Here is a 57,671-nt window from a genome sequence, read left to right as displayed (position 1 = left end):
TCATCGCGCTCTAGTTGTTTAACTAAGCGGTTAGCACCGTGCTTTGTGCGGCTAAACACTAATACTTGTTGCCAATCGTTAGTACGAATTAAGTGGCTTAGCAATGCTGTTTTACGTGTTTTATCTACCGCATAAACACACTGAGTAACACTTTTTGCAGTAGTATTTTTTGCAGCAACTGAAATTTCAACAGGGTCATTAATTAACCCTTTTGCTAATGCACGAATTTCGTCAGAAAATGTAGCCGAAAACATCAAGTTTTGACGTTTAGCAGGCATTTTAGCAATTAAGCGTTTAATGTCGTGAATAAAGCCCATGTCTAACATGCGGTCAGCTTCATCGAGTACAAGCACTTCAACGCTATCAAATTTAACTGCATTTTGATTATGTAAGTCGATTAAACGACCCGGCGTTGCTACTAAAATATCAACACCTTTACGAAGACGCTGCATTTGTGGGTTAATTTTAACGCCACCGTAAACTACAAATGAGCTCACATCCGAATGCTTAGCGTACTCTTCAACGTTTTCGCTTACTTGCAAAGCAAGCTCACGTGTAGGCGTTAAAATAAGTGCACGTACGTGGTTACTTTTAGCTTTAGGGCCTGACGACAAACGCTCAATAAGTGGTAATGTAAAACCCGCTGTTTTACCTGTACCTGTTTGCGCTGCTGCCATAACATCACGGCGTTCAATAATTGCAGGAATTGCTTGAGCCTGAATCGGCGTTGGCGTTTCATAGCCCTTTTCTAAAACCGCATTAACCAAAGACTGTGATAAACCTAAACCTTCAAAACTCATATAAACTCTCTTTTAAATTAGGCTACGTTAGCCAGTTGCGCGCATTATACCTGTAGTAGCTAAGAATGCATGCCATTATTTACGTTGCGAGCAATTGAGCATAGCTTAATAAAATTAAACCTGTGCTCAAGTTGCTTAAAAATGCAAAAAACGGCCATAAGCCGTTTTATATTTATACTTAATTACTCTAAGTATAAGAGTTACTTAACACCTAACTCACGCAGGCGTTCTTGCAAGTAGCTATCTGCCGTGTAGCGCTCTGAAAGCACAACATCTGGATGCGGGTGTAAAAATAACGGTAGTGAAATACGCGATTTAGTAGATGCTTTACCCGTTGGGTTAATTACACGGTGAATTGTCGATGGGAAATACCCGCCCGACGCTTCTTGTAACATGTCGCCGATATTAATAATTAAGCTGCCAAAATCACATGGCACGTCTAACCAACCGCCATCTGTTTTTTGAACTTGTAAACCAGGCTCATTAGAAGCTGGTAATACAGTCAATAAGTTAATATCGCCATGGGCTGCTGCGCGAATAGCACCTGGCTCTTCATCACCCGTCATAGGCGGATAATGTAGGATACGTAACAATGTTTGCTCAGAATCGGCAATCATGTCTTTTAAATCAATCGAAAACTTAGCACGTACATCAGCCGGAGATTCAGCCTGAACCCAACTTAATAACGTGCCAGCAAATTCACTTGCTAAACGGTAGTATTCACGTACATCAGCTTCAAGCTCTGCAGGAACGCGACCTTTAGGGTACACATGGAAGTACTCTTTAATGTCTTTTATTGTAAAGCCTTTCGCTACTTCAGATACTGAAGGCGGAAAGTAACCGTCTTGAGTGTCTTTAGAGAATAAAAAGTCGTGCTTTTGCTCTGAGTTAAAAAAGTCTTGCCAATTTTTGTAAATAGACTCAACTAAAGACTGTGGGATTGGGTGGTTTTTTAAAACGCCAAATCCAGTATTTCTTAACGATTCAACAAATTGTGCAGCCGCATCGGGAGCTTTATAATCAACAGTAGGTAATTGCATTGTACGTTCCAGTGAATAGGTTGTGAGAAGTGAACTGCTTCAATAGTAGCAAATAGCTAAGATAAAGTAGCAAAGCCTTCATTATAGCGCTATGTGAGGATAGACAAATGACCTTAAAAAAATAAGGACATATGTCCGCAAAGCATAGCCGCCGCCACTTAGCTTGATCAAGATCAACTTATAAAAAAACGTTGAATTTGCAAGGTTTAGTGCTTATATATGGTCTACTAATATAATGTATTTTATTTGTGTAAATAAGGCTTCCCATGCGACAAAAAGTATCTTTTAAAAGCGGCGATTTAGAACTTGCCGGCCAACTTGAACTTCCCTCTGGTGACGTTAAGTTTTACGCGCTATTTGCACACTGCTTTACCTGCGGTAAAGACATTGCAGCAGCCACCCGTATTAGCCGAGCTTTAACACAACAAGGCATTGCCGTACTACGTTTCGACTTTACCGGTTTAGGTAATAGCGATGGCGACTTTGCTAACAGTAACTTTTCATCAAACATTCAAGATTTAGTATCTGCGGCAAATCATTTACGTGAGCATTTTGCGGCGCCGCAACTACTCATTGGCCACAGTTTAGGCGGGGCTGCCGTTCTTGCTGCTGCGGAGCATATTCCTGAAGTATCGGCTATTACAACCATTGGTGCACCGTCAGATGCGCAGCACGTAGCGCATAACTTTGAAGCACACCTTGATGAAATTAACGCAGCAGGTGAAGCTAAAGTAAACTTAGCCGGCCGTGAATTTACCATTAAAAGGCAATTTATTGACGATATAGCCAAGTACGATAAAAGCCACATAAGTAAACTTAAGCGCGCATTATTAGTAATGCACTCCCCTATTGATGCAACTGTAAATATTAGCGAAGCCGAAAAAATTTACGCATCAGCTAAGCATCCTAAAAGTTTTATTAGCCTAGATAACGCCGATCACTTACTTACTAATAAAAACGATGCCGACTACGCTGCAGAAATTATTGCAACGTGGGCTAATCGCTACGTTAAATATGACAAAACAAAATACGCCGCAAGCCTAACGGGTGGCAATGTACTTGTTGAAGAAAAAGATCATGTATTTACTCAGCACGTAAGCACCAAAGATCATACTTGGCTTGCAGATGAGCCAATAAAGGTAGGCGGTAAAAACTTAGGCCCCGATCCGTATCATCACTTATTGGCGGGGCTTGGTGCCTGTACAGCAATGACACTGCGCATGTACGCTACACGTAAAAACTTAGCGCTAGAGCATGTCAAAGTAGAACTTGATCACACTCGAGATTACAACAAAGATTGCGACGATTGTGAGCAAACAGGTAATCTTGAAGCCATTACCCGTAAAATCACCTTACGTGGCGACTTAACTGAGCCACAGCGCCAGCGTTTACTCGAAATAGCCGACAAATGCCCAGTACATAAAACACTGCATAACAACCCGGTTATTGTAAGTGAACTGGTAGAGTAACTACCATAAAATTAATATAGCGCAGCTAACACTGCGCTGTGATTTAACTTTTATAAACCTAATTTTTACTATCTAAAAATCCCTCTACTTCTTTACTCATTCTGTCCACCAGCCATTTTGGCCCGCCATCGTACATATCGTTATGGCGTGATTTTTCTATTATTATTTGCGTAACAGGAAACTTATCCAGCTCTGAATCGTTTAACAACACATTCGCATCAGCTGGGTAATCACTACCGCGAAGTGTAAGTACGCGAATGTTTTTATTGCGCGGGATCAACATGCGGCGATGATCGAGCGTAATAATAGTGCTAACTTCGTTTGGATAAATAGAGCCATATAATGCGGAAATATCACCGCCATTAGAATGCCCAAATAAGGTGAGTTTTGTAAAGTCGTACGCTGGGTATTTACTCGATAGCTCATTAACTAAAAACTTAAGCGTTGCTACGCCACGATGCCAGTTTTCCATGCGAGTGGTTAAATAAGGCTGCTCACGATTAAGGTCAGGGTCGGTTTTTAATTTATGTGCAACGGCTACTGTTAAGTATCCACGCTGATTAAACACATTACTAGCAAACGTGTATTCGTTATGGCTAATCCCGTAGCCCGCATTAATAAACGCTACAGAGCATTTTACTTGAGCTGTACACTTAGCATTGTTAGCTGGCAATGTAATATTGATAGGAATAGTGCGATTGCGGCTTTCATCAGTTATAACGCCATTGTTTGCATAGCTTGTTGCGCCTATTACTGATGTGCTTATAACTGATGTACTTATTACTGGTGTACTTAGAGCTAGTGCGCTTAATATAAAAAGCTTTTTAAGTGTTTTTTGCATATTTAAATTTATATAAATTATTGTTTTTAATTAAAAATAACTTTTACTTTATAGCTTTGCATTCTCTATTGTCAAACTATGCGATAATAGCCGCCATTGTTTTAATATATTTAGTAAAAGATCCAATAAATGAAATCATACAATAGCATTCAAGAACGTATAGAAATTTTAGAAGACAAACTAACTGCAATACATGACGAAATCGAAACACTAAAAGCACCTGCTAAAAACAACAATGAACGTATTATTTTTAAGTTTATTGAAACAGGCAGCACAGGTAAAACGAAGGATTTTGTTCGTGAGTTAGGTATTAAATCACCGCGTGACGGTTTGTTTTCGTCAGGTGACGTTACAAAACTAATTAAAGATGGCGCTGAAGATATTTCACCTGCGTTATTAGAAATCGCAAGACAGCTTGCCAGTGCACGTAATAAAAATGGCCCAAGCCGTTAATTACACAGTCACGCAGTATCTAGAAGCCCAGCTAAGCTGTCGCTTCTAGGTATGTAACCATATTAAACTAAATTAATCACAAAGCTCTATATTAAGGCTGGTAAGCAGATTAAGTGCTTCGAAGCGATCAAACTTAGCATTCGCTAACATATTATTATTCAAATCTATATTAAACGCTGTAGCACCTACAAAATCACATTTTGTTAAGTTAGTTTGAAAAAACTCACTATCGCGAAAATCTGTTCCTGTAAATTCACTACCGCTTAAATCAGCGTGTCTAAAATCAACATTTTTGGCAAAGCAGTGTGTTAGTTTGAGGGCTTTGAGGGTTAATTCAAAAAAAGAACTATTACTGAGCTCGCAATAATTAAAACTCACCGGTGCGTTAATACTAAGCGCTGGCCAATCTACATCAGCCCATTGCAAACTATTTAATTTACAGTGGCTAAAACTTACATTTTCAAGCGAACTGTAGTTCCATTTAAGTGACGATAAATTACAGTTTTTAAAACTACATTCTATAAATCGGCAATTTTTAAACTGCCCGCCTGAAAAGTCGCAATCGATAAATATACATTCTTCAAACTCAGAGTTTTCAGTTAGCTGCTCTGCGTACTGCAAAGCATTAAATTGCTCATCAAAATACTGGTTATTGTTACTTAACAACACAATTCACCTATTAAATTTAACCCGTGTAGCCATTACTTTTAGGTAAATCTTTTTTAAGCGCAAGCACTGCAATAAAAATCAAAGCAAATAGTGGAAATAGAGCTAAACAGCCACCCACAAAAGCTAAAACACCTGGCATAGTACTTTTACGCTTACCTATTTTGTAGCTAATTACAGCAAAAATAGGAATACACAGCACAATAATAAAAACTAAAAACTCACCAAATAAGGTTGCATTGATCGACATAATAATTCCTTTTCATCTGTTCGTTTAAAATACACTCTGCAGCAAATTTAACCATAAAAAAACCCTTAAGCATATAACTTAAGGGTTTTTAAAATTAGCTTAAAAGCTAAGCAAAAATTACTCTTCGCTTGATACTTCTTTTTCTACAACACTAATTGCAAGCTCAGCTAACGAATCAAGGTTAGGTTTGCTTGGCGCGTTGGTTAATAAACACGACGCTTGTGTTGTTTTAGGGAAAGCAATAACGTCACGAATGTTATCGGTACCACATAAAAGCATTGCTAAACGGTCAAGACCAAATGCTAAACCTGCATGTGGTGGTGTGCCGTATTTAAGTGCATCAAGTAAAAAACCAAACTTGTCTTGTTGCTCTTGCTCGTTAATACCTAAAATTCTAAATGCAGTTTCTTGCATATCTGCATTATGAATACGTACCGAACCGCCACCCACTTCGTAGCCGTTTAATACCATATCGTAGGCATCTGAAATAGCAGCTGCTGGGTTTGCTTCAAGCTCACTGGCGTTAATGTCTTTTGGTGCAGTGAATGGATGATGTACAGCATGTAATGTGCCTTCGTCATCTTCTTCAAACATTGGGAAGTCTACAACCCAAAGTGGTGCCCAGCTATTAAGGTTAGTGATTTCTAAATCAACACCAATCTTAACGCGCAGTGCGCCCATTGCTTCATTTACTGTGTTGCGCTTATCGGCACCAAATAAAATGATATCGCCAGACTGTGCATTAGTACGCTCAAGTAATTTAGTAATTACGTCTTCGCTTAAAAACTTAGCTACTGGTGATTGAACACCCTCAGCGCCTGCAGTGTGGTCGTTTACTTTCATCCACGCCATGCCTTTAGCGCCATAAATACCAATAAACTTAGTGTAATCGTCAAGCTGTTTACGAGAAAGCTTAGCGCCACCCGGTACAGTTAACACAGCAACGCGACCTTTTTCGTCGTTAGCCGGACCTGAGAAAACATTAAACTCTACGTCTTTAACTAAATCTGCAACATCAACTAATTTCATTGGGTTACGTAAATCTGGCTTATCAGAACCGTAAAGGCTCATTGCCTCGCTGTAAGGCATGATTGGAAAATCGCCTAAATCAACGTTTAACAATGTTTGCCACATCTCGCGGATCATTTTTTCAGTCATACCACGTACTTGATCAGAGCTCATGAACGAGGTTTCTATATCTATTTGGGTAAATTCTGGTTGACGATCGGCACGTAAATCTTCATCACGGAAACATTTAACAATTTGGTAGTAACGGTCAAAACCCGACATCATCAACAATTGCTTAAATAACTGTGGAGACTGTGGTAAAGCGTAAAAACTACCTTTATGAACGCGGCTTGGCACTAAGTAATCGCGTGCGCCTTCTGGCGTTGCTTTAGTAAGTACAGGTGTTTCGATGTCTAAAAAGCCGTTTTCATCTAAAAAGCGACGAACAAAGCTGCTTGCTTTAGCACGTAATTTAATACGGTCACTCATTTCTAGACGACGTAGGTCTAGGTAACGGTATTTTAAACGACGCTCTTCTGAGTTTACTTGGTTAAAATCAAGCGGTAATGGCTCAGAGCGGTTAATAATATTAAGCTCTTTACCTAAAATTTCGATCTCCCCTGTTGCCATGTCTTTATTTACTTGGCTGTCTGGGCGTGCGCGAACAATACCTTTTAACTGAACACAAAATTCTTGGCGAAGTGTGTTAGCTGAACTCATTAACTCTTCAATGTCAGAGTCGAATACAACTTGTACTAAACCTTCTCTATCGCGTAAATCGACAAAGATAAGTCCACCAAGATCACGTCGTTTGTTGATCCAGCCACATAGTTCAACTTCTTGATCTACGTGAGTTTTATTTAGCTGTCCGCAATATATAGAGCGCATAGTTTTCCTGTCAGATAAAAGGCTTAAACGGCTAAACTTATTTGTTTTAAGGCGTGTGATTTAAAAAACAGGTCACCACAATACAAATAAAGCCGCTAGCAATCTAAAAATAATCAAATTAAGCCCTGCATTATACTCAACTAACATTAAGATGCTAGGGCGTGTGCCGCTTTTGCCCCTGAATTTACAGCAGCTTGTTTTGTTATTTGCTACACTATCGCCACTTTATAATAAGGCGCTAGTTTGTATGTTATATATTGGATGCCCGCAGTGGTCGAGTAATGCATGGAAAGGCAATTTATTTTCAAGCCAATGTAAAAACGCCGATATGCTTAGCCAATACGCACAACATTTTAATTCTGTTGAAGGCAATACTAGCTTTTACGCTGATCCTTCGCCAAGCACCGTATTGCGCTGGGCAAACAGCGTACCCGACGATTTTAAATTTACTTTTAAGTTTAATCGTCGCTTTAGCCACGAGCTGCACCTAACTAATGTTCAAACCGAGCTTACTGATTGGCTTAACTTGTTTACCCCTATTTTAGAAAAAACCGGGCAAATCATGCTGCAATTACCTAAAGCATTTGGTCCTGGTGACTTACCCAAACTCGCCCAATTTATTAGCCTATTACCAAAAGAGGTTAATTACGGTGTAGAGGTACGTCATACTGCGTTTTTTCAAAAGGGCGAAGCCGAAATAGCGCTTAATCAGTTATTAATGGCAAACAACATAAATCGCATATCGATGGATACTCGCGCCCTATTTGCGGTAAAACCAACAACCGAAGCGCTAATAGACGCACAGCAAAAAAAGCCGCATTTACCCGTGCATGCCATTGCTACAAGCACGCAACCCATGGCGCGCTTTGTTATCGCCGATTTACAAAACGACTATAAACCCTTTTATAAACCGTGGCTGAGTAAAGTAAAACAATGGCTTGATGAAGGAAAAACGCCTTATGTGTTTTTTCATACGGCAGATAACCGAGAAGCGCCATTATTAGCAAGGCAGTTTTGCAAAGACCTTGGTTATGATCACAAAGCATTAAACCCATTTACTGGCGAAAAAGAAGCCCACCAGCAAGCACTTTTTTAAAAGTAAAACGACAGAGAAGCAATAATGAGTGAATACGCACGTTACTTTACCGGCTACCCAGCTAACATTGTTGAGCAAGTATTAAGCCTTATAGATAACAACAAGGTATGTGACTACTTACTTAAAAAGTATCCGCAAGCACATACCATTACTAGCGATAAACTACTTTATAACTACGCAACCGAGCTTAAAAAACAGTATTTAAAAAGTGCACCACCGTTTGGGCGCGCAGCATTTAAAAAGCAAGGCGACATGGTCACCAACGCACTTGGTACACATACGTATCGAATGCAAGGTAAAACCCGTAAGCACGATTTAGCGATAAACAGCGACTTACTGCGCGCTCCCGAGCCATTATTAAAAGCGTTAGTGGTACATGAGCTCGCCCACTTTAAAGAAAAAGACCATAACAAAGGCTTTTATCAACTTTGCTGCCATATGGAGCCGAGTTATCACCAGCTAGAGTTAGATTTAAGAATTTTTTGTGTGGTCGTCGCAATGGGAGAAAATCCTTATTTAAAATAAGGGTTTTACCGTTGTTTAACTGAGTGAAAATAACGCCCATGCTTAAGTTAATATTTCCTTCCATAACCAAGCGTTCATACCCAGTCTTTTATCCCCGTAAGCAACTCACAACTTAACGCCTGTCCTTAATAAAAACAAAAAAGTTTAAAACTACATAATTGCCCTACATTTGAGAACTACACTCTTAATAGCTAATTCTTTCTATGTACTCTTAATTTTTGGAGTTTTAAATGATGAAAAATACCTATGCCTTTTTACTCAGTGCACTGTGCTGTGTAACCTTAAGTGCCTGCAACGAGCAAAACAGCCAATCACTTGAACAATCAAGCCTCAATGATTTTACTCTAACAAGCTCAAAGGTAAGCGATGGCGGTAACTTGCCTATTACTTATACGTGCGATGGGCAAAGCATTAGCCCTCCACTTAACTGGAGCGGTGCACCTAACACAACCAAATATTATGCGTTAATTATGGATCATAAAGCGCCAGAGGGAATGCATTGGTATTGGACCATGTACAATATTGCCGCCGATAAAACACGAATTAAAGCGGGCGAAACTCTCGGTGAAGTAGGCTCTAATAGCGTAAACGATTTAAACCAATATGCGCCGCCTTGCTCTAAAGGTCCAGGTGAAAAAAGCTATACTTATACTGTGTATGCGTTATCTGCACCGGTTACCTTTAATAGCGATACAAAAGTAGATCGCTCAGCATTACTCGCCGCTGTAAAAGATATTACGCTCGATACTGCAAGTATGACGGTTAAATACTCGCGAAGTGCTAATAGCGCCGAGCAAAAATCGGATTCAAAACCAACACCAAACGAGCAACCAAAGCCTGACAAATCATATTTAACCGCTAACGTAAAATCACCTCGCTGCGATGCTATTACACAATCAGTAAGTAATGCAGGGTTTGATCAAAGCGTATCTGTTACGTGCGATGAACAATATGCTTATATTGCCTCATCTACTTATCCTGATCATGACGTAATGACTGGTATTACAGGTACTAACGAGCAAATACCTGTTCCAGCTAAAGACTACGCCGCACCTATAAAGCTAAATCCTAAAAAAGCAAAAACAATAACAACAATTGATGCAGCCGTAGGTGTTGCCGTTAATGGCGTACCAATATACGACTATTCTTCGCAAGGTGAACTGGACGTAAATAGCTACGATGAAAAACACGACACTTTAGCACTCGGACAGTTAGATATATGTGGCGGACACGCAGGACGAGGTGATGACTACCATTATCATGTATCGCCAACGTGTATGATTGACACAATGAAAAACCAATCAAGCGATGCCATTATTGGTTGGGCTTACGATGGTTACCCGCTGTATAGCAGTAAAAACCCAGACGGTAGTGCAATTGCCAAAGGTGACCTTGATGTATGTAACGGACAAACCGATGACACATTTGGCTATCGCTACCAAACATCAGCTACGCCGCCGTATATTATTCAGTGCTTAGTAGGTGAAGTAGATACCGCAAAATTACCAAGAGTGGCACCACTGAGTGGCGATACTCAAGGTATAAGAGCCGATCTGCGCCCGCCACAAGGAGACGTTGAAAACTTAACGCACACAATCTCTGAAAACGGCAGCCGTACAATGAGCTACTCATATAAAGGCGAAAACTACTTTACTACCTACAGCCCTGCATCACAGGGAAAAGACTGCTATAGCTTTAAACAAAAAACCATCAGTAATGGTGGCAAAGTTCAAACAGGTACATTTTGTAGAGGTCCGCAACCAAATCACCTTACTCCTACAGTCACTAAGAAAAATACAAATCCTACCATTACAGGCAAGCACAACTTAAAGCTAGAAGCATGGGCTGATAACTGGTTTACAGCCTACATAGGCGAGCAGTTACTTGTTGAAGATTCTGTGCCTATAACCACAGAACGCTCATTTAATGCACAAAGCATTACGTTTTCTGCAAACTACCCTATTGAGCTTAATTTAATAATTAAAGACTTTAAGCAAAACGACACAGGGCTTGAATACATCGGTGCTAAAAATCAGCAAATGGGTGATGGCGGTTTTATTATGCAACTTACCAACACCGATACAAATAAAGTAATTGCGGTAAGCAATAAAAGCTTTAAATGCGAAATACTTCACAAAGCGCCGCTTAACAAATTATGCGAAAGCGAAACAAACCCTGTAGCGGGCGAAGGCGCTTGTGCGTTTATGTCAAAAGAAGCACCAACTAACTGGCTGCAAAGTAACTTTGACGATACGAATTGGGCTAATGCAGTAGAGCACAACTTTGCCGATGTAGGACCAAAAGACGGTTACGACGATATTAACTGGGATAAAAACGCAAAGTTCATATGGGGCGAAGACTTAGAAACCGACAACACCCTTATTTGTAAAGTAACTATTGAGCAACCTCAATAAACAAAAAGGTCTCCGCTTCAATAAAAGGTAGTAATTATGTATTTTTTTAAAAAATTAAAATGGCTAATGCTAGCGTGTATTTTAACAAGTATGTGCGCTCAAGTGAGCGCACATGTATTAAAAAACACAACAGCCCAAGTAATTTTAAGAGACGGGCAAGTTGAGGTTAAAGTATTAACTAATGCTGAGCATTTAATTTCAGCGCTGCAAAGCGAGCAAGCATGGCTTATGGGCGATATTGATAAGCTTATGCCTACAAACTTAAGTGCAGAGCAACAAGAAGAGTTTGTAAAAAATGCACTTAAACAAAAAACGAGCTTACGTGTAAATCAGCAAGTTATCGTGTTTGAACGCGTCGCTTTTACCACCAGCAACAACGAAGCGCACGACCTAGAAATTGTTTTTCAAGCGAAGCACACATTTACAACAGTAGATGATCTTGCTATATCGTTCCCTAAAAGTTTAGGTGCAGTACACGCAAGCTTTGTAAAACCACAATATAAGTTACTGGGTGCTGGCGATACCGCAAAAATAAAGTTCTAGCCCAAGAATCAACATACCTAAAAAGCTTACTTAAAAAGGATTTTAGTAAGCAACTCCCTAAATACGCTAATTGTAGGCACATAATCAATATGCAATACTGCTTGGTACGTTAACACATGATTTTTACTATTTGCCAATCAGTGAAATTAATACATAAATTCTTTTTAGCTTTTTTTATCACTAATATCGCCCTTGTTGGACTTATGTTTGTGTTTATATACATGACCTTTTCGTCAGGGTTTAACGACTTTGTTGAACAAGAAGAAACAAAGCATGTAGCAATGGTGAAGCAGCAACTTATTGAGCTTTATAGCGAATTAGGCAGTTGGCAACCCATTACGCAAAACACACAATTATGGCGATCTATTGTTGAGCCACAAAAAAAGCCAGGCGAGCCTGAAACGAATAAACACACAAGCACCCCACCCAAACCAAATAACAGCAATGCAACGCCTTCTTTATTGTGGGTACACTTACCTACAGGTTCCCTTAAAACAGGGCAACGTATAAGTTTATATGATCAAAATAAAAAAGTTGTTGTTGGTAGATCTAATTTAAACGACAACCCACATATAGAGCCTATTTTATTAAACAATAACGTTATAGGTTGGATAGGTTTAGTACCTTCAAAACTTGTGCAAAGTAGCCCAGCAAAAGCATTTTTAGCAGCGCAATTTCATAACTATTTTATGATCACATTACTCGTTATTGCGCTCGCATTTATTATGGCTATTGTGTTATCTCGCCATTTAATAAAACCAATAAAGCAAATAGTGGCTGGAACCGATGAGTTAACAAACGGAAATTTTGCCAGCAGAATATCCTCCTCTAGTAAAGATGAGCTAGGTACCCTATCCAACAATTTTAACGCCTTAGCCCACACGCTTGAGCAAAACCAACAAATGCGATTTCAATGGGTGTCAGACACATCCCACGAATTAAGAACCCCACTTACCGTACTACGCTCGCATTTACTAGCCGTACAAGATGGCGTATTTACAGCCGATACAAAGCGCATTAATTTACTCATAAACCAAGTAGATAATTTAAGTCATATTGTTGACGACCTAGCCCAACTAGCACAAACAGATAGCGTTAATTTAACCTATAGCAATGCACACATTGATTTAATAAACATTTTTGAGCAATCAATTGAAAACTACACCGCTCGCTTTAAAGAGCGTGAATTAAATGTAGACAGCAAAAGTTTAACCAAAGCCGGCAAATGTATAATAAATGGCGATAAAGAACGCCTTGTGCAATTATTTTCAAACCTGTTAGAAAATACCTGCAGATACACGCATAAAGGTGGGCAAGTAATAATACTTGCCAACAAAACACCCAATAACATTGAGCTTATTTTACAAGACTCAGCCCCAAGTGTTTTACCAAACGACTTACAAAAATTGTTTGAGCGTTTTTATCGCGTTGAAAAATCTCGAAGCCGAGAGCACGGCGGCTCGGGCTTAGGACTTGCACTTTGCAAACAAATAGTAGAGGCACATGGCGGTCAAATATCGTTGCACAACTCACCACTCGGTGGGCTAGAAGTAAAAATAACACTGACACTTTTAGGTTAAAATAATGGCATCACAAAAAATACTTATCGTTGAAGACGAAGAAAACATTGCAGAGGTACTTATTGCCTACGCTAAGCAACAAGATTACGAAACTGAGCACTTAAATAGCGGCAAAGGTGTAGTTAGTTTTGTAAAACAAAACGCAGTAGATTTAATACTTCTTGATTTAATGTTGCCAGATGTTGATGGCATAGAGCTATGTAAGCAAATTAGAGCCTTTTCAAGTGTGCCTATTATTATGCTTACCGCAAAAAGTGAAGAAATAGACCGCTTACTGGGTTTAGAGCTCGGCGCCGATGACTACATATGCAAACCTTTCAGCCCTAAAGAAGTTATAGCGCGCATAAAGGCCGTACTAAGAAGGACCAGCCAGCCTAAAACCAACATCATCAATCATAATAATTTTCAATTACACAAAGACGATTACGAAGCCCGCCTAAACGGCAAAAGTATTGGCTTTACCGCCGTCGAGTTTAAAATATTTTTACTATTTATAAGCCACGTAGGTCGTGTTTTTACCCGCGAAGATATTATTAATAACGTATACAGCGACACAACCGACATATCCGATCGCAACATTGATACACACATTAAAAATATACGAAAAAAGATTAACGACATTCAAGCAGGACTAAACCCAATAGCAGCGGTTTATAGTGTGGGCTATAAGTTTAAAGAGTAGATAGTATTGCCTAAAGGATAGTTATAGCCGCACGCATTAGTAACGAGAAAATAGCTCAATTAAGGAGTAAAACGCTAAAAGCACTTGGTAAATCAATTTAAAAAAAAATTTCAGAATTAAAAGAAAAATAAACACGTTTAGATACTGCTTCAAGTTCTTCGGGTGCAATGAATTTTTTCAACAATGCTCGTCGTCGCCTTTCAAGAAGCTGAGACCTTCTTTTATTAATACTTGGTAAATATTCAAATACTATTAGTCTACAATTCCTCTCCTTAAGTTGCTCTGCTATTAAATCCCACCATAACTGATCAGTCTCTCCAATAGATGAACCAAATATGCATATTAGATCTGCTTCTGAAATCAACTTTTCACAGTCGGACTCAATGCCATGTCTCATAACTAAATTACAGTCTCGTTTTATCAAATGATTTGTAGCATCAATATTATTTGAAAGTTCTTTATTAATTATTTGCTCTGCATTATCAACGCCGATGACCATATCTGAATCTATTGTTCCATGAACATGGAATATAGAATCTAGCCTATGTAGACCAACATCTTCTTTTTTCTCAATCTTAAGATTTGAGTTACGATTAGAAATATTATTTAGACCTAAAATATGTTCTGCCGTATGTGTGTAATTAAAATTAACTATAGAATAAAAATTATGTCTTCGATCTTTACCCCCGAAGAATTTTCTCAAGGATATTGCATCTCTGACTAAAAGAAACTTTTCAGGATGAAATAGATCTTCAATGAATTTTTCATTATTTATGCTTGATATTTTTTCTTTAGTAAATTTTTTTTGAGCTAAAGTTAAATATTCGGCGAGCTCTTCTACGATATTCTCATGAATATCATCCAATTCATCTAATGAGTTTATTTCTTTTGTATATTCACCAAGAGCTAACTCTAAATCAGACCATTTATCTATATTATTAGAGATATTGTCTTTGAAATTTTTGACTGGATAAGAGTCACTTTCTTGAATTTTGTAGAACCCATAAAAATCTTTATAGCTACTTTTCAAACCAAGATTAAGATCAAAGCCATTCCCTATTAAGTACACCGTTTTCACACTTTATTTCCATATTCAATTTTAAAAGACAAAAACTTGGTCGTCATATATGAGCGTATTCAGTTTTTTAATTGTATCGATTGTAAATAGATCAAAAAATTAATTCAAATTAATGCTTAAATAACCTTAACCCACAAAAAAACACGATATAAAATCGCGTTTTTTATTTTAAATGATTTTACCTAACTGCTAATTATTTTAAAAACCGTTGGGTTTCGCTTCGCTCTACCCAACCTACATATAATTAAAGTCCTAAGCCTGCCATAAAATCGTCATCGGCATCGTCTTGCTCTACTGCTGTAGATGCTTTTTCTTTATCCGCTTTTTTGCGTGCTTCGTTTTCAATTATGTCGTCTGGGTCTAGTGCTTCTGCAATATCAAAGTCGTGTAATTTAATAAACTCTGTTTTATCCATCGCTAATTCCAAGTAAAAGATATTTTGTTTACTTGTAGTGAATGTTACGCGGCGGGCTTGCGGGCGATCCATCGTGGTATCTACCGATATTTGCACTTGCTTGTTTATTGCCATCATTTTTGGCTGGTTTTGCGTAATAGACGTATGTAATTGCTCGCGCACTTTAGACGTAAAGTCGCCAACAATTTGATTCATCAACTCACCTAGTACGTTTGATACGTCGTCTGATAAATGGCTATGCGCTATTTCATCTTCTGGCATCCCCATGTTGCGCATGTAATCGCCATAAATTTCCATCGCCGCTTGCGAAGTAAAGTTGGTAATTACAAGCCCTGTAAAACCGCCGTCAAATAAAACAAAGCAGCCAATATCTGGTCGCATACATGTACGTGTTATTTTTTGCACCATGGCTGAGTAGCTAATACCATTACCACTGGCTGAAGTGAGTACGCCTGTCACTGAATGACAAAGGGTTGCTAATATATCGTCTGTGCTGATGACCTTACTTTTGCTCATTTAATCTTCTCTTTTATACTTATTATTCATAATTCTAGTCAAGCTACTGAATTTATCACTGACTATCCAGTATAAAATGTTAAAATAGCGCCATTATTTACAAAGAGACTGCCTTCGTGACCATAAAAGACAGTATTTATGCCTCTGAGCAACAAGTAAAAGATTTTAGCTTTGACCAAAATGTAGTCGAAGTTTTTCCAGATATGATTCAGCGCTCGGTACCGGGCTACGCAACGATTGTCAGTACAATGGGTAAACTTGCCGGTGAGTACGCACAAAGTAACTCAAATCTTTATGATTTAGGCTGCTCACTTGGCGCAGTAACACTTAGCATGCGACGAAATATTCGCACCGATAACTGCCATATAATAGCGGTAGATAATTCTCAAGCTATGGTTGAACGTTGTAAGGTACATTTACAAGGTTTTAAATCAGATGTGCCTGTTACTGTTACTTTAGGCGATATTAACGAGCTTGAGATTCAAAACGCCTCAGTAGTAGCAATGAACTTTACGTTGCAGTTTATTCCACATGCGCAGCGCCAAGCTGTGCTGGAAAAAATATACGCTAATTTAAAACCTGGCGGCGTATTACTGTTAAGCGAAAAAATTAAAGCTGAAAACGAGCAATGCGACAATTTATTGATTGATTTGCACCACGACTTTAAACGACACAATGGTTACTCTGAGCTTGAAATAAGCCAAAAACGTACCGCCATCGAAAACGTTATGCGCCCAGATACACTAAGCGCTCACTTTACTCGCTTACAAGATATTGGTTTTAGCCAAACTCAAGTGTGGTATCAATGTTTTAATTTTTGCTCAATGGTAGCAATTAAATAAAGAGAGTCATCCATGTCTCAATGGTTTAACCAATTTTACGCATCTATCGCACAAAGCCCACTTAGTCACTGGCTAGAAACCCTTCCTGCACAATTAAAACATTGGCAAAACGAGGCTAGCCACGGTGATTTACCTAAATGGCAAAAAGTACTTAAAAACTTGCCAGAGGTGGCGACTTCGCACGTTGATATTTCTACTAAGGTAGAAATTGGTGCACCAGGGGAGATGAGTGATGGCGAGCAAAAGCAAGCCATGCATTTATTAAAACGCATGATGCCATGGCGCAAAGGCCCATTTAGTGTGCACGGAATTGAAATAGACACAGAGTGGCGCAGTGATTGGAAGTGGGACCGCCTGCTTCCTCATATTGAGCCATTAAAAGGTCGCACTGTTTTAGATATTGGTTGTGGCTCAGGTTATCATTTATGGCGTATGCGTGGTGAAGGCGCAGAGTTTGTAGTGGGTATTGATCCGTCTGATTTATTTTTATGTCAGTTTCAGGCAATTAAACACTACAACCCAGACGAAAATGTGCATTTACTGCCACTAGGTGTTGAAGCATTACCGGAACTTAAAGCGTTTGATACAGTTTTTTCGATGGGCGTACTTTATCATCGTCGCTCACCTATCGACTTTTTAGCACAGTTAAAAGCCCAGCTTCGCCCAGGCGGCGAACTCGTACTTGAAACGCTAGTAATTGAAGGTGATGAAAACACAGTATTAGTCCCTACCGACCGCTACGCTAAAATGCGCAACGTTTGGTTTATTCCAAGTACTGCAGCATTAAAACTCTGGATGGAACGCGTTGGCTTTAAAGATGTGCAAATAAAAGATTGCGCTATTACCACGCTTGAAGAGCAACGCAAAACCGATTGGATGGAAAACGAATCGTTAATCGACTTTTTAGATCCAAACGATACAAGTAAAACAATTGAAGGCTACCCCGCTCCACTTCGAGCCATATTAACCGCAAAAGCATAGCTGTTAATTTAACGCCTTTAATACTAAAAAAACGCCTACGGGCGTTTTTTTGTTTATTTAAACAACAGACAGCGGACAAGTGTCCTTGTTAATTATTTCAAAATTACATTTGAGCTAGCCGCGACCTTGCAATTGTTGTAAAATACGCGCGTTTCTAAGCAACCCAAAACAACTATTTTGAGGAAAACCTGTGAGCGAACAAAAACAGTCTCTAAGCTATAAAGACGCGGGCGTAGATATCGACGCTGGTAATGCACTTGTTGAGCGTATTAAAGGCGTAGTTAAAAAAACTCGTCGTCCTGAAGTAATGGGCGGAATTGGTGGTTTTGGCGCACTTTGCGAAATTCCTGAAGGCTACAAGCAACCAGTATTAGTTGCAGGTACAGATGGCGTTGGTACTAAACTACGTTTAGCAATCGACTTAAAAAAACACGATACGGTTGGTATTGATTTAGTTGCAATGTGTGTAAACGACTTAATTGTTCAAGGTGCTGAACCCCTGTTTTTTCTAGATTACTATGCAACTGGTAAACTAGATGTAGACACAGCAGCTGACGTAGTTACAGGTATTGGCAAAGGTTGTGAAATTTCAGGTTGTGCCCTAATTGGTGGCGAAACAGCTGAGATGCCAGGTATGTATGATGGTGAAGACTACGACATGGCAGGCTTTTGTACAGGCGTTGTAGAAAAATCTAAAATTATTGATGGCACAAAAGTAGCTGCAGGCGATCAGCTTATTGCACTTGCATCAAGTGGTCCTCATTCAAATGGCTTCTCTTTAATTCGTAAAGTACTTGAAGTGTCAAAAGCTGATACCAGCGCTGACTTTGAAGGTAAAACTTTAGGCGAAACTTTACTTGAGCCTACTCGTATTTACGTAAAACCTTTACTTGAGTTATTCAAAAACGTTGACGTACATGCGCTTTCGCATATTACTGGCGGCGGTTTTTGGGAAAACATTCCACGCGTATTACCCGCTTCAGCAAAAGCTGTAGTTAAAGGTGATAGCTGGCAGTGGCCACCTATTTTTAACTGGTTACAAGAAAACGGTAATATTACTACACACGAAATGTACCGTACATTTAACTGTGGTGTAGGTATGGTTTTAGTAGTTCCTGCAGACAAACTTGAGCAAAGCTTAACAATGCTAAAAGACTTGGGCGAAAATGCATGGCACCTTGGTGAAATTCAAGATGCAGCAGCTGGCGAAGAGCAAGTTGAAATTGTAGGTGGTGCTAAGTAATGGCACCGACTCGTCTGGTAGTTTTAATCTCAGGTAGTGGCTCTAATTTACAAGCCATCATAGATGCCTGCGAACGTGGCGAGATAAACGGACATATAGCGGCTGTTATTAGTAACAAAGCAGACGCTTATGGCCTAGAGCGTGCAAAAAAAGCAGGTATTGCTACAAAAGTGCTCAGTCATAAAGATTTTGACTCGCGCGAAGCGTACGATGCGCAATTAATGAACGTTATCGACTCTTTTATGCCAAATCTAGTTGTATTAGCTGGGTTTATGCGTATTCTTACTCCTGGCTTAGTGCAAAAATATGTTGGAAAAATGTTGAACATTCATCCATCTTTGTTGCCTAAGTATCAGGGGCTGAATACCCACCAAAGAGCAATTGATGCAAAAGACGATGTTCATGGCGTAAGTGTTCACTTTGTTACTGAAGAATTAGACGGCGGTCCCGTTATTCTTCAGGCGCAAATACCTGTACTCAAGGATGATACAGCAGAAACATTAGCAAAACGCGTGCATGAGCAAGAGCATATAATTTATCCTTTGGTGGTCAAGTGGTTCAGTGAACACAGACTTACTATGGAAGCAGATTATGCAGTTCTTGACAAAAAACAACTTCCTGCACACGGCGCGCACTACTCACAATAAAAAAATAAGTGCCCTGTTGTTATGTGCGGGCGCTTTACTTCCAACTAGCCTAATTGCAGGCGAATTGACCCAATATCAAGCTAACTACGATATTTTACGCAAAGGTAAAAATCATGGTGAAGCTGTTCGTGAGCTCAAAAAAATGGGCGACGATACTTATGAACTAACATACCACAGCAATATTGAGTGGATGATTTTCTCTGATTCTCGTGAAGAAACATCAAAGTTTACCTTTAAAGATGGCAAGGTTACCCCGCATCATTACAATATGATCCGCACCGGTACAGGCCCAGATAAAGATTATAAAATTGATTTTGATACAACAAACAAAGTAGTGACTAGCAGCGCTAGCGAATACCCACTTAAATGCGAATGGACTGATGAATTTCAGGATGCTATTTCATACCAAGTGCAAGTGCGCGAAGGATTGAAAAAAGGCGAAACGAGCTTTTCATTCCCGCTTATAGACAAAAAAGGTAACCGCCGCGACTACAACTTTGAAGTTGTTGAAAAAGAGATGATCTCCCTACCTATCGGTAATGTAGAAGCCATTAAAGTAAAACGTTTATACGATAACGATAAACGCCAAGCAATTGCATGGTTTGCGCCAGAAATGGATTACATGCTGGTACGTATGTGGAAAGGCGAAAAAGGTATGGAGCAGTTTGAAGTTCAAATGAATTCATTTACTGTTACTGCACCTACAGCTGTTGCGCCTGCAACAGCACAACAACCTCAAGAAGCTAACTAAATTTAATTAAACTAAAGTTAATATTTAAAATAGGTGGGCTAAATTAGCTCACCCATTTTAAACAATGCAAATTCCCCCGGCTCCATTTTTTGCCAACGCTCATCATTCGTCAAAGGCCTTGTAGCTATAACTGTTACTACATCGTTTGGTGTAGTCTCTTGTTGAAAATCAACCACCATGTCGGCATCAATCAACGTTGCTTTACCAAATGGCGCACGGCGCGTTATGTAATGTAAGTTATTAGTGCAATACGCTAAAACAAACACCCCATCGGTCAATAACATATTAAACACCCCTTTTTCTCGCAGAGTATGCGAAAGCTTAGCGGCGTATCTAAAAACCGACGCCATATTACTTGGACGCTTTGGGTATTTTTCACGAATTTTATCAAGTAACCAACAAAAAGCGAGTTCGCTATCGGTGTTACCTACTGGGCGATAGTACTGCGGTTTTAAATCATGATAATTAGATAGCTGCCCGTTATGAGCGTATGTGATTTCACGCCCCCATAACTCTCGCGTAAAAGGATGAGTATTTTCAAGGCATACTCTCCCGCGGTTACCTTGGCGAATATGGCTAATAACCGAGACACTTTTAATGGGGTATGCTTTAACTAGCTTTGCAATTTCAGATTGATAACTCGGCTGCGGATCTTTAAAGGTTCTACAGCCTTTACCTTCGTAAAATGTAATACCCCAACCATCTTTATGTGGTCCCGTGTTTCCGCCACGCTCTAAAAGGCCTGAAAAACTAAAACAAATATCGGTAGGCACATTGGCTGACATGCCAAGTAATTCACACATTAATAAAATAACCCTTAAAAACCATACATTAAAATAAATAGCGTTATATTTGTGTATTAAGCGTACACTAATTTGCAGCCCGCTATAACGGCTATAACGGCTATAACGGCTATAACGGCTATAACGGCTATAACGGCTATAACGGCTATAACGGCTATACTTACTTAAAAAGTGTCATTTTGCTATTAGATTTATTTATTTTTACGTTAACACTACTTACGGTTAATGCTTTGACTATACGATAGTTATTGTGCGTTCCTCTGTCGGGTAATTAAATATCGTATTTAAGTTACTTTCTACTACAATTTAACATCGTTATGTACTTGAAAATTACTGTTACTAGCGCTACTCTAAGTGAGGTGGTCTGACCTCTATTAAGGAATAAAAATGACACTCATATTTACACTGGTTCTAATCGCGTTGCTTTGCACTGCGGTTTACCACAGAGCAAGTTGGAACACAGCACTTGGTGTTTCGGCTATAACTTTATTAATTGGCACCTTTGCAGGTGCTTTTGGTTTAATTAGCTGGTTGATCTTTTTGATCATCGCGGTTCCTCTTTCTGTTACTGGCCTTCGTCAGCAATATATCATCAAGCCTATTTTTGCTACGTTTAAAAAAGTAACGCCAAGCATGTCTGATACTGAAAAATCAGCTATTGATGCCGGTACGACGTGGTGGGAAGCTGACTTATTTTGCGGTAACCCAGATTGGAAAAAACTTCACCAATACCCAGTTCCTAAACTTACTATTGAAGAGCAAGCCTTTGTTGATGGCCCTGTTGAAGTAGTATGTAGCATGTTGGACGATTGGGAAGCAACGCACGAACTAACCGACCTTCCTCAAGATGTATGGCAATATCTAAAAGATAATAAATTCTTTGCCATGATCATCAAAAAAGAATACGGCGGTTTAGAGTTTTCTGCATTTGCACAATCATGTGTACTTCAAAAACTAACAAGTAAATCAACATTACTTTCGTCAATTGTTGGTGTACCGAACTCTTTAGGCCCAGGTGAATTATTACAACACTATGGTACAAAAGAGCAAAAAGATCATTACTTACCGCGCCTAGCGAGCGGTCAAGAAATTCCATGTTTTGCGTTAACTTCGCCAGAAGCGGGTTCTGATGCAAGCTCAATTCCAGACTACGGTGTGGTATGTAAAGGGCAATGGAATGGTGAAGAGGTTGTGGGTGTTAGTTTAACGTGGAATAAGCGTTACATTACACTTGCCCCAGTGGCTACCGTGCTTGGACTTGCGTTTAAATTACAAGATCCAGACGGCCTAATTGGCGATAATAAAGAGCCAGGCATCACCTGTGCACTTATTCCAACGGATACTCCTGGAGTTGAAATTGGTCGTCGACATTTCCCGCTTAACGTACCATTTCAAAATGGTCCTACTCGCGGTAAAGACATTTTCGTACCACTTGATTATATTATTGGTGGTCCAGATATGGCTGGTCAAGGCTGGCGCATGTTGGTTGAATGTTTATCGGTTGGTCGTGCAATTACATTGCCGTCAAACTCTGCCGGTGGCATTAAAATGATTGCTATTGCGACAGGTGCTTATAGCCGCATTCGTCGTCAGTTCCGTTTACCTATAGGTAAAATGGAAGGTGTTGAAGAGTCACTAGCTAAATTAGCTGGTTACGCTTACAGCTCTGATGCTGCGGTTAGCATGTCTACGGGTGCGGTTGATTTAGGCGAAAAGCCATCGGTTGTTTCTGCCATTATTAAATACCACCTGACAGAGCAAATGCGTGATGCAACTATTCATGCAATGGATGTACTTGGCGGTAAGGGCATCATGCTTGGGCCAAATAACTATTTAGGTCGTGGCTATCAAGGTGCACCTATTGCCATTACCGTTGAAGGTGCAAACATCTTGACCCGTAATATGATTATTTATGGTCAAGGTGCTATTCGCTGTCATCCATTTGTACTTACCGAGCTAGGTGCGTGCGAAATTGAAGACCGAGAAGAAGCGCTTAACGTATTTGATAAAGCGCTAATGGGTCACATTGGTTTTACTATGTCGAACCTTGTACGTACTAAGTGGCTTGCTCTTACCGGCGCTCGTTTTACAAGTGTGCCTTACAACGACGAAACCGCTGAGTTTTACCGTATAGCGTCACGCTTTAGTGCATCACTTGCTCTTATGTCAGACATTAGCATGGCAGTATTTGGTGGTTCACTAAAACGTAAAGAACGTATTTCAGCACGTTTAGGTGACTTACTTAGTTACTTATACTTAGTGTCTGCAACGCTTAAGCGTTACAACGATGAAGGCCGTAAAAAAGAAGATTTTGCTCTAGTAAAATGGAGTTGCCAAGATCACCTTTACCATTGCCAACGTGCACTTGCTGATTTAATTAATAACATGCCTTCGGCTCCACTACGTGCCGTGTTAAAAGTATTGTTATTCCCGTTTGGTCGCCCGGTTCGTAAACCAACTGACCAACTTGAGCATAAACTTGCGCAACTACTACAAGTACCTAGTGAAACGCGTAACCGTTTAGCAAGCTATGTATACTTAACAAATGAGCCGCTTAACCTTGTAGGTCGTCAAGAGCAAACGCTTAAAGACGTACTTGCTGTTGAGCCATTATTTGACCGTGTATGCAAAGAAAAAGGTCTTAAACTGCCATTCTTCCAGCTTGATAAAGTAGCGCAAATGGGGCTTGAAGCAGGCATATTAAGCCAAGCAGAGGCTGATAAACTAGCTGCTGTTGAGCAATCTCGTTTAGATGTTATTAACGTTGATGACTTCGACCCTGCTGACTTACTTGCAGGCAAAGCCGCGCGTAATAGCGTTAAAAAAGAAGCTGATGCAGCTTAACTAATTTAGTAAAGCAAGCAGCCCAGCTGTAAAAAAAATCCAAACCAGCGCATAATGCGCTGGTTTTTTTTGTGCAAAATAAACCTGCAACAAACACCACGGTAAACCTAAACTCAACAAAATAATGTTTAATCTCTCAAACGTAATGCTGTAAGTTACGAAGATCGCTAAAAACAACAGCATACTAGGTATAAACTGGCTAATATAAAACGTCCGTGCTTTTTGGCATGTATTAAAAAATAAGCGATATTGTGCATAAACTTTAGCGCAATCAAATTGTAATGAGCTGCAAAATAATACAATAAAAGCCATCGCCACAGCATCAAGTATATTAACGAGATCAGCACGCTCAGCAGCTAACGTAGTCGAGGCCATAAACACACATAAAAGTAACGACATACGCCATACCAGTGTCCAGCTGTGATTTATAAAGTAGCAAAACCAAAAACCAAACAGTGACCGAACACTAACACGCCCATTTATATTAACTCTAGGTATAAGCAAGCTAATGCTAAAGATGATTGAAAAAACAATATGATAAATAAGCGGCGGTATGTTGATGGGAGTGAATAAAAAAAGGCCGCTTAACATAAAACCATAAACTAGTGCGCTAGGTTTGTATAAACACACAATGCCTAATCCTAACTGAATAAACATAAATACTATAAAATGCGGCACCTTTAACCACTGTTCAAAGGTAAGATCAAGCGCTATCAACAAACTAGCGATAAGCCAGCCATTGCTGATAAATAACAATTTAATATCGGCAAGGTGAAGCCAGCTAGAGTGAGCGATCGTAAGTTGAAACAGCCGTTGGTTACTATTTTTAATCGCCAGTTTCATTGCGCTTATCATCACGCTTTGCAATAACAAGTAAAATAGTGCCATTTGCGCGCCATATAAAGGCGTATCTGCACTATCTATAATTTTCCCTAAGCCTAAAAAAAGCAATAATACAAAACCAAGAGCGGATGATCCCAACACCACTAAAAATAACAAACCAAAGTTTTTTAGCTGTTGAAGCAATTGCTTAAGCTCAAACGTGTACGCTAAATACCGGTAACCTATAAACGCGAGATACTGATTAAGTTTGCTTTTTATGCTTATGATACTCATAGCGAGACACACTTAAAACCATGCTCAATAAACACAGCGGGCTCATGGCAAGTAATGATAATTTGCCCATTGGGTTTGTCAGCCAAATAAGCATCGAGTTGGTTTAAAAGAGTGTGAATACTGGTTTGATCGAGCGCAGCACTTGGCTCATCTAATAATAAATAAGGTGATTTACGCATTAATGCTAAAATTAGCTGGCATTTTTTTTGATTGCCCGACGACAGTGCTTCGAATCGCGTATTTAAAAATGCATTAAAGTTAAACCCGTTAACCAGCGAATGGGGCCAATCGCAACCTAATGTGTTAACAGATAAATCAATAATTTGATTTGCAGTTAAAAAATCTGGTAACGCAATACGGTCACTGGCAATTGCTACGGTTTTTGTTGGAGTGTTCAATCGGCTACCAGCAAATAAAAGTGAACCACTTTGCGGCTTTTCAAGTCCTGCTAGCATCATCAGTAATGTCGTTTTTCCTTGGCCGTTAGGCGCTTCAATACACCCCTTTTGATCTGAAAAAACTTTGTTGTAATCCTTAAAAACAACATTGCCTGAAAATTGCTTATTTAAGCTTATGACTTCAATCATAAAATATCCCTCTAAACTGACTATTCATTATAAGAATTCTGTTATGAGAAACAACTAATACCAATTCGCTTAATTAAGTGATCTATTTTGAGGATGGAGAAACGTGTTGATAGCTAGGCAAAAAATTCGCTATTTAGTTTTTCTCGGCAATTGCTCCTACATTGCTCTACCTTCTGCATCCATGCAGTCGTAAATGAGAATTTTTTAACACAGGTAGCGACACGTTTAGCCCCGCAAAATGATTAAGTATTATTGCGGATTGGTATAATGATTGGAGTGGTGCTGTAGCTCACACTGCATACCACCCATGAAAAAATTAAGGTGGTTAAAATCGCTGAAATAGCTTCTGGCACGAGTAAATACTTTAACTAGCCGTTATAGCCGATAAGAGCTAATTACGTCATGTGTGACACCATGGGGCAATTTAAGACTAGAGCGGTATTCAGTGCTAAGTGTTTAACTATTCATGGAGATAGAAGAAGATGAATATTTAGGAATAAGAGGAATATTAAAAAGTCGATTTTTTAGCTGATAGCCAAAGAATGTTTTACTAAATTATTTAATCAAGGATTTTATAAACTTGTTATTGAGGAAATAACAAGTGGCGGAGTGGACGGGACTCGAACCCGCGACCCCCGGCGTGACAGGCCGGTATTCTAACCAACTGAACTACCACTCCGCAGTGGTATGTGCATGGGGTAATGCACTTACTAATTTTAATCATGATATCAAATGGCGGAGTGGACGGGACTCGAACCCGCGACCCCCGGCGTGACAGGCCGGTATTCTAACCAACTGAACTACCACTCCGCAGAGATATCATTATACTTGTTATTACTTAATTTGTTGGCGGAGTGGACGGGACTCGAACCCGCGACCCCCGGCGTGACAGGCCGGTATTCTAACCAACTGAACTACCACTCCAGCATACAAATTTTGTAATATAACATTGTTTAAATAGTTGGCGGAGTGGACGGGACTCGAACCCGCGACCCCCGGCGTGACAGGCCGGTATTCTAACCAACTGAACTACCACTCCAGCGCATATTTAAACTGTTATTTTTTCTTATTGGCGGAGTGGACGGGACTCGAACCCGCGACCCCCGGCGTGACAGGCCGGTATTCTAACCAACTGAACTACCACTCCAGCGCATATTTAAACTGTTATTTTTTCTTATTGGCGGAGTGGACGGGACTCGAACCCGCGACCCCCGGCGTGACAGGCCGGTATTCTAACCAACTGAACTACCACTCCATAATAAGAATATGTTTTACAACCATACGTTGTGTAAGTGTTGGCGGAGTGGACGGGACTCGAACCCGCGACCCCCGGCGTGACAGGCCGGTATTCTAACCAACTGAACTACCACTCCAGCTTTTACTTACAAGTTTTACGAAAATGGCGGAGTGGACGGGACTCGAACCCGCGACCCCCGGCGTGACAGGCCGGTATTCTAACCAACTGAACTACCACTCCATATTTCCGTTGCTGTTTAGGTCTCCCTGACAGCGGCGTGAATAATACGAACCAACCCCTATTTCGTCAAGGGCTTTTTTGTTTTTTTATAGGTTTTTTAGTCATCTGTCATCGAAAGGTTTAAAATTTCACCTGATCTGTCATTTTTTGAGCCATTTTTACCGACTTGATTTTTTTCTGTGTCGGCAACATCACCTTCACTTGTTTTCTTTTTCTTTAAAAAAGGCAGCTTCACTTTAAATTTAATCGGTTTTTTCTGAACAAATATACGAATTAACAACCAACCGAGTAATAAAATGAGCGTATTGCAGCCTACAATTAAACTAATAATTGTAGATGTGGCCATTTTTTCTTCAACAGGCTCACTCTCAATCATTTTATCTGGCGTAATAATCGTTGCCGGATCAATTTCGGGCACCGCTTCTATGGGTCGTTCTATCTCAAATTTATACGTTGGTAGCGTTGCCATAAATTCACGACCATTAATATTAGTGCCAAAAACAGACAGTTCAACACTATATCTACCCCAATCATAATTTTTAACACTAAGTTGTCGTGAGTCTTTAGCAGCAGCATCTATGGTAAACATTTGCTCTTCGTTATTGGGATAGTAGATTTTTCCCTGGATGATGACTGTTTCGGGCTTAACAATACTTGGGTCTATATTTATAGTTAACAGATGCTCGTCTGTGTCTTGCTCTGCTAACGCGACTTCGGTTACAAAAGGTGGCTCGTGCACTTCTATTGTATTTTGCACAATGCGACGCTGCAGCAGAGGTGTTGCCACGTAAAGCTCTGGTGTCCATTCACCCGCAGGAAAATCTAAAGTAAACTCGCCAGTAAACACACCATCTTTAGGGCGCTCATCAAATCCACGTCCATCGTCTTTAAATTCCGCTACTTCTTGAATGCCTGCGCCAAAGTTAGCAAAGTTTTCATTGTTGGTACTTACAAAGTCAACATTAAGGCTAACAACATCTCTAAATAGGTTTGTGTTAATTGGCTCACCGTCATTTAGTATTTTTCCGGTGATTTTTATTGTCTCCCCCCTAAACAACATTGAAGGAAGAGGCTCTGCTTCAAGAGATATCTCGCCTAATACAACTATTCTGCTGTCGGGTAAAATACTGCCTATTACTTGCCAAGGACCTGCCATAGGTTTTTTTATGGTTACTAAATCGTAGCTGAGTTCATCAAACCAATCTAAGTTAGGGTTTTTAACTGAGTCAGTAGCAAAGTACTTACTGCCATCGGGCCTCACTAAAATAACAGCAGGTGCACCTGATTTTCTAAAAAAAAGCAGTGTTATTTCATCTATTTTGCTATCTATGCGAAAACGATTATCAAGTAAAGGGATCTCATTTTGATGCCCATCGCGCTTGAGCACTTCTACTTGTTTTACGCCATATGCATTGCTAGTAAATAAACTAGCGGCACATAACGCTGTTACAAAATACATCGTTTTCATTAAATCGCCTTATTCAGCGCGCCATATGCACTGGCCGCCTTCTTTGTTTACAAGATCTAATCGTGCTTCGTGTGCGCTTTGCTCAGCGTCGCTTGCTCGTAATACAACTAATGGGGCTCTATCACTATTTAAACGCTTTATACCGCCCTTCTGTTGCTCGCTGCCGTCATCTTTATTTTGATTCAAATTTAGCTTTGTTTGACCACCCGTCATGGCAAGGTACACATCGGCTAAAATCTCAGAATCCAGTAGCGCGCCGTGAAGCGTTCGTTTACCGTTATCTACATCGTAACGACGACATAATGCATCAAGGTTGTTCTTTTGACCTGGATGCAAATCACGCGCCATTTTAAGCGTGTCGAGAACTTGACAAAAAGTATCTGTTTTAGGGTAGCCCTGATTAAGCAGCGCAAATTCGTTATCCATATGACCAACATCGAACGGGGCGTTATGAATAACTAACTCTGCCCCTTCAATATAGTCGAAAAACTCTTGGGCAATTTGATGAAACAACGGTTTATCACGTAAAAATTCGTTAGTGATACCGTGAACGTCGATTGCTTCTTCTTCGCTTGGGCGTTGTGGGTTTATATAAACGTGAAAGTTATTGCCTGTTAAGCGGCGATTTACTAACTCCACACACCCAATTTCTATAATACGGTGCCCTTGTTTAGGGTCTATGCCGGTGGTTTCTGTATCTAAAACTATTTGTCTACGTGCCATATCGAATTTAGCCTGATTCTGGTATCTTTCTATAATCACTTTATTGTACATAAGATCAAGGTAAAACAGTGCAAAAAACCGTAGAGATTTACACCGATGGCTCATGTTTAGGTAATCCAGGCCCCGGCGGTTATGGTATTTTTATGATTTATAACGGCCACGAAAAAGAAATGAGCCAAGGTTATAAACTCACAACGAATAACCGAATGGAAATGCTCGCGGCTATTGTAGCCCTAGAATCACTCACTCGAGAATGCGAAGTAAATCTAACAACCGATAGCCAATATGTTAAGCAAGGTATTGAATCGTGGATCACTAACTGGAAAAAACGTGGCTGGTTAACATCAGCTAAAAAGCCGGTTAAAAACGTCGATTTATGGAAACGCCTAGATAAAGCCTGTAGCGAGCACAATGTAACCTGGAAATGGGTTAAAGGGCATAGCGGCCATAAGTACAACGAAATAGTTGACGATTTAGCGCGCGATGCCGCTGGCAGTAAAGATTTACTAGAAGATGTAGGCTACCAGCCTTAATTTATTCAAAGCTAGTTGTTATACCAATTTTATTAAAAACATGTTCATTCTATCGCATTAAATAACTCACTAACTGCGTTAAAAATTATTCATATAGAACAACTATATGTCACAATTTTCGCCTTGTTAATGTGCTATTTTCTTAGCGCTATAATAGATCACTTATTTAATGCAATTGGTATTATTTTCTTGCTCGCACGATTTAAAGTGTTGCTTTGACGTTTGTCTAAGCCCTGCCCCTTTTACTGGCGCAAACTGCGGCCTTGCATGCCACTTAGGTTTTATTGGCGTAAGTGGCGCAACTCTTTTTCGTGCCACCAGCATATAAACACTGCCCATCGGTTTTAAATACTGTTTTGCAAAAGTCCGCCAAAACTCAAACCTTGATAGCCTATTACCTCTTGCCAGTGATGAATAAATAAAACGTTCGTCACTTACAATTTCAAAACCAAGTAAGTTTAGCCAATCTTTAACCCTCGCAGGTGTAAAAAAGCGCCCCGTCCATGGTAATTTCTGACCACTAAAAGGCAGCATTTGTGCAAGTCCGCACAAACTAAACGGATTAAATCCCGTAATTACTATATAGCCGCCCGGAATAAGTGTGCGATGTGCTTCTCGTAAAATGTGATGTGGGTCTGAATGATACTCTAAGCAGTGACTTAGTATGCATGCATCAATACTGTGCTCGTAAAATGGCAGTTCATCTATGTCAGCAACTACCCCAGTGTAAGGCCCAGGCTCTGCAACACACACTTGGTGTTTAATCGTACTTATACTTGTATTTAATTCGCCACTTAAATTACCTAGCTTAAGCATATGATAGCCAAACATACGCGGCAGCCATTGCTCCATTTTGCGTTCAATATCTTTGCGCAAATAATCCCCATGAGGAAACTGTTGCCACGACAGTGGTTTGGGTCCTTCTTGAAAACTAAGGGCTGGTTTCATTTTTTGAGCTCGTTATACTATGCGGTAAGTGTCACTTTATAGAGCAATTTACCATGGTGCAAGTCAAAGCAATTAAAGCCTTTTCTGATAATTACATTTGGTGTTTAACTACCGATAATAGTAACCAAGCATGGGTAGTCGATCCAGGCCAAGCACAGAGCGTATTAGCGTATCTAGCTGAGCACAAACTAACGCTTGGTGGTATTTTAATTACGCATCATCACTACGACCACACTGATGGCGTAGCTGCATTAGTTGACGCCTATCCAGATATATCGGTTTATGGCCCCGCAAATAGTCCATTTAAAGGCGTCACTCACGCACTCACTGATGGTCAAAGCATCAGTGTGCTTAATATTAACTTTAATATTTTGGCAACTCCTGGGCACACGCTTGATCATATTTGCTATACAAATGATGAACTTGCTTTTACAGGCGATACATTGTTTAGCGGTGGATGTGGGCGCTTATTTGAAGGCACACCAAAGCAAATGTGGGAATCGTTTAATAAACTAAGAGAGCTGCCTGCAAGCTGCAGTGTGTATTGCACGCACGAATACACGCAAGCTAATCTTGCCTTTGCCAAAGCGGTTGAACCACGTAACCCAGAACTCCTTGCGTACAGTAAAAAAGTAGATGAATTACGCAGTAATAACCAAATCTCCCTACCCACTTCTATTGGACAGGAGCTAAAAATAAATCCATTTATGCGTAGCGATTTGCCAACCATTACAGAGTTAGTGCCAGAAAAATTCATCTCGGTTACAAAAAACAATGAACCTTGGGGAAACTTTGCTAGTCTGAGACAGTTCAAAGACAATTTTTAATGCACAAACTAATACTTTAATATTTATTTTATTAGAATCATTAACTTAAGATATAGTGATGATTCTATTTCTGCGTTTTAAAAAGTCATTAAGTGGCAATGTTAACTCATAACAGGTAGTATTCGCCGAGTTTTTTACCCGATGTATTGGTATTTATGAATAAATCTCCCCTATTAGTAGCCTTGGCGTTAGCGCTAAGTGGTTGTCAAACTGTGACAACTCTAGACTCAGACTCTCAAGTCGCCACGCAAGCAAACCAACAACTCGAAGGCGCAAGTCCTAACGACATTAACAATGCATTGATGGTAAACGCACAATATCAGCAAGTTGACCCTGATGAGCAAGAAGCTCCCGTGTTTGATGATGTATGGGAGCGAATTCGCTACCAACTTTCTATCGAAATACCGCAAAACCGCCCTGTTGTTACTGAACGTAATTATTACGCTCGCCACCAAGCCTATTTAGATCGTATTTCTAAACGTGCAGAACCTTACTTACACTTTATCGTTGAAGAAGTAGAAAAGCGCGAAATGCCAATCGAAATTGCACTACTGCCTATTGTAGAAAGTGCATTTGACCCGTTTGGTTATTCTAATCGCAGCGCATCGGGCATTTGGCAGTTTATGCCTGCAACCGGTGAGCGATTCGATTTAAAACAAAACTGGTGGTACGACGGTCGTCGCGACATCGTGCAGTCGACTCGCGCAGCACTTGACTACTTATCGTATTTACATAAAACACTTGAAGGCGATTGGCTAAATGCAATTGCTGCTTACAACTCAGGTGAAGGGCGTTTAATGCGCGCGATTAAAAAGAATCGTAAAAAGCATTTACCTACCGATTTTTGGTCTCTTGATTTACCTAGCGAAACAACAGCCTACGTACCAAAGTTATTAGCACTTGCCGATTTATTAAAACGCTCAGATGATTTTAACGTTACATGGCAACCAGTAATTAATGCACAAGTGGTTGAAGTGGTTGATGTTGGCTCGCAAATAGATTTAGCGCTTGCTGCTGATATGGCTGATATGACGCTTACTGAGCTATACAGATTAAACCCTGGTTTTAACCGCTGGGCAACTGATCCTAATGGCCCTCACTCTTTATTATTGCCTGTTGATAAAGCAGAGGAATTTAGCCAAAAATTAGCAAACACTGATGTTAAAAACAGATTACGCTGGCAGCGTTATATTGTGGCTCGAGGCGACAGCTTATCGGTAATTGCCAAAAAGTTTACAACAAGCTCAAGTGCAATCCGATCGCTTAATAAACTCAAATCAAATACGATTAAAGTAGGCCAAGAGTTACTAGTCCCGCTTACTGATGGCGCTATAAATAGCGAGCATTTACCAAAGCAGATGCGTTTAGCTGCTAATAAAGCAACTCGCACAAAGCTTTCGCACACAGTTAAAAGTGGCGACACGTTATGGGATATTAGCCGCGAATATGACGTAACTATGGATGAGTTGGCTAAATGGAATAAACTAAAGAAAAACTCTGTATTGCGCCTAAATCAAAAACTAACTGTGTATAAGTCAGCTAATAAACCACAAGCAACGGCAAGCACCAACCGTACTATTACATACAAAGTACGCCGAGGTGATTCTCTTGCACGTATTGCGTCTAAGTTTAATCTAAGCGTTAACGAAATTATTAAGTGGAATAATTTAGCAGGTCAAAAATACTTACAACCTGGCCAAAAGCTAAAACTTAAAGTAGATGTCAGAAGTAGTTAATTTATAAAGTTACAAAAGTAAAAAGGAGCGCATGCGCTCCTTTTTAATACCTTAAAGTTAAGGATTAAGCAGGTAGTTTTTCTAGCCATACTTTTAACCAAGGCTCGGCTACCGGCCATGGTTCAAAATCTTCACATGCATCTATTTCTAGGCGGTTGCCCACAGGCTTTGCTTGTAAATCGCGTAGTAGCTCGTCAAAGCTTCGCCCTGCGCCACAAAATGTATCGCCGTAACATCTGTCACCCATTGCAATTACACCAAACGGTTTATCGGTAAGCATTGGGAAAGTGCTATTCATTGCAAAGTATAACCCTGCCAAATTACTCGGTACATCACCTTGGCCTGTTGTGGAGGTAACAATTAGAATATGCGATGCATTTTTTATATCATCAAGTGATGCTTCAGTAATTACTGTTGCAGTATGACCCGCTTGCTCTATTGTGGCTGCAACTTCATCGCTTAAACGCTCTGCACCGCCATTAACGCTGCCTACAAAAATACTAATATGTGCCATTAATAATCCTTTTCTTGCTCTGGCCAACCTAGCTGCTTACATATTTCAAGCATGTCTTCACCTAGTGGCGCTTTAATTGTTATTGATTCATTACTATAAGGGTGCACAAAACTAAGCTCTGTTGCAAATAACATTAAGCGTCTTAGCTCAAAATGCTCCCTAAAAAATTGATTATGCTGGTTATCACCGTGATTTACATCACCAATAATAGGCAGTGATAAGTGCTTTAAGTGTCTGCGAATTTGATGCTTGCGCCCTGTTTTTGGAAAACACTCAACCAACGAGTAACGCACTGTTGGGTACTTACCAATAGGAATAGGCAATGCAACTTGGTGCAAGCAATTAAACTGGGTTTGCGCTTCTTGCGGTGCTTTATCTTGATCTGCAAACTTATCGGCTATTTTATCAAGTTCTTCTTTAAGCGGTTTATCTAGAAATACTGACTCTGGCGCAAAGCCGCGCACTAAGGCTAAATAGCGTTTAGCAATAGTACCTTCAATAAATAGCTGGTTCATATCGCGAGCAGCTTCAGAGCTCAGTGCAAACAGCAATACGCCCGACGTAGGTCTATCGAGCCTATGTACTGGAAATACATGTTGCCCTAGCTGGTCGCGCAACATTTGCATAGCAAACTGGGTTTCGTGTTTATCTAAAAACGAGCGATGCACTAATAAACCTGAAGGCTTATTTATAGCCACATAGTTTTCATCTTGATACAAAATAGTCAGCTCGCCATATTCAATAGGCGCTGGACGCTCACTCATTTGGTTCTCCTAAAAAGGTATCAAGGGCTGTTAGTAATTCAATTATTTCATCGCTCCCCGCTTTATTCACAAGTGTCATTTGCGCCATAGGGGCAATAGCAAAGTTACGTGGCAGTGGTTGCTTGTGCGTTATTAATAGCTGTATTTTATCAATAAATACAAATTGTAACCACTGCTCAAACGCCATTGTATCGTGACAAAAAGGAGTATTTGAAAGCAGTGCATCAGCGTCTATTGGCTCACTTTGCCAAAGCGCGTGTTTTTGTAAAAGTGCCGTTAGCTGCACTAAATAAGTTTGGGTTTGCTGGTACATAACCACCCTCTTTTATATATGTAATGCAATTATACCCTGTTCCCTCATAGGCGGCTATGACGTATAATTAATGTAATTTTGCAGTAAAAACAGTTGAGAAAACAATGAGTGATCAAATAGCTACATTAGGTCAGCTTTTAGATGGTGCGGGTACTCAGTGGCGTGCTTTTGATATTGGCAGGCACATTACTAAGCTTGATAAAAAACAATTTTTAGCTATTGAACAAGCTCAAGTGCCTTACCCTTATCCTCTTGCTGGTCATGCTTGGCTCGCTATTCAATTTTGGGATACTAAAGCCAGTAAAGAACCTTATGTATGGTTTTTAAAGTTTCCACTTGATGAGCAAAGTATGCTTGTAAGTGCTAGTCGCGATCACTTTGCTGATATGGTTATTCAAGCGCTAGGCACTGAAATTACAGGTGAGCAAGCCGATGGAAAACTTGATAATAACCCTTATGTTTTTACACCAAACGCAAATAAATTAGCGGCATTTAACGCCCAAGTAAAAGTACTATTAAAACAGCCTGCGTCGCAATATTACGAGCATGCACAACTATACTTTAGCGGTAAAATTGGTTTTGATAATTGGCAAGGTGTTGCACTGCAGGGTATTGCCGATTTTGCACTACGCTTAGACAGCGATACAAACTTAAATAATTTGCAAAAAGCATGGGCGCATTTACCTATTGAAGTACTGCAACCACTCAGTGCCATGCTTGAACACGTTGAAATACCAACATCAATGAGTGAGTTACTTGTTGATTACACACAGACCGCAATTAGTAATAACGATACATTAGCTATAACCGCAGCACTAAGATCTGCATCGAAAGGTCAAGCTCAAGGGTTATGCGCTCAATTAGTTGATACTGTACTAAGCTCGCCGGTAAGGCACGACTCTGACGTGTTACTAACAATAGCTGGGCGGTGTTTTAAGCAATTAGAGAACCCTGAACGCTTACATGTATTTATGGATAATTGCGCACATCATCAAAAAATTGAAGAATTGTTTCCAAGTATTTTTGCTGACTTAGTTGCAATACCGACTATTCGCCCGCATTTATTAGGCTTATTACGTAAAGAAAATCGTAGCGAAACCCTCGCGCGTGCAATTGGAAGGTTATTCTCTTAAATGGCAAGTTTATGGACGTTCATACTTATTGGTAGTGTAATTTACTTATTTTGGCTTAACCGAAAGGTTGCTGAAGCGGCGAACGTTCATGCTAAACGTCAAAGTGAGCAATTGCAGGTGCAGTTGATGAGTGTTGCATGCACAAAACGCCGCTTTGGTTTTTTAAAGAACGGCAAGCCAGGCATCAAAAGTGAATTTGTATTTGAATTTTCAAGCGATGGTGAAAATGCTTATCAAGGTGTGTTAATTATGGAAAATGAGTTTTTGAAAAGTGTGGTTGTTCCACCGCATAAAATATAAAACTGAATATACTTTAAGAGTACTTGTCTTAAGTTGATAAACTTAATTCAACACAAAAAACTAAGGCGTAACTAAAGTTACGCCCCAATTGGACTGCATCCTGCTAGATATCCATTATCTTAAATCCGTATTATCATCCCCTGAACGAGTAAACAACCTTGTTTACCCTCACATTGCATCCTGCAATATCCATAGCCACCTTGGCAAACCCACGAAATCTATCGTTTGGCTACATACTGTAGCATCATCCCTGGTAATCCTTTTAAGTAGCTCCTGCCACTTTTTGCATTCTGCAATATCCATAGCCATCTTGGCAAACCCACGAAATCTATCGTTTAGCTACATCCCGTAGCATCATCCCTGGTAATCCTTTAAAGTAGCTCCTGCCACTTTTGCATCCTGCAATGTCCACTTGCCATCTTGGCCGTCCTACGTAAACTAACGCTCCTGCTACTTCCTGTAGCGTCATCCGTGATTATCCTAAAGTAACTCCTAGCTACTAAGTGCTTCATGCACTTCCTTATTCTTCCTTGTATCCGTTTTAGCTTGTCCTTTATGCTTCCTGCTAGCGTCCGCTATGTTGCCTATTCCGTATCCTTGGCAGTAACTCAATCATTGAGCTATGTCGTCTTGACAAAGAGAAGTTTAAAGCAATCAGGGGGGAGAAATAGGACTGGACATTAAATAAATAAACGTCACAAAAATGAAAAATAAAAATAAACTTTAAATAACAATAACTTGAATGAAAAAAGGCTACTTATTAATAGCCTTTAACTGACAATGCTCACGATAATGTGAGATATATCTCACGGCCTTATGTCCGTTTGGGCGCATTGGCTTACATCATAATTTTAAATAGTTGGCTCAATTATTGATTTAAACAGTAACTCGCCCTCTACTTGGTTAAAAGTAAGGTGTTTAAATGCTTCAAACTTTTCGGTTTTAAAAAATTCAGTGTGTTCTTTACGCGTTACAAATACAGCCATCCCCGTTGACTCAGCGTTACATTTAACTAAATCATCAAGCCCTCGTAGTAAGTAACGACCAAACCCTTGCCCATGAAAATGTGGATCTACGGCAATAAAAGCTAAAAAGTAGTAATTGCCTTTCTCTTTAAGGGCATCTCTAATTGTTTGTTCTTTATCTATTAATTGATTTGTTTGTAAGTAGCCCGCACTCAGCATTAATTTTAAACGCCAGTGCCAATAACGCTGCGCTTGTAATTGGCTATTAGATTCAAATACACACGCTACTGCTTTTAATTTATCGTTGCGGTATAAACCAATTAATGGCTGCTTTTCTTGCCAAAAACTACTGAGCTCTTCGCGAATTAATGATCGTAATTTTTTTTCGTATACTGATTTATTTTCGTCATTGTAGCTAAGCATGTTTTGTAATACAGGATCGTCATGATAAGCCTGATAAATTAGGCTTGCTGCAGTGCTAATATCTTCTGCGGCTAAATACTGTACGCTGAACGTATCAGCTGGCGTGGTTACACTCATTGCATTTCCTTTATTATTTTAGCTGTAGACTGTTTAACTTTATACCTAACTATATACCTAAAATTATTAACCGTAAATTCAGCGAGAGTTTAACTAGCTAGGAGTAGAGTTAATCCTTAGAATAAGTTTTCATTCGTTTAAAGGAGCAATATCATGGATACGACTAAACACGACATCAATACACTATTTGCACAGCTTGGATTACCTAATTCTGATGAACAAATAGATGCATTTATTGCCTCACATGAATTAGAAGACACAACACTACTCCAAGAAGCTTCTTTTTGGGATGAGGCACAACAGCACTTTTTAGCTGAATCGCTTGCACAAGACGGTGATTGGAGTGAAGTAATTGACGAGTTAGATGTACGCATTCGTCAAAGTAAGTAATTTTATTTAATGTACCCTCCCTTATTTATTGCTAACATAGCATCTGCGCAGCATTTATATGCTGCGTATTTATTTTATTAAAGAGTTATATATCTAATGAATTCAGTTGTATTTGATGCAATCAAAGCCCTTCTCGATGAAGGCAAAATCCCTACTGTAGCACTAACTAAAAGCCGTTTGGCACAACCGGTTCCAATGCCGATGATTATTGCAGCAGTAAGCCAATATAAAAACAATCCTGATTCAATTAATAACTTCATGAGAAACCCACAGCAGTCAGATAATACTGAGCTTAAAACAAGTCAATTAGATAGAATTGAGCAAAAACTCGATAAACTTCTTGCACTGCTAGAACAAAAATAATTTGAGACTATAAATGTTCGTTGTTGATTTAACTTTTGATTGCTACCAAGACACCACCCTAGAACAAGCCGAACAAGCAATAAATCGCTTAGTAAATGCATTGCGTTTTAATGGTCAAATAATGGGGGAAGAATTTCCAACCGTTTTAAAAGATGGATTTTTTATTACCCGTGTAATGTGCCCTACTGAAGATGCAATGCACCCGCTAAATAACAGCCCGTTTGTTAAGCACAGTATCGAAAAGTTACATAGTGCGGGGCTACTTGCGCCAAAAGTAAAAGTGATTGGGCAAGATATTCACTCCAACGGCGCTGATTGCTGTAAAGAGCCATCAAGTTATATTTTATACACAACCTATGTGCATACGTGTAGCCCGCTTTATTGTGGTGATGACTTTTTGCCTGTGCCGCTATTTCGTATTCCGGCAATTGCTAATGGTGACTATAAAACACTTATAAAATGGCAAGAAGATTGGCAAGCCTGCGATCAAATTCAAATTAATGGCGCAACCCGTTGTGAGTTTCCGGCACTTGAAGAAATATCGAGTATCCAAAGCGACTTATACAGACGCGGAAAAGACATAACAAAGCGAATTAGTTTTTTAACTAAAAAGCCAACCTATTATTATTTATACCGTGTAGGCGGCGTAGATAAAGCGTCTGAACTTGAACGAAAATGCCCTAGCTGCAATGGCGATTGGAAATTACCTGAATCGTGGTTTGGGTTATTCGACTTTAGGTGTGAGCCGTGTGGCTTAGTGTCTAATATATCGTGGGATTTTCAGTAACAACTTTAGTGAGCGCTTATAATCAGCTTAGTGATGACGCTAAGCTGATTTATTAAACACGTTTTAAACCTCTAATGCCTTTAAAAAAGCATTAATGTTAGGTGCAAGTACATGGTGTGTTTTTTTGCCTACGTGCTCTAAACATACTTCACCAGTGTGCACCAATACACTCACTAGCAAATCATCTTGATCTGTTAAACCAATAAATACCGTTTCTGGCTGCTTGAGCTTGCGTTTCATTAAAACGTGACCCGTTATATTTTGCTGTAACAAATTAAAATCTTCTTCGTTCCATGCTTGTAGTAATTCAACCTGATGCCCATCAATAACTGCTGAAATGCTTCCACCGTACATATGCCCATATAGCTCGCTAAGCTCTTTTGGGAAATCAAGCTCAAGTGCGCTGGCTAAATCATTAAGCGAACCTGCAGGTTGCTGACGCGCCCCCTGCCATTGAATGTTACCTTGCTCGTCAACCTCGCCAACTTCACACGGGCTTGGCCATTGCTCGTCGTGCACAATAAGTGGGTACTTTGCGGTATTTTTCAGGGTATTTTCGCTAAATGTTTGATGAAGTTGTTCTATAAGCAATGCAACAGACATACTGTGAAACTCATTTAAATTAGATATAATGTCCCTATTGTAACTATTTAAGAGCAAACATGACAGATTACAGCAATTCTCCAGACCTTAAAGGTAGCGTATTAGGCCAATCTACTGAGTATGTAGATGTGTACACGCCAAGCTTGCTTTTCCCTATTGCGCGCAAACTAAATCGTGATGCTTTAAATATTGACGAAGCAGAGCTTCCATTTAAAGGCCAAGACATTTGGACAGGTTACGAGCTTTCATGGCTAAACAATAAAGGTAAACCGCAAGTTGCCGTAGCCTTATTTACCTTTGAATGCCAAAGCAGCCATATTATTGAGTCAAAGTCGTTTAAACTTTATTTAAATAGCTTTAACCAAACCCGATTTGAAAGCATTGATGTAGTAAAACAGCACTTAATTGATGACTTATCAAACGCGGTTAACAGCCCTGTCAAAGTGACTTTATATAATCCTGATGATTACAATTGCTTACCGTGTACAGCGCTGCCAGGTGAATGTATTGATGACTTAGATATTGAGATTAATAATTACGATATTGATGCTAATTCACTTAAAGCAAAAAGTGATAACGTAGTAACAGAAACGCTCTATAGCCATTTACTTAAATCAAACTGTTTAATTACCTCCCAGCCTGACTGGGCAAGTGTGATCATACGATACACAGGCGAGCAAATATGTCGCGAATCGTTACTGCGTTATTTAATTTCGTTCAGAACACATAACGAATTTCATGAGCAGTGTGTTGAGCGTATTTATAGCGATTTAACAACACAACTTAATATTAAAGAGTTAGAGGTTTACGCGCGTTATACTCGTCGCGGTGGGCTTGATATAAACCCGTATCGCTCTACGCATTATAACGACACGCCATTTGCAGTTAAAATTAATCGTCAGTAGTTTATTTTAAATTGGAATATTAGGGTCTGTTGACCTTTCAAGGTTAAATTTGCAGCAGTCTGTTTGGTATTTAGGCAAGGCAGAGCCTAAGTAGTGTGGTTGTTCCCCATAAATAGGCGATAACGTAGCATTAATGCCAAACAGGAGTTGCCCAAAGGGTTCTGCCTAGGGGCTATTCACTCTTTGTTGCTCGGTTTTTACTTAGCCCACTAGGTTACAAACCTCGCGCCGCGATTAAATAGCCCCTAGATTGAACAAATTTTAATCCGCAAAGATCAACAGACCCTCGTATTAAAAAAAGAGCCTAGGCTCCTTTTTACATTTTTTAATTAACTTCGCGCTTAGTGGGTATAGGCATACCACACACATCAATGTAGCTATGTGCTTTAACAAACCATGGTTCAATACGGTTTTTACGAGCACTGATTAAGTTTTTAAACACAGATGAGTTTGTTTTCATCACTTTAAATATACTTTTATCGCTTTGTACATCGCCAAGTACTTGTATATTGGTAATTGGGTTAAATACTTTACCTTCAGTTGGTGTACGCGCTAAACGATTAAAATGCTCTATACCTTCGATCACTCGGCCAAACACCGTAATGTTTTTATCAAGGTAGCGCGGGCCTTGCGCTATCGTTACAAAAAACTCCGTACTCGCACTATTTATATCGTTGTCGCGCGCCATGGCAAACACGCCACTACAATGCACTTGCCATGTTTGCGTATGTGCTGAGTTTTGAGCTACTGCAAAGCCGTTTAAAAAACCGGTAACTGGGGCATATCCGTCGCCATTTAGCTCAGTAATTAAAAGTGGTTTGTTTGTTGTTAAATAAAACTCAGCTGGAACTATTTTATCCGCAGTTTTAATTAACTTTTTACCCGAGCTGTCGCCACCTTGCGCTACAAAACCCTCAACAAACCGATAAACGCTGGTATTTTTATAAAACCCTTCTCGTGCTAACTTTTTAATATTTTGAACGTGCTTGGGGGCAAGCTGTTCATTAAGCTCAATATACGCATCGCCCGTTGGCAGTGTTATCTTTAAAATATTTTGAGCGTTCACTACTCGCCAGTCATTATCTGTTGCACTAGCAATTACCTCACTCGCGCTCAATAAAGGTAGCTCTTGATTAGCAACATCATCACCTAGTTGTTGAGCACAACCGCTCAATAAAACACTAAGTAGAGCTGGCAATATAATTTTTTTCATCGCTTATATCCTTATAATTATTATAGTTTTGGTTATTCCCAGTCAAACTTATATAGCACATCAACATTTTGGTATAGGCCGCTCGTTATTTCTATGTATAACTGTGAAAGTAACTGATAACGCACAGCCACTTCACTGAGTGAATCAAATACACCCACGCTATATTTAACTTGCAAACTGGGTGCTACGTAACCTGATATTTCTACTTTGGTGCTATCACCACTACCTGATGAGCTTAAACTTACATCTGACAGCCCAAAGGTTTCACCTACCTTAGAAACAACCCCTTCGCTGCGGCTAACACCTTGAGAGAGTAATAGCTGCGTAAGCATAGCATCACTTGACGAACTTTCTCCATCGCCTAAAGGTTGGCCATTAAGTAAATATGCGAGTGCTTGAGCTTGATCCATCGCAGGCTCAGAAAATATTTTAAGCGTTGGTTGTTCAACATTACCCGTGAGCGTAACCCCTGCAATGACACCATTTGCAGTCGTATCGGGGTTACGTATTGCTTTAATATTTAAAAATGGTTGTTCAATTGAACCGCTAAAACCTACTTGCCCGGTGCTGATTATTAAATCTTGCCCAAAGGCTAAGTAAGTACCTTCAATTAAGTTAAGCTCACCTGTGGCTATGATTGGCGCACCTTGACTCATTTTTATCGCTAAATCACCCGCAACTTTTGATTCCAAGCCAAACGACTCTACTTTTACATCGTTTTTAACAATCACTTTTAAATCTATGTCGTAATCAAACGGAACTGTTTCGGTGGCCTCGGTTTTTTGATCAACAATAATTTCATCATCGCTAACTTGCACCGCGCCCTCAGGAAGCTCTTCAATCATTATACGACCGTAAGGCACAACTACCTCACCAGCAAGCTTGAGTGCATTATTAGCCAAGCCTATTTTTAAATCCGGCGATACTTTAAAAGTAACCCCTTGCTGCGCGCGTACATAAAACTGCTCGCCAACTACAGCAACATTTACAGCAGGTTGCGCACCTTGCCAATCAACATCACCAGTGAGATCTATTTTACCGCCCTGATTGTCGTTTAAGTTGCCTTTTATTGTGGCTGTTGCTTTATCAAACAATACATTTATATTTGATTTTTGCAGCGCTATAGGTAATTGCTCGCCCTCTAAACTAATATCGCTCACATTAAGCTCCCCATTTAATAAAGGATCTTTTAACGTACCTGCTAACGCCACTTTACCGCTAATATCACCTTTTAACTGTTCGAGGGTTTCAAGAAAAGGTTGTAAGTCTGAAAGGAGTATTTTATCGATATTAATGGTGCCATTAAGCGCTTGCGTATTTTGTATATCGTCGATATTAATTTGTGTATTAATTTTGCCTAATACACTTGATTCTAAATTAGCTTCAAGCTTGCCAATTTGAGAATCCGAAAACGCACTAATACTTAGAGTTTCGATTGGTAATTTAAAACGATCTTCTTCCGAGGTTAGCACTGCTTCTAAGTCGCTAGAATCGATATTTGCGCGTAATGTTTTAAGCGCGCCGCTTTGCCAATTAAGTGCTACATCGCCAGCTATATTACCGCGAGTACGAATGCTATTAGGTAAAAAGTGCTTAAGCTCCTCAAGTGCTAAGTTGCTTAGTTTAGCATTTAACTGACCGAGATTTTTTGACTGCGCTAAGGTGTCTATGCATAATTCACTTTGATCAGATGCCCAACAATGTGCACTCACATCAAAGTCGCCACTTTGCGTATTAACCATAATGGCAATATTTTTAGTATTACTAAAACTAAGCTTTTTATCGCTAAGCGTTACATTACTAAGCTCGCCATTCCAAGTGGTATTATTAATTTTGCCATTAACTTCAAGCTCTACACTGCCTTGCTCGGCATCTACAGATGCCGTAAGTTGGTGATCTGTTTTGTCGCCGCTAATATCAATTTTAACACTATTGATTTGTTGTTCGGCCACAAGCGCCGAACCAACACTTACCGAAACATCGGTTTGCCAATCGGCTGCGGTATCTAACTGCCCTTTTACTGATAATTTATTAATGTTTATTTCATCAAAAATAAAGCGATCTAGTATTAGTGCTAAATCAACAGACGGCGTTAACCTTTCCCCTCTCACTTTTAAATTTGCGTTACCGTCGGCAGTAAATGGAATATTAGCTTTTTCATCACTTTTTAGCGTTACTTTGCCATCAACCTGCCAAGTATCATCAACTTGCCCGCTTAGTGCTAATTTATTGGTGCCGCTACTTAAATAAAAGCTATCAATATTAGCTTTTAACATATTATCGAGCTTAAAGTTTGAGGCAAATTCTAGTGGCACGTCGTTAAGTAACCCGCTTAACTTTGTATTATTCATTTGTAGCTGCCACTTGTCGTCAGCTGCACTAAACGAGCCTTTAAACTGTCCTGAAATATCACTGGTAGCGACATCAGTTAAGTACTGCGCTTTTAAGTTAGCAACCGTGCCATTAAAGTTAGCCTGTATGCCTTTTTGCCAATCAACATTGGCTTTTATAGTTGCACTGCTTTCGTTTGCTTTAATGCTTAGCGCTTGTAAAGTTGCTTTGGTAAGACTGCCTTTTAATTGGGTATTTAAGTCAACAGCTGGGTACGCGCCTAGTTGGCTATTCGCCTGAAGACTAAGCCGATAGTCGTCAGCATTACCTTGTGCGTTAAGGCTTACATTTCGCAATTTAAGCTCATTACTTTGTGCATCAATAAGCCACTGCTTAATTTTTCCATTTAACTCAAACGGATAGTTTTTTTGCTTTAAATTTGCTGTTGCCGTTAAACTAAGTGGATATTGCCCCTGTGTTTCTAAATTTAAGTTTAGATTTGATAAGTCGCCATTCAACTGCAAATTGGCTTGATGCTCGTCACTTTGTAAAACAACATCCCCTTTCACGGGCAAATTCCCTGCAAGCTCAGCATTAAGATGCGTATTAAGCTGCCACTGTTCATACTTTGCTGAGAATGACTCTAAATTAATAACCGCATCTTCCACACTTAATTGCAGCGAGATGCTTTCAATAACATGTTGGGCTTCGTTTTGCTCAATCGTAATTTTAGCAATTTCAAAGTCTTCAACAACTAAATCAAGTGGTGAAGTAAATTCTATATTAGGTAATGCGGGTAGGTGCGTTAAAGGCGCTTGAGTATTTTGCGCCGTTTGTGTTTTCGCATCTTGTTCTTGCTCTTTTAAAGCAACAAGTATGGTGGGAATATTCAGGCTTTTAACCGTCAGCTTTGAACCCTCTGCTTTTGCTGAGAGTTTAAAGTTATTAACGCTTACGTTTGCACTTGGATGCTCTAGAGTAAATTTATTGATCGCAATGTTTTTTACAGCAATATTAAAAGGTAAGCTGATTTTTTCAAGCGGCTCTGCCGCGGCTTCTTGTGAATCTGCAGTTTTTGGTAATGTTAAATTTATAGATTTAGCACTTAAGTTATCTATACAAATTCCATCGCACTGCCACCAAAACAAATCAATTTTCAATTGTTGTGCATTAAAGTCCAATCCGTTGCTAGCAAAGCGTACATTAAAGGAATCATTATAAATAAAACGGCCATCTTTAATTTCAATATGCAGTCCATCTACCGCTTTATTTGCACTATAAGCAATAAATTGATTACCGGGTGCGGTAAATAACAAACAAAATAGTGCAACAACTAACGTGACAAAAATAGCACTTACGGCGGCTGTTATCTTTTTTAATACTGACATTAAATTTCTGGCCCTATGGTAATACTTAAACGTGTGCTTTTACTTTCTTTTGTTAATCCCCAAGCGTGGTCTATACGCACGGGGCCAACGGGTGTTAAATAGCGAAAACCAAAACCAGCACCTACTTCAAAATCATCAGAAAAATCATTAGTCGCAGTACCACCATCAACAAATAAAGCTGCTCGCCAATTTTTAGCAAACTGGTAGTTATATTCCATCGTGCCCGATAGTAAATACTTACCACCTATTAGCTCGCCATCATCGTTCTCGGGCGAAATTGATTGGTACGCAAAACCACGAACGCTTTGATCGCCACCTGCGTAAAACCGAAGTGAAAATGGCACGTTGTTAATATCATCAACAAGCATTGCTCCCACATTCGCTTTTAAAAACACCAAGTGGCGGTCAAAATAAGTGCGTAGCCAAGCATGTTGCATTTGCACCCTAATCAGATTAGTACTCGAAAGCACCTCATCTAAGCCAAACTCAGCAGATATAAGCCACTGCTCTCCCCAATAGGGAGTCGTGCCGCCTTTTGATTTTTTGCGCGCGTAGCTAATGCCAGGCATTAACATTTCGGTACTTTCTTCGTCTTCATCACCAATACGGTAGGTTTCTTGGTCGCGGCGTAAAAATGCAGTACGCACCCACTTATTTTCAGTCAACCATTGGCGCTGAACCTGCCCTGTTAATATTTCACTGTAAGTGTCGTTTGTGAGCTCATCTTCTAATTTATAACCGACAGAGAATCGCCATAAATCATCATTAGGATCATCAACCGGAATTGTATAAGCCATGGAAATATCTTGCTGCTTTTGTGCCACATTTAAATTAGTTTCGAGGTAGTGGCCGTCTTCTGTGATCCACGGTTTACTCCATTTAAAACGCACCTTGGGTCCTAAGTCAGTACTAAAACCACCGCCAATTTCATAGCTGTTAGCTGGCTTGGGTAATACTTCAACTTTAATCGGTACTTGGCTATTTTTGCGCGCTGCTATGTCAGCATAAACACGCACACTGGCAAAATAAGGGGTACTTGATAAATCCAAGTTATAGTCAGCAATATGTGTTGATTTATAAGGTTGGCCCTGAGAGAAAGGCGCTATAGAGCGTATGTATTTTTCAGCGGGTGTACTACTGGCAATTTGTATATCGCCAAACTGATACCTAACTCCGGTATCAATTATGAAAGTAATAACAGCACTATTTTTTTTAAGCGACACTTCTAATTTGCGCGCTGGCCACTTAGCATCAAAATAACCAAGCTCCAGCAACATAGATTCTATTTTTTTATGAGCAGAGTCATATTTACCATGATTTAAAACATCACCTTGCTTTAAGTGATTGCTTTTAATCAATGCCTGTAATTGAGTATCACTTTGACCATCACCGTTTAGCGTAATATTAATTGCTTCTATGCGAGTTGCAGGCCCCCGTTCAACTTTAACAATTAGCTCGCTGTCGTCTTTATCATAAATAACCTCGACGGTCGGGCTATAATAGCCAAGTGCTTTGATGCTATTTTGTACTTGTTTTTGAGCATAACGACGAAGTGTACGGGTTGGCTTTTCACCAATTAATTGCTTGAGATAAAGGGCTACGTTATTTTCTAAATCGCCACTTAACCCTTCAATTTCGTAATCTTCTATGACTTTTTCTGCCGCATAGCTATTTGTCGCAATTAAAGCGCTCACAACACACATGCAACGTAAAAACTTAATAAACAAGTAAATATCCTTACTTTTAATATCTTAAATATACAATTGACGAATTAAAAGCATATTAGCATAGCCATAATGAGCAACACATTAACTTAATGGCAATCTAAGATGATAAATTATGTATTGTATAAAGGTTGATATAATTAAAATTAGTACGCGTTGAGACAATATTTTAGTTACAATAGTGCCTACGAATACAAAATTAATTTTAAATGAGCTTTTAATGCAATTCCCTGATGATGATAACGGCCAACTTTTAGCCGAAATAGCCGCTGCTGGCATTGATTTAAATAAAATGCACCAAGTCGATTTTTTTATTTTATTTGAACAAGAAGCCGATGCTGAAAAATTTGCTAAAGAAATAGTCTCTGATGCATTAGTTCAAAATGCTGAGCTTGAAAAATGTAAAGACACTGGCGTTTGGGAAGTAATCACTCAAGTACAAATGGTGCCAGAGCACACCCTTTTAGGCCAAGCTGAGCAATACATTGAAAGCATTGCTAATAGCTTTAATGGATATGGTGACGGCTGGGGATTAATGGACGGTGACGAGGCTTAGTTGCCCTTTTAATTGTATTAGTCCAATGTACTCTATCAGTTAAGCTTAGCGGCTTAACTGATTTGCCTTTCTAAAACCCCCTTTATAGTCAAATAGCTTATCAGCCACTTTCCAACCATACTTTTTGCTTTTTCGTGCAATAACAAAATCCGGTGGTACTAATTCAAATTGTGCTTTTACTACTTGCTCTGCAGTTTTAAAATTAATAGGTGTTTGCCCAAGCCCTACTCGTAGACCAAATTGCTTATTAAATATAAATTGCCCGCCTTTATTTGCGAGGTTATATACTTCATCGCAACTTGCACCATCTTCATCAAAATACGTTATTTTAATAAGTTCATCTTTAATTTGAGTTACCGATAACCCACTACATCGAAGCACAAGTGCGTCTTTTAAGTTTAATGCATTACGTAACTTATCATCAGGGTCGGCCATAACCGCGCCACAATCATGGCATTTACGTGCAGCAATATCATTTTGGGCACCGCACTGCTCACACTCTTTAAACCTAAAACGATAATCACACTGCTCTTTATGCCCATCATCATCTTCTAACAGCCCTTTACAGCGCCTGCCAAAGTGCTCTATTACTTTTCCTGCGGAATCAGTTTTACCCCAAAATATATTCGCAAAACCACAGCCAGGACAAAGTACCTGCACAGGTTCATTATCACTATCGCCTTTTTTATCGCCTACTTCTGGGTGAAATAAATTAAAACCATTGCCAGCATAATCTATTACTAAGCAATCCGTTTTTGATTCAGATAACCTGAGACCTCGCCCCACAATTTGTTGATATAAACTAACTGATTCTGTAGGTCTTAAAATAGCTATAAAGTCGACGTGTGGCGCATCAAAGCCGGTTGTTAGTACCGATATATTAACTAGATACTTTAATTGCTTAGCTTTAAATTGCTTAATGATTTTATCGCGCTCAGTGTTTGGCGTATCACCTGTTATAAGTGCACTTTGATGAGCTGGTAGGTAGCTTAATATTTCCTGAGCATGCATTACCGTGGCGGCAAAAACCATAACACCTTCACGCTCTTCACTGTATTGAATTACTTGCTGTAATATAGCTTTCGTTGCGCGCTCACTGTTTTTTAAAAGCGCATTCATATCATCAGTCGTATATTGCCCAAATGCATTGCTATCTAGAGACGAAAAATCATAATGGCTAATCGCTGCATCAACTTCGTTTGGCGGCGTTAAATAATTATGTTTGATCATATACCTGAGCGGCAATTCAAAAATACAACTTTTAAACGGACTTTCTTGAGTACCTTTAACAAAGCCATGATAATGATGATGGTATATCCACCCCGTCCCTAGCCGATAAGGTGTTGCTGTTAAACCCAATACTTTTAACTGAGGGTTATATTCTTTTAAACTACTTATTACTTTTCCGTACTGGCTTTTTTTATCCCCATTTACCCTGTGGCATTCATCAATAATAAGTAACGAATAATGCTCATTTAATTTATTTAAATTACGAGAAAGTGATTGCACACTGGCAAAGGTTACTTGATGGTTTAATGACTTTTCTTTTAAACCTGCTGAAAATATACTCGCCTCTAAACCAAAACTTTTATATTTTTGCGAATTTTGCTCTACTAACTCTTTGACATGAGCAAGTACTAATATTTTTTGCTTAGCAATACGGGCAAGTTCAGCAATAACCAAACTCTTACCTGCGCCGGTTGGTAGTACAATAACGGCAGGATCATTACTCTTTCTAAAGTGTAAAACGGTTCGTTCTACGGCTTCTTGCTGGTAAGGTCTTAGTTTATAGCTCATGGGAAAACAAATAGGTTTGAGTGAAGAGATTTTAGCAAATAATAGCTGGGAGTTTTAAACTTTAATTATATTTTATTGAGGGGGAAACAAAAAAGAGAAGCCGAAGCTTCTCTTATATTTAGCTTTAAGCTAAAAATTTCTCAAGCTCAACACCTTCAAACGCTTTAGGACGACGGCCACGGCCTGTCCATTCAATAGTCTCACCATTAAGTTCCATGCGGTACTTAGGCTTAACTTTGGTACGTTTGTCAGATGCTCCATCTTGTAAATCTTCTAGCGTAAGTCCTTTTTCTTTTAAAAGATCCAAAACTTCCTGTTTCGCTTTTTGCTGCTGGGTATATTTTGAAATTGCATCATTGATAAGCTGTTGGGCTTTTTCAAGATCCGTTAATGATGCTGTTTTAATAAAAGATCGGACTTCTTTCATTTATATCTCGCTAAATTGTGTGATTAGATTTATTTAAATATTCTTTTTTAGTATAAGGGTATTTTTCAGAAATGACTATTACAAGATATAAACTAAATAATCCCTCTGTTAAATATACGCTATTAGTCCTACCTTATTAAATTAGGAGTAATTTAATATAAATTGTCGATGTATAAGGGAACTTCATTTTATAAAATATATAGTCGATAAAAAATACTACTAATCCGTTGAATAATAAATGCCAGCTTTCAGTACAATAAAGCAGCTATGAACTTATATGTAATTTGCAAATATCATTACTTCGACTCTATTAAAAAACCACATTATCTATTTTTCGTGTCAGGTGAATATAATCGGAAAATCACAAGGTAACAAACTTAAAAATAAAGTGGGCCAGTAAGTACATACAAACCATAATTAAAATTTTAAAGATAAAATTGCAAACCAAATGTAAAAAGGTCAGAAGCATAAGCAACTGACCTTTTTTTATAGTCGTCAACGTATTAAAGACGAAACATAATCTATAAACGATTTTTAGAAGTTTTGTTCAACTTTTAAAAATACAGCTCGGCCTAAAACATCATATAATGATGTTGAAGCATCGCGATAACCTCTAGTGCCATCGTTTAGCTGTGGTGCTTCTTTATCAAACACATTGTTCACACCTAGTACAAACTTACCATTCCATTCATGGTTATATGATACTTGGATATTGTGTTTAATATAGCTTGGAATATCAGCTAAATATGTTACACCATACTCTTCATTACCTGAGTCTTGGTCGCCTATGTAGTATGTAGTCCATGCTGCACCAAATGCATCATTTGTCCAATCAAAGGTAACATTACCACGAAGCTCTGGGTACTCTTGTAAACCAGCGTAATCGAATGCGTCAGCACCCTCTTCTGTTACTTCTTCAAAGTCACTTACATAACTTAACTCACCTTTAAGAGCGAAGTTACCAATGCTAGATTCAAACATGTAAGCTGTTTTAAAATCAAAACCTGATGTTTCTAAACTCGCCATATTTTGGTCAAAGCTGTACATTACATCAATACGACCTGTATTTGGATCGCGAACTACTGCAGGGTTAGAACCATTGTCTTGCTCGTCTTTTAATAGACGTTCAACACTTACTGCTGCAATTCTGTTTTCTAACTTAATATTATAGTAAGAAAGCTCTACAGATAAGTCATCTGTTACATTCCAAACAAAACCTGTTGTAAATGATTCACCTTCTTCTGGCTCAAGATCTGGATTACCACCAAACCAAGTTTTATGTTGCTGTGAAGCATTTGGGTTACAGTAAATAGCATCAGAACCTGCATTGCCTTGCGTATCACACCAAATTGTATCGTAAGCTTTTTCGAAGCTTAGTGCCTGACTAGAGAACATTTCGCCCATGTTAGGTGCACGGAACGATTCACCCCAGCTAGCTCGCACTAATAGCGCATCAGAAGGACGCCATGCAACACCAATTTGAGGGGCAACATTATCGAATGTTCCTGATACAAATTGTGAACCAACGTCACCTTCTTGCTCGTACTTGTCGTATCGAACAGCTGCTTTAATATCAACATTGTATGGTAGGTTTACTTGAAGCTCTGAATATACAGATGTTCTATCACGTTCTGCATTAACATCGTCACCACCTGAGCCACCTGACACACGACCTGAAGCCGATTGAGGGTCACTCATTTGTTCAAATTCTACTTGCTCAAATTCAGCACCAACTACGCCAGCAATCGAAACATCACCATTATCAAACAATAATGTAGATGCTACCGTATCAAATTGAGTACTTGTAAAACGAGCTTGATACACACCTGTGTGAGCAGCTTGCCCATACAAGTCTTTCATGCTGCTATCCCAGTTAGCAAAGCTCATTCCTGATGTATTAAAGATATCATATTCGCCGCTATCAATTAACTTCTGAACAACATCATCATTTATCAGGTTTGTATTGAATGAGTTAGTTGTAGAACGGCTGTGTTGTACATTAAATTCCCAGTCAATACCATTTGCAACATCTACAAAGCCGACTAAACCACCTAAGAAATCAATACTATTAATTTCAGTACGAGTATCTCGCTCACCAATGTTAGCTGAGCGCATGTATAGAGTTAAATCTTCGCCTACAGGGTTTAAAGGATTATCAGCCAACATAGTTGGTTGGTTTGTAGATACAGGTGTACCTGCATAGCGAGAATCAGTTTCAGAAAGTGATGCACTTGCGCGACCGCGGAACTTTAAGTTATCAGTGAATTCATAATTGAAATTTGAAAGCATTGAGTTCTGAGTAGTATCACCAAATAACTTAGTTACTGCACCATAGTTATATAAACAGCGAGTGCCACCATCAACCGTGTTATTTGATTCTGCACACATAGTAGGGCTTGTAACCCAACCACTAGCACCATTACCATTTGGAACTGAGCTAAATGACGAATAATCAGCATAAGTCTCATCATTTAATTTCCAAATATCTCTATCGTATACTGATTCAGCATCATAATATTCATAAGTTAATGTAATATTACCCTTCTCACCAGAGTAACCTGTACTTACGTTAAAACGATTTGTATCACCACCTTCGGCACTAGGTAGCTCAGTATCATATGAAAAACTTAAACCGTTAAAGTCTTTTTTTGTAATAATGTTAATAACACCTGCAACAGCATCTGAGCCATATACAGCAGAAGCACCTTCACGAAGAATCTCAATTCTTTCTACTATTGCCATTGGAATACGAGAAGTATCTGCGGCAGCGCCTGAAGACGAACTTGTACCAGGCATACGGCGACCGTCAAGTAGCACTAATGTGTACTCAGCCCCAAGGCCACGCATGTTAATATTACTTGTTGCTGCTGCGCCGTTACCGTAGCCAGACATACCACGCCATGAACCAAAGCTATTTACAGAAGTATTATTTAAAACATCAGCAACTGATGCTTCACCTGATAATTGTAGATCTGCAGCGGTAATAACAGTTACTGGTGATGATGTTTCCATATCAACTTGCTTAATGCGAGACCCAGTTACTTCTATACGCTCAACTTTTTCTTTTTCTGCTGCCATAGAGCTTGCAGAAAAAGCAGCGGTGGATACCGCACTAAAAGCAATAGCTAAGCGAACTGCCTTTGAAATTTTATTATTTAACATATGATTCTCCCTAGAATTCTATTTTAATTATTTTGTTTTCAAAACGGTCTGTAATTAATCACAGTACCTGTTTCGATTTGAATAGTAGTCCCAACTCAAGCAAAAGGTCAACACTTTGACAACGAAAAAACACATTAATTTACAATAACTTAAAGAAACAAAAAATCAACACGTTGCCATATAATCACCATTAACCAAAGAGCAATATTTCACTTTTTGGAGTCATGCTAATGAAATGGAATTAAATGTAAACGAACCTTGAAAGTGAATTAACATTTGTAGATGATGGTGTTCCTAACAAACAAAGGAATTGCTATGAAAACCTACTCCGCATTTATTTTTATACTTCTTGTCTCTTGTTCAGCTTTCGCTGATTTAAAAGAACTTCCGGAAGAATTTTCAGATTTTAGTTTAAATAGAGATATTTCTGTCTCATATGATGACTTAGATACTCTTCTAAGTTTTACTGTAATTAATACTGGAGCATCAGATCGTTCCAAACTAAATTCTCAAGCCTCTATCGGTACAAGAATGAAGTCGCATAAAAATAACGACACAGCATTAGAAGCAAATCGTTTCTTCTTTGAAGAAGTAACAAAATCAGAGATTAAAGATGGTTTTTATAAGATTAGAGTTAGCCTAGAAAGTCTGCCAAATGAAATCTCACTTAACGAACTCAGCCTTGATGAGCAACTTGCTTATTGGTTAAACCTTTACAATACAGCCATGTTAGAAAAACTAATCACACACTATCCTATTCGCGATACAGAAGATTTACTCTTTGGCAGCAATTCAATTTTAGAGGATGAGTTTTTAAATGTTGCTGGCCATAAACTTTCTTTAAACGATATACAACAAAATATTGTTTTTAAAAAGTTTGGTATAAAAAAGCCAATAGTTATGTATGGGTTTTATCAAGGAAATATAGGAAGTCCTAACATTCGTGCCGAAGCATATAAAGGAAACAAGGTTTATCATCAATTAGTTGAAAACGCTGAAGAATTTGTCAATTCAAATAGAGGAACTAGTATCAAGCGAAAAAATCGCCTTTATGCCTCTAAGTACTATGAGCAAGTTAAACCATTATTCGAAAACTTCGAGAAAGATTTACGAGAGCACCTAAAAGACTATGCAAACCCGCCAATGAGCTCTGATATAAAATATGCTAAGAGCTTTAAAATAGGTATTGAAGATTGGAGAATCACTGATATTTATGGCACAGAGCGAAAGTTTGGTGGCGCAGCGTCAACAAATCCTGCCGCCATGCTCAATGCTGTTGCAAATAACTCATCAAAACCAATAGGAGCTGATGGCGCAGGTTCAGGATTAGGTGCTGTTAACATAAGCTTTTTATCTAATTCTATTTCGGAGAAAACGATGGACTTTGGCCGCTTCTCTCCAGAAATGCTCGAAAAAATTAGAGCTCTCAAGCTAAAAGAAACTGATAATAGTGGCTCAGTAAAAATAAAAGACCTTTAATAAATTTTATTATTTAACTTTAAAAAACACCCTGTTAACATGGTACGAAAAATAGGGTGTTTTATGTCTAACTTTCTTAACTCTGCGCTCACTGCTTATAATTCACGTCAATATAACCAAGCTATTCTTTTTTTAAACAAATGTGATATTAAAACTGTTGATTGGTATATTTTACTTGCCGCTACATATAGCGCACTTAACCAAAATGAAAATGCCGAACAAACATATTCTTACGCAGTAAATAAGTTTCCTTCATCCCTCACTCTAATTGAAAACTATACAAACTTGCTATGCAGAACTGCTAAACATTCGTTATGTTTAAACTTTTTAAAAAACACAAGGTATTTGGCACAAAGCGAAAAGGTATCTCTGAATTTTATAGAAAGCTTGATCAAAACCAACCAGTTGTTACAAGCAAAAAAGGAACTTTCTAAAACCTTATCTGATGAAACCTTAAAAGAGAGATATCACTGGTTAAAGCTTGAATTACTAGAACGTTTGGGTGACTTAGAGTTAGTTGAAAGCTATTACCTGTCTTTACCTGCCGATTTAAAAAATCAATTTTTATTTAAATATAAACGTGCTTGTAATTTTCGCAATATGGGTAAATTCGACAATGCTTTAGATATATTTTTAATGCTAAGCGATAAGCAGAACAAGTATAGCCCCGAGGTTAACTTTTTGATTGGCTGTACTTATTATGATTTACTAAAGTTTGAGCTCTGTGAGCAGTATTTAAAACGATGTCTTGAACAGGCTCCTAACTATATACCTGCGCATGAGTGTTTAAATAAATTATACTGGGATCGTGCAAACAAATCAGCCCTTATGAGCTCCTACGATAGTACATTCTTAAATCATGCTAAAAACCCACAACTAGTTCAATCACAACTAGCTCAGCTTTTACATTTTAAAGATTTTAATCAAGCCCTTGATGTATCTTCACAAGCAATTAGGCTCTTCCCTGATAACTTAGACATAAAACATGCTCATGGCATCATTTTAGGTAAGCATGGGCAAAGTGATAAAGCATTCATTATATTAGATGAGCTTGTATCACAGGCTCCCCAATCAGCAAGATATAGTGTAGATTTGGTAAACTACTGTATTGAAAATTTTGAATATAAAAAAGCAATACTGCACTTAAACACTGCAGTTAAACACAACCCTTTTAATCAAGAAATCTGGGCTTATTTATCCACAGCTTGGCGCTTAGCTAAAGACGATAAATATCATTGGTTAACTAATTACGATATGTTTGTTAAAACAATGGCTCTACCTACGCCTAAAGGCTACAAGTCGTTTGACTCTTTTGGTAAGGATCTCAAGGAACTCTTACTTACTTTACACACTAAAGAACAAGACCCGCTTGATCAAAGTGTTCGAAGAGGAAGCCAAACTGAAGGACACTTACTCTATCGCTCAAATACGTTACTCTCATTATTTAAGCAGTCAATGGAGTCATGTATATCTACTTACTTAAATGATTTACCAGCAGATAGTATGCACCCATTAACGGTAAGAAATAGCCTAAACTTTACTGCCAAAGGCAGCTGGTCAGTAAAACTCGAAAATGGAGGATATCATGCCAATCATATTCATCCTCACGGTTGGTTGTCAGCACCCAGCTATATTTCTATACCTGATGAAATGAGTAAAAATGATCCACTTAAAAATGGCTGGTTAAAGCTAGGAGAAACATGTCTTGATCTAGGAAAAAGAGAATCAATAGATCGCGAGATATGCCCTGAAAGTGGACAAATTATCATTTTTCCTAGCTATATTTGGCATGGTACAAATGAGCTCAAAAGTGATAGACCTCGCTTAACAATACCTAGCGATATTATGCCAATTGGTTAATCTAGTTGATTGAAATTTAAACTAGTGCTATACAAATAAAAATAAAAATAAACAAAGGATTGATCATGATAAAATGCTTGCTACTTATAATCGCTATTGTTTTTATCCCAGTGAAAGCTGAAGAATTCTCTTTACCCGAAGAGTTTTCAGATTTTGGCTTAAATAGGGATATAAGCATATCTTATGAAGACCTAGACCAACTCCTAGAGTTAACCGTTACTGACATGGGTTTATCTGATAGGACTATGTAGTGGTCAACTAATTTTGGCCACAGTTTTAGAATCTTGGCATCTAACCTCAGATTCATTTGGCGCTAAACCGGCATTATAATGATGTGGCCTAACGTTGTTGTAATATCCGTTGATAT

51 protein-coding genes and 8 tRNA genes (1 of these 59 running past the window's edge) are annotated in these 57,671 nt (G+C 39.1%); 26 read left to right on the top strand and 33 right to left on the bottom strand.

The window, feature by feature from the left end; translation table 11 throughout:
- Positions 1 to 800 carry the 5' portion of a DEAD/DEAH box helicase gene (locus I6E82_RS18840; protein WP_121954342.1) on the bottom strand. 595 nt of this gene lie to the left of the window's left edge, so only the first 800 of its 1,395 coding nucleotides appear in the window; its start codon is at positions 798 to 800; its stop codon lies beyond the left edge, outside the window.
- A gap of 200 nt (positions 801 to 1,000) precedes the next feature.
- Positions 1,001 to 1,840: an isopenicillin N synthase family dioxygenase gene (locus I6E82_RS18835; protein WP_197118480.1), complete on the bottom strand. Its 840-nt coding sequence runs from the start codon at positions 1,838 to 1,840 to the stop codon at positions 1,001 to 1,003.
- A 266-nt stretch (positions 1,841 to 2,106) separates the two neighbouring features.
- On the opposite strand from I6E82_RS18835, the gene I6E82_RS18830 reads away from it, so the two are divergent.
- Positions 2,107 to 3,309 carry a bifunctional alpha/beta hydrolase/OsmC family protein gene (locus I6E82_RS18830; RefSeq protein WP_197118479.1) on the top strand — a complete coding sequence of 401 codons (1,203 nt, stop codon included), beginning with the start codon at positions 2,107 to 2,109 and terminating at the stop codon, positions 3,307 to 3,309.
- A gap of 58 nt (positions 3,310 to 3,367) precedes the next feature.
- On the opposite strand, the gene I6E82_RS18825 is transcribed toward I6E82_RS18830, so the two are convergent.
- Entirely contained in the window at positions 3,368 to 4,150 is a 783-nt protein-coding gene (locus tag I6E82_RS18825) for an alpha/beta hydrolase (RefSeq protein WP_197118478.1), read from the bottom strand.
- Between the two features lie 129 nt (positions 4,151 to 4,279).
- Here I6E82_RS18825 and I6E82_RS18820 point away from each other — a divergent pair, with 129 nt between their 5' ends.
- Positions 4,280 to 4,603, top strand: coding sequence for a hypothetical protein (locus I6E82_RS18820; protein WP_010555318.1), 324 nt, complete (start codon positions 4,280 to 4,282; stop codon positions 4,601 to 4,603).
- A 72-nt stretch (positions 4,604 to 4,675) separates the two neighbouring features.
- Here I6E82_RS18820 and I6E82_RS18815 read toward each other — a convergent pair whose 3' ends face one another.
- The 3 genes from I6E82_RS18815 to aspS all read right to left on the bottom strand — a co-directional run bounded on the left by I6E82_RS18815 (position 4,676) and on the right by aspS (position 7,415).
- Entirely contained in the window at positions 4,676 to 5,272 is a 597-nt protein-coding gene (locus I6E82_RS18815; RefSeq protein ID WP_197118477.1) for a pentapeptide repeat-containing protein, read from the bottom strand.
- Positions 5,273 to 5,288: 16 nt separating this feature from the next.
- On the bottom strand, positions 5,289 to 5,519 hold the full coding sequence (locus I6E82_RS18810; protein ID WP_007586979.1) for a hypothetical protein: 231 nt from the start codon (positions 5,517 to 5,519) through the stop codon (positions 5,289 to 5,291).
- A gap of 117 nt (positions 5,520 to 5,636) precedes the next feature.
- The gene (aspS, locus tag I6E82_RS18805) at positions 5,637 to 7,415 is read right to left on the bottom strand and encodes an aspartate--tRNA ligase (RefSeq protein WP_121954345.1); all 1,779 of its coding nucleotides are present in this window, start codon (positions 7,413 to 7,415) and stop codon (positions 5,637 to 5,639) included.
- Positions 7,416 to 7,662: 247 nt separating this feature from the next.
- Between aspS and I6E82_RS18800 the strand changes: the two genes are divergently transcribed.
- The 6 genes from I6E82_RS18800 (at position 7,663) to I6E82_RS18775 (ending at position 14,255) form a co-directional block, all read left to right on the top strand.
- The gene (locus I6E82_RS18800) at positions 7,663 to 8,511 is read left to right on the top strand and encodes a DUF72 domain-containing protein (RefSeq protein WP_197102630.1); all 849 of its coding nucleotides are present in this window, start codon (positions 7,663 to 7,665) and stop codon (positions 8,509 to 8,511) included.
- Positions 8,512 to 8,535: 24 nt separating this feature from the next.
- The gene (locus I6E82_RS18795; protein ID WP_197102633.1) at positions 8,536 to 9,036 is read left to right on the top strand and encodes a M48 metallopeptidase family protein; all 501 of its coding nucleotides are present in this window, start codon (positions 8,536 to 8,538) and stop codon (positions 9,034 to 9,036) included.
- 230 nt (positions 9,037 to 9,266) lie between these two features.
- Entirely contained in the window at positions 9,267 to 11,450 is a 2,184-nt protein-coding gene (locus tag I6E82_RS18790) for a YHYH protein (RefSeq protein WP_197118476.1), read from the top strand.
- Between the two features lie 36 nt (positions 11,451 to 11,486).
- Positions 11,487 to 11,993: a hypothetical protein gene (locus I6E82_RS18785; RefSeq protein WP_197118475.1), complete on the top strand. Its 507-nt coding sequence runs from the start codon at positions 11,487 to 11,489 to the stop codon at positions 11,991 to 11,993.
- Positions 11,994 to 12,214: 221 nt separating this feature from the next.
- Positions 12,215 to 13,573, top strand: a complete 1,359-nt coding sequence (locus I6E82_RS18780) for an ATP-binding protein (protein WP_231616958.1) — start codon at positions 12,215 to 12,217, stop codon at positions 13,571 to 13,573.
- A 4-nt stretch (positions 13,574 to 13,577) separates the two neighbouring features.
- The gene (locus I6E82_RS18775) at positions 13,578 to 14,255 is read left to right on the top strand and encodes a response regulator (protein ID WP_197118473.1); all 678 of its coding nucleotides are present in this window, start codon (positions 13,578 to 13,580) and stop codon (positions 14,253 to 14,255) included.
- A gap of 97 nt (positions 14,256 to 14,352) precedes the next feature.
- Here the strand turns inward: I6E82_RS18775 and I6E82_RS18770 are convergent, their stop codons facing one another.
- Both I6E82_RS18770 and I6E82_RS18765 read right to left on the bottom strand, forming a co-directional pair.
- Entirely contained in the window at positions 14,353 to 15,333 is a 981-nt protein-coding gene (locus I6E82_RS18770; RefSeq protein WP_197118472.1) for an AbiH family protein, read from the bottom strand.
- 244 nt (positions 15,334 to 15,577) lie between these two features.
- On the bottom strand, positions 15,578 to 16,264 hold the full coding sequence (locus I6E82_RS18765; RefSeq protein WP_007586957.1) for a DUF3334 family protein: 687 nt from the start codon (positions 16,262 to 16,264) through the stop codon (positions 15,578 to 15,580).
- A 116-nt stretch (positions 16,265 to 16,380) separates the two neighbouring features.
- On the opposite strand from I6E82_RS18765, the gene cmoA reads away from it, so the two are divergent.
- The 5 genes from cmoA to I6E82_RS18740 all read left to right on the top strand — a co-directional run bounded on the left by cmoA (position 16,381) and on the right by I6E82_RS18740 (position 20,728).
- On the top strand, positions 16,381 to 17,106 hold the full coding sequence (gene cmoA / locus I6E82_RS18760; protein ID WP_007378000.1) for a carboxy-S-adenosyl-L-methionine synthase CmoA: 726 nt from the start codon (positions 16,381 to 16,383) through the stop codon (positions 17,104 to 17,106).
- A 12-nt stretch (positions 17,107 to 17,118) separates the two neighbouring features.
- Positions 17,119 to 18,087 carry a tRNA 5-methoxyuridine(34)/uridine 5-oxyacetic acid(34) synthase CmoB gene (gene cmoB / locus I6E82_RS18755; RefSeq protein ID WP_138488804.1) on the top strand — a complete coding sequence of 323 codons (969 nt, stop codon included), beginning with the start codon at positions 17,119 to 17,121 and terminating at the stop codon, positions 18,085 to 18,087.
- A gap of 190 nt (positions 18,088 to 18,277) precedes the next feature.
- Positions 18,278 to 19,330, top strand: a complete 1,053-nt coding sequence (purM, locus tag I6E82_RS18750; RefSeq protein ID WP_002959993.1) for a phosphoribosylformylglycinamidine cyclo-ligase — start codon at positions 18,278 to 18,280, stop codon at positions 19,328 to 19,330.
- Positions 19,330 to 19,977 (top strand): phosphoribosylglycinamide formyltransferase, encoded by a 648-nt coding sequence (purN, locus tag I6E82_RS18745; RefSeq protein WP_007586949.1) that lies wholly within the window; start codon positions 19,330 to 19,332, stop codon positions 19,975 to 19,977. Before purM ends, purN begins: the two co-directional genes overlap by 1 nt.
- Positions 19,978 to 19,993: 16 nt before the next feature.
- Positions 19,994 to 20,728 carry a DUF3108 domain-containing protein gene (locus I6E82_RS18740; protein WP_007586948.1) on the top strand — a complete coding sequence of 245 codons (735 nt, stop codon included), beginning with the start codon at positions 19,994 to 19,996 and terminating at the stop codon, positions 20,726 to 20,728.
- Positions 20,729 to 20,766: 38 nt separating this feature from the next.
- Here I6E82_RS18740 and I6E82_RS18735 read toward each other — a convergent pair whose 3' ends face one another.
- The gene (locus I6E82_RS18735; protein WP_197118471.1) at positions 20,767 to 21,531 is read right to left on the bottom strand and encodes a class II glutamine amidotransferase; all 765 of its coding nucleotides are present in this window, start codon (positions 21,529 to 21,531) and stop codon (positions 20,767 to 20,769) included.
- A gap of 387 nt (positions 21,532 to 21,918) precedes the next feature.
- Here I6E82_RS18735 and fadE point away from each other — a divergent pair, with 387 nt between their 5' ends.
- Positions 21,919 to 24,375: an acyl-CoA dehydrogenase FadE gene (gene fadE, locus I6E82_RS18730; RefSeq protein ID WP_007586946.1), complete on the top strand. Its 2,457-nt coding sequence runs from the start codon at positions 21,919 to 21,921 to the stop codon at positions 24,373 to 24,375.
- Here fadE and I6E82_RS18725 read toward each other — a convergent pair whose 3' ends face one another.
- The 12 genes from I6E82_RS18725 to dnaQ all read right to left on the bottom strand — a co-directional run bounded on the left by I6E82_RS18725 (position 24,376) and on the right by dnaQ (position 29,746).
- The gene (locus I6E82_RS18725) at positions 24,376 to 25,491 is read right to left on the bottom strand and encodes a DUF6136 family protein (protein WP_197118470.1); all 1,116 of its coding nucleotides are present in this window, start codon (positions 25,489 to 25,491) and stop codon (positions 24,376 to 24,378) included.
- Positions 25,488 to 26,078, bottom strand: coding sequence for an ABC transporter ATP-binding protein (locus I6E82_RS18720; protein WP_197113642.1), 591 nt, complete (start codon positions 26,076 to 26,078; stop codon positions 25,488 to 25,490). The genes I6E82_RS18725 and I6E82_RS18720 overlap by 4 nt, the downstream gene beginning before the upstream one ends.
- A gap of 602 nt (positions 26,079 to 26,680) precedes the next feature.
- Positions 26,681 to 26,757, bottom strand: a tRNA-Asp gene (locus I6E82_RS18715).
- Between the two features lie 54 nt (positions 26,758 to 26,811).
- A tRNA-Asp gene (locus tag I6E82_RS18710) sits at positions 26,812 to 26,888 on the bottom strand.
- 37 nt (positions 26,889 to 26,925) lie between these two features.
- Positions 26,926 to 27,002 (bottom strand) — tRNA-Asp (locus I6E82_RS18705).
- A 38-nt stretch (positions 27,003 to 27,040) separates the two neighbouring features.
- Positions 27,041 to 27,117: transfer RNA gene (locus I6E82_RS18700), tRNA-Asp, on the bottom strand.
- Positions 27,118 to 27,148: 31 nt separating this feature from the next.
- Positions 27,149 to 27,225 (bottom strand) — tRNA-Asp (locus I6E82_RS18695).
- 31 nt (positions 27,226 to 27,256) lie between these two features.
- A tRNA-Asp gene (locus tag I6E82_RS18690) sits at positions 27,257 to 27,333 on the bottom strand.
- Positions 27,334 to 27,374: 41 nt separating this feature from the next.
- Positions 27,375 to 27,451 (bottom strand) — tRNA-Asp (locus tag I6E82_RS18685).
- 27 nt (positions 27,452 to 27,478) lie between these two features.
- Positions 27,479 to 27,555 (bottom strand) — tRNA-Asp (locus I6E82_RS18680).
- A 97-nt stretch (positions 27,556 to 27,652) separates the two neighbouring features.
- Positions 27,653 to 29,023 carry a TIGR03503 family protein gene (locus I6E82_RS18675; protein ID WP_197113453.1) on the bottom strand — a complete coding sequence of 457 codons (1,371 nt, stop codon included), beginning with the start codon at positions 29,021 to 29,023 and terminating at the stop codon, positions 27,653 to 27,655.
- A 9-nt stretch (positions 29,024 to 29,032) separates the two neighbouring features.
- Positions 29,033 to 29,746: a DNA polymerase III subunit epsilon gene (dnaQ, locus tag I6E82_RS18670; protein WP_007586004.1), complete on the bottom strand. Its 714-nt coding sequence runs from the start codon at positions 29,744 to 29,746 to the stop codon at positions 29,033 to 29,035.
- A 68-nt stretch (positions 29,747 to 29,814) separates the two neighbouring features.
- On the opposite strand from dnaQ, the gene rnhA reads away from it, so the two are divergent.
- Positions 29,815 to 30,279 (top strand): ribonuclease HI, encoded by a 465-nt coding sequence (gene rnhA / locus I6E82_RS18665; RefSeq protein WP_007378210.1) that lies wholly within the window; start codon positions 29,815 to 29,817, stop codon positions 30,277 to 30,279.
- 162 nt (positions 30,280 to 30,441) lie between these two features.
- Here rnhA and I6E82_RS18660 read toward each other — a convergent pair whose 3' ends face one another.
- Positions 30,442 to 31,227, bottom strand: a complete 786-nt coding sequence (locus I6E82_RS18660) for a class I SAM-dependent methyltransferase (protein ID WP_101217180.1) — start codon at positions 31,225 to 31,227, stop codon at positions 30,442 to 30,444.
- A 53-nt stretch (positions 31,228 to 31,280) separates the two neighbouring features.
- On the opposite strand from I6E82_RS18660, the gene gloB reads away from it, so the two are divergent.
- Positions 31,281 to 32,054, top strand: coding sequence for a hydroxyacylglutathione hydrolase (gloB, locus tag I6E82_RS18655; RefSeq protein ID WP_101217181.1), 774 nt, complete (start codon positions 31,281 to 31,283; stop codon positions 32,052 to 32,054).
- Between the two features lie 155 nt (positions 32,055 to 32,209).
- On the top strand, positions 32,210 to 33,790 hold the full coding sequence (locus I6E82_RS18650) for a LysM peptidoglycan-binding domain-containing protein (protein ID WP_007586008.1): 1,581 nt from the start codon (positions 32,210 to 32,212) through the stop codon (positions 33,788 to 33,790).
- A gap of 64 nt (positions 33,791 to 33,854) precedes the next feature.
- Here I6E82_RS18650 and I6E82_RS18645 read toward each other — a convergent pair whose 3' ends face one another.
- Genes I6E82_RS18645 through I6E82_RS18635 form a run of 3 tightly spaced genes read right to left on the bottom strand, consistent with a single transcriptional unit; the run spans position 33,855 to position 35,381 of the window.
- Complete coding sequence (locus I6E82_RS18645; RefSeq protein WP_002963026.1) at positions 33,855 to 34,304, bottom strand: flavodoxin; 450 nt, start codon at positions 34,302 to 34,304, stop codon at positions 33,855 to 33,857.
- Entirely contained in the window at positions 34,304 to 35,068 is a 765-nt protein-coding gene (gene truC, locus I6E82_RS18640) for a tRNA pseudouridine(65) synthase TruC (RefSeq protein WP_024593675.1), read from the bottom strand. The genes I6E82_RS18645 and truC overlap by 1 nt, the downstream gene beginning before the upstream one ends.
- Positions 35,061 to 35,381 carry a YqcC family protein gene (locus tag I6E82_RS18635; RefSeq protein ID WP_197118469.1) on the bottom strand — a complete coding sequence of 107 codons (321 nt, stop codon included), beginning with the start codon at positions 35,379 to 35,381 and terminating at the stop codon, positions 35,061 to 35,063. Before I6E82_RS18635 ends, truC begins: the two co-directional genes overlap by 8 nt.
- 104 nt (positions 35,382 to 35,485) lie before the next feature.
- Between I6E82_RS18635 and I6E82_RS18630 the strand changes: the two genes are divergently transcribed.
- Both I6E82_RS18630 and I6E82_RS18625 read left to right on the top strand, forming a co-directional pair.
- Complete coding sequence (locus I6E82_RS18630) at positions 35,486 to 36,514, top strand: DUF3549 family protein (protein ID WP_197113463.1); 1,029 nt, start codon at positions 35,486 to 35,488, stop codon at positions 36,512 to 36,514.
- Positions 36,515 to 36,814, top strand: coding sequence for a DUF3301 domain-containing protein (locus I6E82_RS18625; protein ID WP_165735684.1), 300 nt, complete (start codon positions 36,515 to 36,517; stop codon positions 36,812 to 36,814). It begins immediately after the preceding gene.
- Between the two features lie 851 nt (positions 36,815 to 37,665).
- Here I6E82_RS18625 and I6E82_RS18620 read toward each other — a convergent pair.
- A complete protein-coding gene (locus I6E82_RS18620) occupies positions 37,666 to 38,319 on the bottom strand; it encodes a GNAT family N-acetyltransferase (protein ID WP_008169301.1) in 654 nt (217 codons plus the stop codon).
- A gap of 153 nt (positions 38,320 to 38,472) precedes the next feature.
- Here I6E82_RS18620 and I6E82_RS18615 point away from each other — a divergent pair, with 153 nt between their 5' ends.
- The 3 genes from I6E82_RS18615 (at position 38,473) to I6E82_RS18605 (ending at position 39,859) form a co-directional block, all read left to right on the top strand.
- Entirely contained in the window at positions 38,473 to 38,709 is a 237-nt protein-coding gene (locus I6E82_RS18615) for a DUF2789 domain-containing protein (RefSeq protein WP_002958240.1), read from the top strand.
- Positions 38,710 to 38,805: 96 nt separating this feature from the next.
- Positions 38,806 to 39,072, top strand: coding sequence for a hypothetical protein (locus I6E82_RS18610; RefSeq protein WP_197118468.1), 267 nt, complete (start codon positions 38,806 to 38,808; stop codon positions 39,070 to 39,072).
- Positions 39,073 to 39,085: 13 nt separating this feature from the next.
- A complete protein-coding gene (locus I6E82_RS18605; RefSeq protein ID WP_002958242.1) occupies positions 39,086 to 39,859 on the top strand; it encodes a Zn-ribbon-containing protein in 774 nt (257 codons plus the stop codon).
- A gap of 63 nt (positions 39,860 to 39,922) precedes the next feature.
- On the opposite strand, the gene syd is transcribed toward I6E82_RS18605, so the two are convergent.
- Entirely contained in the window at positions 39,923 to 40,462 is a 540-nt protein-coding gene (gene syd, locus I6E82_RS18600; RefSeq protein WP_024593671.1) for a SecY-interacting protein, read from the bottom strand.
- Between the two features lie 59 nt (positions 40,463 to 40,521).
- On the opposite strand from syd, the gene queF reads away from it, so the two are divergent.
- Complete coding sequence (gene queF / locus I6E82_RS18595; protein ID WP_024590784.1) at positions 40,522 to 41,367, top strand: NADPH-dependent 7-cyano-7-deazaguanine reductase QueF; 846 nt, start codon at positions 40,522 to 40,524, stop codon at positions 41,365 to 41,367.
- A gap of 325 nt (positions 41,368 to 41,692) precedes the next feature.
- Here the strand turns inward: queF and I6E82_RS18590 are convergent, their stop codons facing one another.
- From I6E82_RS18590 to I6E82_RS18580, 3 genes are read right to left on the bottom strand one after another with little or no spacing between them, the layout of a single operon-like run.
- Entirely contained in the window at positions 41,693 to 42,580 is an 888-nt protein-coding gene (locus tag I6E82_RS18590) for a peptidylprolyl isomerase (RefSeq protein WP_197118467.1), read from the bottom strand.
- Positions 42,581 to 42,612: 32 nt separating this feature from the next.
- Positions 42,613 to 46,299 (bottom strand): autotransporter assembly complex protein TamB, encoded by a 3,687-nt coding sequence (tamB, locus tag I6E82_RS18585; RefSeq protein WP_197118466.1) that lies wholly within the window; start codon positions 46,297 to 46,299, stop codon positions 42,613 to 42,615.
- On the bottom strand, positions 46,299 to 48,026 hold the full coding sequence (locus tag I6E82_RS18580; RefSeq protein ID WP_197118465.1) for an autotransporter assembly complex protein TamA: 1,728 nt from the start codon (positions 48,024 to 48,026) through the stop codon (positions 46,299 to 46,301). The genes tamB and I6E82_RS18580 overlap by 1 nt, the downstream gene beginning before the upstream one ends.
- Before the next feature lie 217 nt (positions 48,027 to 48,243).
- Between I6E82_RS18580 and I6E82_RS18575 the strand changes: the two genes are divergently transcribed.
- Positions 48,244 to 48,579: a ribonuclease E inhibitor RraB gene (locus I6E82_RS18575; protein ID WP_007378192.1), complete on the top strand. Its 336-nt coding sequence runs from the start codon at positions 48,244 to 48,246 to the stop codon at positions 48,577 to 48,579.
- Positions 48,580 to 48,624: 45 nt separating this feature from the next.
- Here the strand turns inward: I6E82_RS18575 and I6E82_RS18570 are convergent, their stop codons facing one another.
- From I6E82_RS18570 to I6E82_RS18560, 3 genes are all read right to left on the bottom strand, one after another.
- Positions 48,625 to 50,376, bottom strand: coding sequence for a DEAD/DEAH box helicase (locus I6E82_RS18570; protein ID WP_197118464.1), 1,752 nt, complete (start codon positions 50,374 to 50,376; stop codon positions 48,625 to 48,627).
- A 124-nt stretch (positions 50,377 to 50,500) separates the two neighbouring features.
- Complete coding sequence (locus I6E82_RS18565; protein ID WP_007586043.1) at positions 50,501 to 50,803, bottom strand: H-NS histone family protein; 303 nt, start codon at positions 50,801 to 50,803, stop codon at positions 50,501 to 50,503.
- 534 nt (positions 50,804 to 51,337) lie between these two features.
- A complete protein-coding gene (locus I6E82_RS18560) occupies positions 51,338 to 53,965 on the bottom strand; it encodes a TonB-dependent receptor (protein WP_076924415.1) in 2,628 nt (875 codons plus the stop codon).
- 315 nt (positions 53,966 to 54,280) lie between these two features.
- On the opposite strand from I6E82_RS18560, the gene I6E82_RS18555 reads away from it, so the two are divergent.
- On the top strand, positions 54,281 to 55,444 hold the full coding sequence (locus I6E82_RS18555) for a DUF547 domain-containing protein (protein WP_197118463.1): 1,164 nt from the start codon (positions 54,281 to 54,283) through the stop codon (positions 55,442 to 55,444).
- Between the two features lie 63 nt (positions 55,445 to 55,507).
- The gene (locus I6E82_RS18550; RefSeq protein ID WP_197118462.1) at positions 55,508 to 57,304 is read left to right on the top strand and encodes a 2OG-Fe(II) oxygenase family protein; all 1,797 of its coding nucleotides are present in this window, start codon (positions 55,508 to 55,510) and stop codon (positions 57,302 to 57,304) included.
- The last annotated feature ends 367 nt before the right edge of the window (positions 57,305 to 57,671 follow it).

Origin of the sequence: Pseudoalteromonas sp. NZS11 (genome assembly GCF_015864765.1) — a bacterium.
Lineage (GTDB): Bacteria > Pseudomonadota > Gammaproteobacteria > Enterobacterales > Alteromonadaceae > Pseudoalteromonas > Pseudoalteromonas arctica.
The sequence above is the reverse complement of the archived record's forward strand: the minus strand, read 5'-3'. Positions and strand labels throughout refer to the sequence as shown.

Coding starts and splice junctions, on each gene's coding strand:
- I6E82_RS18835 (WP_197118480.1), bottom strand. CDS start 1,840: ATGCAATTACCTACTGTTGATTATAAAGCTCCCGATGCGGCTGCACAA.
- I6E82_RS18830 (WP_197118479.1), top strand. CDS start 2,107: ATGCGACAAAAAGTATCTTTTAAAAGCGGCGATTTAGAACTTGCCGGC.
- I6E82_RS18825 (WP_197118478.1), bottom strand. CDS start 4,150: ATGCAAAAAACACTTAAAAAGCTTTTTATATTAAGCGCACTAGCTCTA.
- I6E82_RS18820 (WP_010555318.1), top strand. CDS start 4,280: ATGAAATCATACAATAGCATTCAAGAACGTATAGAAATTTTAGAAGAC.
- I6E82_RS18810 (WP_007586979.1), bottom strand. CDS start 5,519: ATGTCGATCAATGCAACCTTATTTGGTGAGTTTTTAGTTTTTATTATT.
- aspS (WP_121954345.1), bottom strand. CDS start 7,415: ATGCGCTCTATATATTGCGGACAGCTAAATAAAACTCACGTAGATCAA.
- I6E82_RS18800 (WP_197102630.1), top strand. CDS start 7,663: ATGTTATATATTGGATGCCCGCAGTGGTCGAGTAATGCATGGAAAGGC.
- I6E82_RS18795 (WP_197102633.1), top strand. CDS start 8,536: ATGAGTGAATACGCACGTTACTTTACCGGCTACCCAGCTAACATTGTT.
- I6E82_RS18790 (WP_197118476.1), top strand. CDS start 9,267: ATGATGAAAAATACCTATGCCTTTTTACTCAGTGCACTGTGCTGTGTA.
- I6E82_RS18785 (WP_197118475.1), top strand. CDS start 11,487: ATGTATTTTTTTAAAAAATTAAAATGGCTAATGCTAGCGTGTATTTTA.
- I6E82_RS18780 (WP_231616958.1), top strand. CDS start 12,215: ATGACCTTTTCGTCAGGGTTTAACGACTTTGTTGAACAAGAAGAAACA.
- I6E82_RS18775 (WP_197118473.1), top strand. CDS start 13,578: ATGGCATCACAAAAAATACTTATCGTTGAAGACGAAGAAAACATTGCA.
- I6E82_RS18765 (WP_007586957.1), bottom strand. CDS start 16,264: ATGAGCAAAAGTAAGGTCATCAGCACAGACGATATATTAGCAACCCTT.
- cmoB (WP_138488804.1), top strand. CDS start 17,119: ATGTCTCAATGGTTTAACCAATTTTACGCATCTATCGCACAAAGCCCA.
- purN (WP_007586949.1), top strand. CDS start 19,330: ATGGCACCGACTCGTCTGGTAGTTTTAATCTCAGGTAGTGGCTCTAAT.
- I6E82_RS18735 (WP_197118471.1), bottom strand. CDS start 21,531: ATGTGTGAATTACTTGGCATGTCAGCCAATGTGCCTACCGATATTTGT.
- fadE (WP_007586946.1), top strand. CDS start 21,919: ATGACACTCATATTTACACTGGTTCTAATCGCGTTGCTTTGCACTGCG.
- I6E82_RS18725 (WP_197118470.1), bottom strand. CDS start 25,491: ATGAGTATCATAAGCATAAAAAGCAAACTTAATCAGTATCTCGCGTTT.
- I6E82_RS18720 (WP_197113642.1), bottom strand. CDS start 26,078: ATGATTGAAGTCATAAGCTTAAATAAGCAATTTTCAGGCAATGTTGTT.
- I6E82_RS18675 (WP_197113453.1), bottom strand. CDS start 29,023: ATGAAAACGATGTATTTTGTAACAGCGTTATGTGCCGCTAGTTTATTT.
- dnaQ (WP_007586004.1), bottom strand. CDS start 29,746: ATGGCACGTAGACAAATAGTTTTAGATACAGAAACCACCGGCATAGAC.
- I6E82_RS18660 (WP_101217180.1), bottom strand. CDS start 31,227: ATGAAACCAGCCCTTAGTTTTCAAGAAGGACCCAAACCACTGTCGTGG.
- gloB (WP_101217181.1), top strand. CDS start 31,281: ATGGTGCAAGTCAAAGCAATTAAAGCCTTTTCTGATAATTACATTTGG.
- I6E82_RS18650 (WP_007586008.1), top strand. CDS start 32,210: ATGAATAAATCTCCCCTATTAGTAGCCTTGGCGTTAGCGCTAAGTGGT.
- I6E82_RS18645 (WP_002963026.1), bottom strand. CDS start 34,304: ATGGCACATATTAGTATTTTTGTAGGCAGCGTTAATGGCGGTGCAGAG.
- truC (WP_024593675.1), bottom strand. CDS start 35,068: ATGAGTGAGCGTCCAGCGCCTATTGAATATGGCGAGCTGACTATTTTG.
- I6E82_RS18635 (WP_197118469.1), bottom strand. CDS start 35,381: ATGTACCAGCAAACCCAAACTTATTTAGTGCAGCTAACGGCACTTTTA.
- I6E82_RS18630 (WP_197113463.1), top strand. CDS start 35,486: ATGAGTGATCAAATAGCTACATTAGGTCAGCTTTTAGATGGTGCGGGT.
- I6E82_RS18625 (WP_165735684.1), top strand. CDS start 36,515: ATGGCAAGTTTATGGACGTTCATACTTATTGGTAGTGTAATTTACTTA.
- I6E82_RS18620 (WP_008169301.1), bottom strand. CDS start 38,319: ATGAGTGTAACCACGCCAGCTGATACGTTCAGCGTACAGTATTTAGCC.
- I6E82_RS18615 (WP_002958240.1), top strand. CDS start 38,473: ATGGATACGACTAAACACGACATCAATACACTATTTGCACAGCTTGGA.
- I6E82_RS18610 (WP_197118468.1), top strand. CDS start 38,806: ATGAATTCAGTTGTATTTGATGCAATCAAAGCCCTTCTCGATGAAGGC.
- I6E82_RS18605 (WP_002958242.1), top strand. CDS start 39,086: ATGTTCGTTGTTGATTTAACTTTTGATTGCTACCAAGACACCACCCTA.
- syd (WP_024593671.1), bottom strand. CDS start 40,462: ATGTCTGTTGCATTGCTTATAGAACAACTTCATCAAACATTTAGCGAA.
- queF (WP_024590784.1), top strand. CDS start 40,522: ATGACAGATTACAGCAATTCTCCAGACCTTAAAGGTAGCGTATTAGGC.
- I6E82_RS18590 (WP_197118467.1), bottom strand. CDS start 42,580: ATGAAAAAAATTATATTGCCAGCTCTACTTAGTGTTTTATTGAGCGGT.
- tamB (WP_197118466.1), bottom strand. CDS start 46,299: ATGTCAGTATTAAAAAAGATAACAGCCGCCGTAAGTGCTATTTTTGTC.
- I6E82_RS18575 (WP_007378192.1), top strand. CDS start 48,244: ATGCAATTCCCTGATGATGATAACGGCCAACTTTTAGCCGAAATAGCC.
- I6E82_RS18570 (WP_197118464.1), bottom strand. CDS start 50,376: ATGAGCTATAAACTAAGACCTTACCAGCAAGAAGCCGTAGAACGAACC.
- I6E82_RS18565 (WP_007586043.1), bottom strand. CDS start 50,803: ATGAAAGAAGTCCGATCTTTTATTAAAACAGCATCATTAACGGATCTT.
- I6E82_RS18560 (WP_076924415.1), bottom strand. CDS start 53,965: ATGTTAAATAATAAAATTTCAAAGGCAGTTCGCTTAGCTATTGCTTTT.
- I6E82_RS18555 (WP_197118463.1), top strand. CDS start 54,281: ATGAAAACCTACTCCGCATTTATTTTTATACTTCTTGTCTCTTGTTCA.
- I6E82_RS18550 (WP_197118462.1), top strand. CDS start 55,508: ATGTCTAACTTTCTTAACTCTGCGCTCACTGCTTATAATTCACGTCAA.